The sequence below is a fragment of the Nocardia sp. NPDC047648 genome (assembly GCF_040642815.1).
Classification (GTDB): domain Bacteria; phylum Actinomycetota; class Actinomycetes; order Mycobacteriales; family Mycobacteriaceae; genus Nocardia; species Nocardia gamkensis.
This window is the reverse complement of record NZ_JBEYSX010000008.1, coordinates 283,583-339,755: the sequence shown is the minus strand read 5'-3', so window position 1 is coordinate 339,755 and position 56,173 is coordinate 283,583. Positions and strand designations below refer to the sequence as shown.

Annotated in this window: 55 protein-coding genes (2 of these 55 cut by a window edge); 32 read left to right on the top strand and 23 right to left on the bottom strand. The window is 67.0% G+C overall.

The window, feature by feature from the left end; all coding sequences use genetic code 11:
- A protein-coding gene (locus ABZ803_RS19665) for a cation diffusion facilitator family transporter (RefSeq protein WP_357039868.1) crosses the window boundary here: on the bottom strand, window positions 1-938 show its 5' portion. Its footprint begins 31 nt before the window's first position; only the first 938 of its 969 coding nucleotides appear in the window; the start codon lies at window positions 936-938; its stop codon lies off the left edge, out of view.
- Window positions 939-1,063: 125 nt separating this feature from the next.
- Here ABZ803_RS19665 and ABZ803_RS19660 point away from each other — a divergent pair, with 125 nt between their 5' ends.
- The 3 genes from ABZ803_RS19660 (at window position 1,064) to ABZ803_RS19650 (ending at window position 3,771) form a co-directional block, all read left to right on the top strand.
- A complete protein-coding gene (locus tag ABZ803_RS19660; protein ID WP_357039865.1) occupies window positions 1,064-1,726 on the top strand; it encodes a hypothetical protein in 663 nt (220 codons plus the stop codon).
- Window positions 1,727-1,957: 231 nt separating this feature from the next.
- The gene (locus ABZ803_RS19655; RefSeq protein WP_357039862.1) at window positions 1,958-2,407 is read left to right on the top strand and encodes a hypothetical protein; all 450 of its coding nucleotides are present in this window, start codon (window positions 1,958-1,960) and stop codon (window positions 2,405-2,407) included.
- A gap of 734 nt (window positions 2,408-3,141) precedes the next feature.
- Window positions 3,142-3,771 (top strand): glyoxalase, encoded by a 630-nt coding sequence (locus tag ABZ803_RS19650; RefSeq protein WP_357039948.1) that lies wholly within the window; start codon window positions 3,142-3,144, stop codon window positions 3,769-3,771.
- A 40-nt stretch (window positions 3,772-3,811) separates the two neighbouring features.
- Here ABZ803_RS19650 and ABZ803_RS19645 read toward each other — a convergent pair whose 3' ends face one another.
- Both ABZ803_RS19645 and ABZ803_RS19640 read right to left on the bottom strand, forming a co-directional pair.
- The gene (locus ABZ803_RS19645) at window positions 3,812-4,666 is read right to left on the bottom strand and encodes a helix-turn-helix domain-containing protein (protein ID WP_357039859.1); all 855 of its coding nucleotides are present in this window, start codon (window positions 4,664-4,666) and stop codon (window positions 3,812-3,814) included.
- A 21-nt stretch (window positions 4,667-4,687) separates the two neighbouring features.
- Window positions 4,688-5,332, bottom strand: coding sequence for a dihydrofolate reductase family protein (locus tag ABZ803_RS19640; RefSeq protein WP_357039856.1), 645 nt, complete (start codon window positions 5,330-5,332; stop codon window positions 4,688-4,690).
- 355 nt (window positions 5,333-5,687) lie between these two features.
- On the opposite strand from ABZ803_RS19640, the gene ABZ803_RS19635 reads away from it, so the two are divergent.
- The 3 genes from ABZ803_RS19635 (at window position 5,688) to ABZ803_RS19625 (ending at window position 9,502) form a co-directional block, all read left to right on the top strand.
- Window positions 5,688-6,359 carry a serine protease gene (locus tag ABZ803_RS19635; protein WP_357039853.1) on the top strand — a complete coding sequence of 224 codons (672 nt, stop codon included), beginning with the start codon at window positions 5,688-5,690 and terminating at the stop codon, window positions 6,357-6,359.
- A 254-nt stretch (window positions 6,360-6,613) separates the two neighbouring features.
- Window positions 6,614-8,920, top strand: coding sequence for a LuxR C-terminal-related transcriptional regulator (locus ABZ803_RS19630; RefSeq protein WP_357039851.1), 2,307 nt, complete (start codon window positions 6,614-6,616; stop codon window positions 8,918-8,920).
- Window positions 8,921-9,238: 318 nt separating this feature from the next.
- Window positions 9,239-9,502, top strand: a complete 264-nt coding sequence (locus tag ABZ803_RS19625) for a hypothetical protein (RefSeq protein WP_357039848.1) — start codon at window positions 9,239-9,241, stop codon at window positions 9,500-9,502.
- A gap of 22 nt (window positions 9,503-9,524) precedes the next feature.
- Here the strand turns inward: ABZ803_RS19625 and ABZ803_RS19620 are convergent, their stop codons facing one another.
- A complete protein-coding gene (locus tag ABZ803_RS19620; RefSeq protein ID WP_357039845.1) occupies window positions 9,525-12,338 on the bottom strand; it encodes an AAA family ATPase in 2,814 nt (937 codons plus the stop codon).
- Window positions 12,339-12,483: 145 nt separating this feature from the next.
- Between ABZ803_RS19620 and ABZ803_RS19615 the strand changes: the two genes are divergently transcribed.
- From ABZ803_RS19615 to ABZ803_RS19605, 3 genes are all read left to right on the top strand, one after another.
- Window positions 12,484-13,722, top strand: coding sequence for a phosphotransferase (locus ABZ803_RS19615; protein WP_357039842.1), 1,239 nt, complete (start codon window positions 12,484-12,486; stop codon window positions 13,720-13,722).
- A gap of 3 nt (window positions 13,723-13,725) precedes the next feature.
- On the top strand, window positions 13,726-14,058 hold the full coding sequence (locus ABZ803_RS19610) for a hypothetical protein (protein WP_357039839.1): 333 nt from the start codon (window positions 13,726-13,728) through the stop codon (window positions 14,056-14,058).
- A gap of 121 nt (window positions 14,059-14,179) precedes the next feature.
- Entirely contained in the window at window positions 14,180-15,169 is a 990-nt protein-coding gene (locus tag ABZ803_RS19605; RefSeq protein WP_357039837.1) for a BtrH N-terminal domain-containing protein, read from the top strand.
- A gap of 51 nt (window positions 15,170-15,220) precedes the next feature.
- Here the strand turns inward: ABZ803_RS19605 and ABZ803_RS19600 are convergent, their stop codons facing one another.
- Window positions 15,221-15,913 (bottom strand): helix-turn-helix domain-containing protein, encoded by a 693-nt coding sequence (locus tag ABZ803_RS19600; protein WP_357039835.1) that lies wholly within the window; start codon window positions 15,911-15,913, stop codon window positions 15,221-15,223.
- Between the two features lie 128 nt (window positions 15,914-16,041).
- Between ABZ803_RS19600 and ABZ803_RS19595 the strand changes: the two genes are divergently transcribed.
- Genes ABZ803_RS19595 through folE form a run of 3 tightly spaced genes read left to right on the top strand, consistent with a single transcriptional unit; the run spans window position 16,042 to window position 17,603 of the window.
- On the top strand, window positions 16,042-16,554 hold the full coding sequence (locus ABZ803_RS19595) for a DUF2231 domain-containing protein (protein WP_357039832.1): 513 nt from the start codon (window positions 16,042-16,044) through the stop codon (window positions 16,552-16,554).
- 33 nt (window positions 16,555-16,587) lie between these two features.
- The gene (locus ABZ803_RS19590) at window positions 16,588-17,004 is read left to right on the top strand and encodes a hypothetical protein (protein WP_357039829.1); all 417 of its coding nucleotides are present in this window, start codon (window positions 16,588-16,590) and stop codon (window positions 17,002-17,004) included.
- A 2-nt stretch (window positions 17,005-17,006) separates the two neighbouring features.
- On the top strand, window positions 17,007-17,603 hold the full coding sequence (folE, locus tag ABZ803_RS19585) for a GTP cyclohydrolase I FolE (protein ID WP_357039826.1): 597 nt from the start codon (window positions 17,007-17,009) through the stop codon (window positions 17,601-17,603).
- Here folE and ABZ803_RS19580 read toward each other — a convergent pair.
- Window positions 17,593-20,388, bottom strand: a complete 2,796-nt coding sequence (locus tag ABZ803_RS19580; protein WP_357039823.1) for an aminotransferase class I/II-fold pyridoxal phosphate-dependent enzyme — start codon at window positions 20,386-20,388, stop codon at window positions 17,593-17,595. The genes folE and ABZ803_RS19580 overlap by 11 nt on opposite strands.
- A 264-nt stretch (window positions 20,389-20,652) precedes the next feature.
- On the opposite strand from ABZ803_RS19580, the gene ABZ803_RS19575 reads away from it, so the two are divergent.
- The 4 genes from ABZ803_RS19575 to ABZ803_RS19560 all read left to right on the top strand — a co-directional run bounded on the left by ABZ803_RS19575 (window position 20,653) and on the right by ABZ803_RS19560 (window position 24,220).
- Entirely contained in the window at window positions 20,653-21,756 is a 1,104-nt protein-coding gene (locus ABZ803_RS19575; protein ID WP_357039820.1) for a spore photoproduct lyase family protein, read from the top strand.
- 201 nt (window positions 21,757-21,957) lie between these two features.
- On the top strand, window positions 21,958-22,233 hold the full coding sequence (locus tag ABZ803_RS19570) for a GlsB/YeaQ/YmgE family stress response membrane protein (protein ID WP_040871565.1): 276 nt from the start codon (window positions 21,958-21,960) through the stop codon (window positions 22,231-22,233).
- A gap of 309 nt (window positions 22,234-22,542) precedes the next feature.
- Window positions 22,543-23,055 carry a hypothetical protein gene (locus ABZ803_RS19565; protein ID WP_357039817.1) on the top strand — a complete coding sequence of 171 codons (513 nt, stop codon included), beginning with the start codon at window positions 22,543-22,545 and terminating at the stop codon, window positions 23,053-23,055.
- Window positions 23,056-23,137: 82 nt separating this feature from the next.
- On the top strand, window positions 23,138-24,220 hold the full coding sequence (locus tag ABZ803_RS19560; RefSeq protein ID WP_357039814.1) for an MAB_1171c family putative transporter: 1,083 nt from the start codon (window positions 23,138-23,140) through the stop codon (window positions 24,218-24,220).
- Window positions 24,221-24,307: 87 nt separating this feature from the next.
- Here the strand turns inward: ABZ803_RS19560 and ABZ803_RS19555 are convergent, their stop codons facing one another.
- Complete coding sequence (locus tag ABZ803_RS19555) at window positions 24,308-24,661, bottom strand: nuclear transport factor 2 family protein (RefSeq protein ID WP_357039811.1); 354 nt, start codon at window positions 24,659-24,661, stop codon at window positions 24,308-24,310.
- Between the two features lie 61 nt (window positions 24,662-24,722).
- On the opposite strand from ABZ803_RS19555, the gene ABZ803_RS19550 reads away from it, so the two are divergent.
- Entirely contained in the window at window positions 24,723-25,691 is a 969-nt protein-coding gene (locus ABZ803_RS19550) for a WYL domain-containing protein (RefSeq protein WP_357039808.1), read from the top strand.
- Window positions 25,692-25,764: 73 nt separating this feature from the next.
- Here the strand turns inward: ABZ803_RS19550 and ABZ803_RS19545 are convergent, their stop codons facing one another.
- Complete coding sequence (locus tag ABZ803_RS19545; RefSeq protein ID WP_357039805.1) at window positions 25,765-26,208, bottom strand: SRPBCC family protein; 444 nt, start codon at window positions 26,206-26,208, stop codon at window positions 25,765-25,767.
- Window positions 26,209-26,221: 13 nt separating this feature from the next.
- Window positions 26,222-26,491 (bottom strand): VOC family protein, encoded by a 270-nt coding sequence (locus tag ABZ803_RS19540; RefSeq protein ID WP_357039803.1) that lies wholly within the window; start codon window positions 26,489-26,491, stop codon window positions 26,222-26,224.
- A 115-nt stretch (window positions 26,492-26,606) separates the two neighbouring features.
- Between ABZ803_RS19540 and ABZ803_RS19535 the strand changes: the two genes are divergently transcribed.
- Window positions 26,607-27,404: an AraC family transcriptional regulator gene (locus ABZ803_RS19535; RefSeq protein ID WP_357039800.1), complete on the top strand. Its 798-nt coding sequence runs from the start codon at window positions 26,607-26,609 to the stop codon at window positions 27,402-27,404.
- 61 nt (window positions 27,405-27,465) lie between these two features.
- Here the strand turns inward: ABZ803_RS19535 and ABZ803_RS19530 are convergent, their stop codons facing one another.
- The 3 genes from ABZ803_RS19530 to ABZ803_RS19520 form a co-directional block, all read right to left on the bottom strand.
- Entirely contained in the window at window positions 27,466-28,203 is a 738-nt protein-coding gene (locus ABZ803_RS19530) for a TetR/AcrR family transcriptional regulator (protein ID WP_357039797.1), read from the bottom strand.
- Window positions 28,204-28,284: 81 nt separating this feature from the next.
- The gene (locus ABZ803_RS19525; RefSeq protein ID WP_357039794.1) at window positions 28,285-29,052 is read right to left on the bottom strand and encodes an SDR family oxidoreductase; all 768 of its coding nucleotides are present in this window, start codon (window positions 29,050-29,052) and stop codon (window positions 28,285-28,287) included.
- Window positions 29,053-29,159: 107 nt separating this feature from the next.
- Entirely contained in the window at window positions 29,160-29,867 is a 708-nt protein-coding gene (locus tag ABZ803_RS19520; protein WP_357039791.1) for a TetR/AcrR family transcriptional regulator C-terminal domain-containing protein, read from the bottom strand.
- Window positions 29,868-29,977: 110 nt separating this feature from the next.
- Here ABZ803_RS19520 and ABZ803_RS19515 point away from each other — a divergent pair, with 110 nt between their 5' ends.
- From ABZ803_RS19515 to ABZ803_RS19500, 4 genes are read left to right on the top strand one after another with little or no spacing between them, the layout of a single operon-like run.
- Complete coding sequence (locus ABZ803_RS19515) at window positions 29,978-30,829, top strand: alpha/beta hydrolase (RefSeq protein ID WP_357039788.1); 852 nt, start codon at window positions 29,978-29,980, stop codon at window positions 30,827-30,829.
- Window positions 30,829-31,725, top strand: a complete 897-nt coding sequence (locus ABZ803_RS19510; protein ID WP_357039785.1) for an alpha/beta fold hydrolase — start codon at window positions 30,829-30,831, stop codon at window positions 31,723-31,725. The genes ABZ803_RS19515 and ABZ803_RS19510 overlap by 1 nt, the downstream gene beginning before the upstream one ends.
- Window positions 31,722-33,284: an FAD-dependent oxidoreductase gene (locus ABZ803_RS19505; protein WP_357039782.1), complete on the top strand. Its 1,563-nt coding sequence runs from the start codon at window positions 31,722-31,724 to the stop codon at window positions 33,282-33,284. Before ABZ803_RS19510 ends, ABZ803_RS19505 begins: the two co-directional genes overlap by 4 nt.
- 28 nt (window positions 33,285-33,312) lie before the next feature.
- Complete coding sequence (locus ABZ803_RS19500; RefSeq protein WP_357039779.1) at window positions 33,313-33,525, top strand: hypothetical protein; 213 nt, start codon at window positions 33,313-33,315, stop codon at window positions 33,523-33,525.
- Window positions 33,526-33,788: 263 nt separating this feature from the next.
- Here the strand turns inward: ABZ803_RS19500 and ABZ803_RS19495 are convergent, their stop codons facing one another.
- The 4 genes from ABZ803_RS19495 to ABZ803_RS19480 all read right to left on the bottom strand — a co-directional run bounded on the left by ABZ803_RS19495 (window position 33,789) and on the right by ABZ803_RS19480 (window position 39,663).
- Entirely contained in the window at window positions 33,789-35,939 is a 2,151-nt protein-coding gene (locus tag ABZ803_RS19495; protein WP_357039776.1) for a bifunctional 3-(3-hydroxy-phenyl)propionate/3-hydroxycinnamic acid hydroxylase, read from the bottom strand.
- 119 nt (window positions 35,940-36,058) lie between these two features.
- The gene (locus ABZ803_RS19490) at window positions 36,059-37,402 is read right to left on the bottom strand and encodes an amidohydrolase family protein (RefSeq protein ID WP_357039773.1); all 1,344 of its coding nucleotides are present in this window, start codon (window positions 37,400-37,402) and stop codon (window positions 36,059-36,061) included.
- 136 nt (window positions 37,403-37,538) lie between these two features.
- Window positions 37,539-38,699, bottom strand: coding sequence for a DUF3500 domain-containing protein (locus ABZ803_RS19485; protein WP_357039770.1), 1,161 nt, complete (start codon window positions 38,697-38,699; stop codon window positions 37,539-37,541).
- The gene (locus ABZ803_RS19480; protein ID WP_357039767.1) at window positions 38,686-39,663 is read right to left on the bottom strand and encodes a zinc-binding dehydrogenase; all 978 of its coding nucleotides are present in this window, start codon (window positions 39,661-39,663) and stop codon (window positions 38,686-38,688) included. The genes ABZ803_RS19485 and ABZ803_RS19480 overlap by 14 nt, the downstream gene beginning before the upstream one ends.
- Between ABZ803_RS19480 and ABZ803_RS19475 the strand changes: the two genes are divergently transcribed.
- The 9 genes from ABZ803_RS19475 to ABZ803_RS19435 all read left to right on the top strand — a co-directional run bounded on the left by ABZ803_RS19475 (window position 39,652) and on the right by ABZ803_RS19435 (window position 51,173).
- Window positions 39,652-40,794 (top strand): SDR family oxidoreductase, encoded by a 1,143-nt coding sequence (locus tag ABZ803_RS19475; RefSeq protein WP_357039764.1) that lies wholly within the window; start codon window positions 39,652-39,654, stop codon window positions 40,792-40,794. The two genes, ABZ803_RS19480 and ABZ803_RS19475, sit on opposite strands and share 12 nt — an antisense overlap.
- Before the next feature lie 29 nt (window positions 40,795-40,823).
- Window positions 40,824-41,759, top strand: coding sequence for a dihydrodipicolinate synthase family protein (locus ABZ803_RS19470; protein ID WP_357039761.1), 936 nt, complete (start codon window positions 40,824-40,826; stop codon window positions 41,757-41,759).
- A 50-nt stretch (window positions 41,760-41,809) separates the two neighbouring features.
- Window positions 41,810-42,715 (top strand): LysR family transcriptional regulator, encoded by a 906-nt coding sequence (locus ABZ803_RS19465; protein WP_357039758.1) that lies wholly within the window; start codon window positions 41,810-41,812, stop codon window positions 42,713-42,715.
- A gap of 472 nt (window positions 42,716-43,187) precedes the next feature.
- Window positions 43,188-44,708, top strand: coding sequence for a helix-turn-helix domain-containing protein (locus ABZ803_RS19460; RefSeq protein WP_357039755.1), 1,521 nt, complete (start codon window positions 43,188-43,190; stop codon window positions 44,706-44,708).
- 345 nt (window positions 44,709-45,053) lie between these two features.
- On the top strand, window positions 45,054-45,596 hold the full coding sequence (locus ABZ803_RS19455; protein WP_357039752.1) for a CBS domain-containing protein: 543 nt from the start codon (window positions 45,054-45,056) through the stop codon (window positions 45,594-45,596).
- A 346-nt stretch (window positions 45,597-45,942) separates the two neighbouring features.
- The gene (locus tag ABZ803_RS19450) at window positions 45,943-46,308 is read left to right on the top strand and encodes a TraR/DksA C4-type zinc finger protein (protein ID WP_357039748.1); all 366 of its coding nucleotides are present in this window, start codon (window positions 45,943-45,945) and stop codon (window positions 46,306-46,308) included.
- Window positions 46,309-46,702: 394 nt separating this feature from the next.
- Entirely contained in the window at window positions 46,703-49,093 is a 2,391-nt protein-coding gene (locus ABZ803_RS19445) for a serine/threonine-protein kinase (RefSeq protein ID WP_357039745.1), read from the top strand.
- Window positions 49,094-49,339: 246 nt separating this feature from the next.
- Entirely contained in the window at window positions 49,340-50,179 is an 840-nt protein-coding gene (locus ABZ803_RS19440; RefSeq protein WP_357039742.1) for a hypothetical protein, read from the top strand.
- 55 nt (window positions 50,180-50,234) lie between these two features.
- On the top strand, window positions 50,235-51,173 hold the full coding sequence (locus tag ABZ803_RS19435; protein WP_357039739.1) for a class I SAM-dependent methyltransferase: 939 nt from the start codon (window positions 50,235-50,237) through the stop codon (window positions 51,171-51,173).
- A gap of 130 nt (window positions 51,174-51,303) precedes the next feature.
- On the opposite strand, the gene ABZ803_RS19430 is transcribed toward ABZ803_RS19435, so the two are convergent.
- The 6 genes from ABZ803_RS19430 to ABZ803_RS19405 form a co-directional block, all read right to left on the bottom strand.
- Window positions 51,304-51,837: a hypothetical protein gene (locus ABZ803_RS19430; RefSeq protein WP_357039736.1), complete on the bottom strand. Its 534-nt coding sequence runs from the start codon at window positions 51,835-51,837 to the stop codon at window positions 51,304-51,306.
- 187 nt (window positions 51,838-52,024) lie between these two features.
- Window positions 52,025-52,498 carry a hypothetical protein gene (locus ABZ803_RS19425; protein WP_357039733.1) on the bottom strand — a complete coding sequence of 158 codons (474 nt, stop codon included), beginning with the start codon at window positions 52,496-52,498 and terminating at the stop codon, window positions 52,025-52,027.
- A gap of 49 nt (window positions 52,499-52,547) precedes the next feature.
- Entirely contained in the window at window positions 52,548-52,967 is a 420-nt protein-coding gene (locus ABZ803_RS19420) for an arsenate reductase ArsC (protein ID WP_357039730.1), read from the bottom strand.
- Between the two features lie 16 nt (window positions 52,968-52,983).
- On the bottom strand, window positions 52,984-53,727 hold the full coding sequence (locus tag ABZ803_RS19415; RefSeq protein WP_357039727.1) for an MIP/aquaporin family protein: 744 nt from the start codon (window positions 53,725-53,727) through the stop codon (window positions 52,984-52,986).
- Window positions 53,724-54,101, bottom strand: a complete 378-nt coding sequence (locus ABZ803_RS19410; protein WP_357039724.1) for a metalloregulator ArsR/SmtB family transcription factor — start codon at window positions 54,099-54,101, stop codon at window positions 53,724-53,726. The genes ABZ803_RS19415 and ABZ803_RS19410 overlap by 4 nt, the downstream gene beginning before the upstream one ends.
- Window positions 54,102-54,177: 76 nt before the next feature.
- Window positions 54,178-54,702 (bottom strand): ArsI/CadI family heavy metal resistance metalloenzyme, encoded by a 525-nt coding sequence (locus ABZ803_RS19405; protein ID WP_357039721.1) that lies wholly within the window; start codon window positions 54,700-54,702, stop codon window positions 54,178-54,180.
- 98 nt (window positions 54,703-54,800) lie between these two features.
- On the opposite strand from ABZ803_RS19405, the gene ABZ803_RS19400 reads away from it, so the two are divergent.
- Window positions 54,801-55,160 (top strand): Rv2640c family ArsR-like transcriptional regulator, encoded by a 360-nt coding sequence (locus ABZ803_RS19400; RefSeq protein WP_357039718.1) that lies wholly within the window; start codon window positions 54,801-54,803, stop codon window positions 55,158-55,160.
- Window positions 55,161-55,179: 19 nt separating this feature from the next.
- On the opposite strand, the gene ABZ803_RS19395 is transcribed toward ABZ803_RS19400, so the two are convergent.
- Window positions 55,180-56,173 carry the 3' end of an FHA domain-containing protein gene (locus ABZ803_RS19395; RefSeq protein ID WP_357039715.1) on the bottom strand. The gene runs 1,469 nt beyond the window's last position, so the window shows 994 of its 2,463 coding nt (coding positions 1,470-2,463); its start codon lies beyond the right edge, outside the window — the gene reads right to left on this strand; the stop codon is at window positions 55,180-55,182.

Sequence of the window (56,173 nt, the reverse complement as noted above, 5' to 3'; positions counted from 1 at the left end):
GTGAGGACCGCGTCGGCGATGTGCGGGTTGCGCTCGAGTTCGCGTTCGAGAGCGCGCAGAGTGCGGGCGATGCTGGACTCCGGCGGGTCGCCCACCAGATCGACGCTGGCGACCAGGAAGACTTGGCGCGGGCCGACGTATTCCAGGCGCACGAAGCGCACCGCGGCCACTTCGGGCATGTCCTCGATGCGGGCGGCCGCGGCGGCGCGGAGCTCGGGCGAGGCCGGTTCGCCGGTCAGGAAACGGCGGTTACGGTCGATGAGTACTACGGCGATCACTCCGAGAAGCACACCGACGAGCACCGATCCGAGCGCGTCCCAGACCGCCGCGCCGGTGAGCTGGTGCAGGCCCATTCCCGCGAAGGCGATGACGATGCCGATCAGGGCGGCGCTGTCCTCGGCGAAGACCGCGCGCAAGGTCGGATCGGAGGTCTTCAGCACGTATTCGAGGATGTCTCGATCGAAACTCCCTGCCTCGCCGCCGAGCTGCCGGGTGGCCTGTAGCCAGGAGATTCCCTCCAAGACGAAGGCGATCCCGAGCACGAGGTAGGCGATCGCGTAGTCCTGCTCGCCCTGTCCTTCGTGCAGCAGTTCGGTGATGCCGTGCCAAACGGACACCGCGGCGCCCGCGACGAAGAGCCCGACCGCCGCCAGCAACGACCAGACATACGCCTCCCGCCCGTACCCGAGGGGCCGCTTCGCGTCGGCGGTACGCGCGCTTCGGCGGTTGGCGACGAGAAGGAAGATCTGATTGCCGGTGTCCGCCCACGAATGCGCGGCCTCGGCGACCATCGACGCCGAGCCGGAGAGCGTCGCGGCGACCGTCTTGGCCACCGCCACCGCGATATTCGCGCCGAAGGCGACGATCACGGTGCGTGTGCTCTCCCCGCCGGTCGCGGGCGAGGATTTCTCGTCGTGGAAAGCGTTGACTCGCTCCATCTACGCCAGTGTGGCATGAACCGCGCGGATCATCGGGAGCGCGCGGCGCGGTGGCCGGATCCGCGGAGCGTGCGGCGCTCGGCTCCCTGATCCTGCGTGTCGGTGCCTGCCGTTAATCTGCTGGCATGGCCGGACCGGACGCGGCGCTGCGCCGACTGACGCGCGATGCGCGAAAACTGCTGCAGCCTTATGGCTTCGAGGGGACCGAAGCCGTGTGGATCCGGATCGCGCCGGGCGGAGTGGCCTCGGTCGGCCGCACCCGGACCTTGCGTACCTGGACCGGCGGCCGGCAGGAGTTGAAGTTCGGCTTGAGCCCCGGTGCTACACCCATCGCCTGGTGGGAGTTCTGTAACTGGCGTAACGCGCAGCGGGGTCTTCCACTCACGCCGCTCGAGCAGGCGAGCGGCCCCGGGCTGATCGACGACCACGGTATGGCGGAGGACTCGACCGAGTTGTGGTCCCTCCAGGCCGATCCGGAACAACCGGGCCAGGTGCTGCGAGCAGACGTCGACGCCATCCGCGCCGCACTGCCCCGGCGCGTGCACGCCTGCGCGCGCCGTGCGCTGCGCCTGCTGGAACCGGGCCGGTACCTCGATGAACTGCTGGCCCTGCCGGACCCGCGGATCGGAGCTTTGGAGGCGATCGTCGTCCTGCTCGCCGAGCGCGGCCCCGGACCGCAATTGGACGAAGCGTTCGTCCGATTCCGGTCGTGCTTCGCGGAGGGAGACGAGGCGGCCTACGCGGAGAACGTCATCGCGTACGCACGAGGCCGCGCGGCTCGGATCTGACAGGCACGACTACTGGTTCGAGGCTCGCGCCGTGCGGATCGCCCAGAGGGTCGGCAGCACGGCCGCGAACGTCGAGTCGGCCTCCATCTCTCACAGAGCGCCGACAGGGCGACGGACAAGGACGGCCGGTCGCGGGCCAACTTGGAGCGAACCCTGGTCGGCGGCCGGTATCGAGATTTAGAGTTATCGGCTATGGGTGGTAGGCATCGGAAAGATCGGGGGCGGAGCAGCATGGACTTCGCGGCGGTCGCCCGTGACGTCGCCGCGGCGTGGCGTGATCCGGAAAGCCCGACCGTGCGCGAAGGATTCGCTGTTCGTGCGCTGGCTGCGCAGCCGCAGGTACCGGGGTGGATCGTGTGGCTGTACGAGCACGCTGGCGAGCAGTTGGCGCGGCTGGAGTACCAGATGCATTATCCGCTGGACTACGGCGGTCCGGGAGCTCGCACGAGCGAGGAGTGGCTGATCACCCAGCGCGCCTATCTCGCCGAGCGCTCGGCTCGCGCGGTCGAGCGTGCCCGCCGCTTCCACGGTGATCGTCCCGGTGTGGTCTACGCCCACGGCCCGGAGTTGCCCGATGACGAGGATTTCTACGAGGCCCTCGAATCGGGCAGGGAATGGACCGGGCATTGGTATTCCCGCGACCCGATCGAGGCGTGGGACTGTCCGGGAGTGCCGGCCTGACCTGTTCGGTGCAGGCCGAGCCCACATGAGCCCCTTGCGGGGCCCCGGGGGGTGGAGGGCGCCCACCCCCCGGGTGGGTGGGGGCGCCCTCAGGGGGTGGACACCCGCATCCCAATGGGACCGTAGCGGCTCGCGGGCCGGCTCCGTGGCAATTCGACGGCGGCGTCGAGCGGCCACGAGGTTGTCCGCACCCGATCGCACGAGCGCGGGTCACCACCGCGCGCGGTAGCAAGCTCGCGCCGGGGATCGCCTCAGGTCAGCGCTTCACTCGTGCCATCCTCTCCGTCGATGGCACGGCGGTGCCGCTGATGCACAACGAGACGTTGTGCCCGCCGAGCGCTCGGTTGTTGATTCCGTTGTGCGCGAGCTGATTTCATCCGACGCTCGATGTGAGCGATTCGGATGAGGTGGTGGCGGTGGTGGTGGACGCGATCAGCTACCTGCTGTCGGCGGTGGCGATCGGTGCGATCGGTGGCGGCGAATCCCGGCCCGCACACCAGCGACGATCCCGCGTCCGGATGGGAGAGCTGCTGGACGGGTGGCGGTACATCTTCGGCCATCCCGAAATTGCGGATGACGATGGCGCTGCTGCTGCCCCGGCACGACCGCCCCGCATCGAGCGAACCCGAACTGGTCACCGATCCCGCGTAGTCCTCGTGCGCGCCGAATCGGCTCATCACAACGATCAGGAATCGAGAAGCGCCGGACGCCGAGCAGTAACTAGCGTTATCGCCATGGATACCACCACCGAGCAGCCCACTATCGACTCCGTCATCCTCGAGATGCCCGATCCCGCGATCGGCGCGAGCTTCTACGCCGCAGCGTTCGAACTCGGCGACAAGGTGCGCGTGCGCGCCTCGGAGGCGCCGACGAACGGGTTCCGCGGCTACATCCTCTCGCTCGTGGTGTCGCAGCCGAGCACCGTCGACAGCCTCGTCGGCGCCGCGCTCGACGCGGGAGCGACGACGCTGAAGCCGGCCAAGAAGAGCTTCTGGGGGTATGGCGGCGTCGTCCAGGCACCGGACGGGGCGATCTGGAAAATCGCGACGTCGGCGAAGAAGGACACCGGCCCCGCCACCCGGGAGATCGACGATTTCGTGATTCTCCTCGGGGTCGACAACGTCAAGGCGACCAAGCAGTTCTACGTCGATCGCGGCCTGACCGTGGCGAAGAGTTTCGGCAGCAAGTACGTCGAGTTCGATGCCCCGTCGTCGTCGGTCAAGCTGGCGCTCTACGGGCGTCGTGCCGCCGCCAAGGATGCCGGCGTCTCCCCGGATGGCGCCGGCTCGCACCGGATCGCCATCGGCAGCGGTATCGGGCCCTTCGCCGACCCCGACGGGTTCGCGTGGGAGGCCGTGGCCTGAGCGTGGCTGTGCGCGCGTTTCGCGAAGACGTCGAGAACGCTCACCGGAAAAATGGTCCCCACGCCCGGTAGCGGTGCGCGGAGATAGCGGTGAGCGGTTCCGCGGCCAGCGCCCCCGGGGTGACCTGTGCGAAGCTCGACACGTCCCGCGACAGATGGGACTGGTCGGTGTAGCCGCAGGTCGCGGCGACCTCGGCGGCGGGGCGGCCGGCCACCAGCCCTTCCACGGCGTGCCGGAATCGGACCAGCATGGCGGCACGCTTGGGCGTCAGCCCGATCTGGGACTCGAACCTCGCCCACAGCCGCTTGCGGCTCCATCCGCACGATGCGGCGAGTTCGCCGACTCTGACCTGTCCGCGGCCGGCGAGGATGCGATTCCAGCCGGCGACCACTTCCGGGGCCGGTGTCCGCGCCGGGTCGGCACATCGCAGCAGAAACGACCGCGTCAGCGCGAAGCGCTGTTCCCATGTCGCCGCATCCGCGAGTTGCTCGCGCAGCCACTGCGCCCGACGTCCGAAGAGATCTTCCACGCCGACGACCGCCGCGCGGCCCAGCTCCGCCGGTGCGATATCCAGCAACGAATAGGCCCGCGCCGGTGACAACCGCACCTCGACACACTCGACCCGCTCACCGCGGATACGCATCGTTCCGGGCGGATACCCCGAAACGAACCCGGCGAATGCCTGCCTGTCGCTATTGCTCTCGACGACCAGTTCGCTGCCGCCGAACTCGAACAGCACCGTGACCGCCGGTATCCCGGTGACCCGCAGGTCCAGCTCGCCGCCCCCGCGATCACGGAACCCGATCATCGCCGCCCCACCCGCGTGCCCGCCTGCGGTCGCACGCCCGAAATCCCAATCGGCACCACGACCCCGCTCGATCCCGACCGCTCCCATCCCCCCAGGTTAACCGGTGGGTCAGCGTCGCCAGAAGACGTGGTGCACCACTCCGCTCGGGCTCGGGATCCGCTCCAGGTGAAACCGGTCGACGAGCTCGTCGGGGCTCGCCCACAGCCTTTCGCCGCGACCGAGTTCCACCGGCGCGACGGCGACATGCATCGTGTCGATGAGATCGGCGTCGAGGAACTCCCGGACGACGGCGACACCGCCGCCGATGCGCACGTCCTTTCCCTCTGCGGCATCGAACGCCTGGGCCAGCGCGTCCTTCGGAGTCGCGTCGAGGAAATGGAACGTGGTGTCTCCCAGCGTGATCGACGGTCGCGGGTAATGGGTGAGGACGAACACCGGCGTATGGAACGGGGGTTCGTCTCCCCACCATCCTTGCCAGTCGTAGTTCTCCCATGGTCCGCGCTGCGGGCCGAATTTGTTGCGCCCCATGATTTCGGCGCCGATGTTGTTGTGGAAGTCGCGGGTGAAGTAGTCGTCGAGACCGTAACTGCCGCCCGGATCGGTGCGGTTGGGCCAGTGCGCGGTGGCGCCCGCCCATGACATGAGCGGCCCCGGATCGGCGTGTCCGAACGGGCGATCCAGGCTTTGCCCTTCCCCTGATCCGTAGCCATCGCTGGACACGCTGAAGTTCTGAACGCGGACCAACTGAGTCATTGACGCTCCCATCTGGTTGCAATCTGCAATCAGGAAAACCCTAGCCGCACTGATCTCATATTGCAATCAGTCGCTCGATGCTGCGACTCGGGAGGCCGCTGGCAGCGGTCTATACCAGTGCTCGCCGATTGTCTGGGAAAGGCTCTGCGACACAGCCCATCCGGCGGCTCTGAGGGGAAGAACGCCAGGCCCCGTTTCCATTTCGTTCACGTGGGTAGCTCGGACTGGGAACGCGCGTAAGTTTGCGTGGGTCCTGGACTTCGGTGGTGGGAGGCGATGCGTATGCCGGTTCGCCGGCTGCGGGTGCGGCTCGGGCCGGGTCGCGGGGATTGCGCTCGGCTCGGTTGGAGGAACAATGACTCGTTCACTGCTGAAAGTCGTCGCCGCGGCGGCGCTGGCGTGCGGCCCGGTCTCGGTGGGCGCCGGCGCGGCGGCCGGTGTTCCGCAGTTGCCGCTACCGCCGATCGGCGGTGGATCGGGCATCGCGATCGATGACGAAGCCGAATGCACGCTCACCACCATCGGGCACGACGCGGCCGGCCGGTTGGTCGGTCTGACGGCGGGACATTGCGGCGAACCCGGGGCGCGCGTCACGTCCGTGACCTATCCCAGCTATGGCGTGCTGGGCCGATTCGTCTATGCCGATCACGCACTGGACTACGCGGTCATCGAATTCGATGCCGCACGGGTGGTTCCCGCTCGGGAGGTCGGGGGGTTCCGCATCGACGGACTCGGCGCTCCCGCGCGGTTTCCCGACGTCGTCTGCAAGAAGGGCCGGACCACCGGCCAGACCTGCGGTGTCGCCTGGGGCGACATGACGGGCGACAGCAGCGACACCTGGACTCAGATGTGTGTGCTCAAAGGCGACTCCGGCGCACCGGTGGTGATCGGTTCGACCCTGGTCGGGATGGTCAACGCCTACTTGGGCATGGGGTGTCTCGGGCCGGAGGTGGGAACCGACATCAACGCCATTCTCACCGACATCGATTCCCGTAATGACGTAGGCGCCGGTTTCCGGCCCATCTGAGCCGTCGGCGCACCGATTCGGCCACCTCGAGACGATCCGCCGAATCTCCGAGTCATACGCGAGTTCGGTGTTCGAGCCGAGCCTCCATGGTCGATAGAGCAGACGAAAAGTCCCGTGGAGGCCGTCGCCGCCCGAAACGGGGCAAGGCCGGTGCGCAGCCCGCTCGACGGTGCCGCCTGCGCGCGGGGGTGGAGTTCGAAACTGCTGGTGATCGACCCCGTGCCCCGATTCCGGGCGGCTAAAATTCACACATCATGGGGCAACGCAGGCCCACGCGCGGAGTCGGTAATCTGCCGTCGGCGGTCACGAGTTTCGTGGGCCGGCAGCGGGAGATCCGCGAGGTCCGGGCACTGCTGGCAACCGCGCGCCTGGTCACGCTGACCGGAGTGGGCGGGGTGGGGAAGACCCGTTTGGCCACCGAGGTCGCCGCTGCGTCCGGCCGCTCGTTCCCGGATGGGTCATGGCTGGTGGACTTGGCCGCCGTCGATGATCCGCAACTGGTGGCGCGGGCGGTAGTGGCCAGCCTCGGGATCCCGGATCTGTCGCACCGGACCGCGGAGGAGCAGATCGTGGAGCGCCTCGCCGACCGGCGGGTGCTGATCGTGCTGGACAACTGCGAGCACCTGCTGGACGCGTGCCGCGTGCTGTGCCACCAGTTGCTGCGCGCCTGCGCCGGGCTGCGGATCCTCACCACCAGCCGTGCGCTGCTGGGCGAGCCGGGCGAGCACGTCTACCCGGTCCGTCCGCTGTCGATGCCCGCTTCGGACGAGTCCGTGACACCCGTGGCGGTGGCCGGTTTCGACGCGCCCACGCTGCTGGTCGAGCGTGCCAGGGCGGTGCGTCCCGACTTCACGGTCACCGAGCGCAATGCGGACGCGGTGGTGCGAACCTGCGAACGACTGGACGGGATTCCGCTCGCGATCGAACTGGCCGCCTCCCGACTGCGATCACTGTCCTTGCAGACGATTCTGGACCGGCTGGAGGATCGGTTCGCGCTGCTGACCGGAGGCGCCCGCGCCGCGCTGCCACGACAGCGGACGCTGCGCGCGTTGATCGACTGGAGCTATGAGCTGTGCACACCGGCGGAACAGTTGCTGTGGTCGCGACTGTCGGTCTTCGCGGGAGTGTTCACCCTGCACGCCGCCGAGGGCGTCTGCGCAGGCCCTGACCTGCCCCGCGAGCAGGTGCTCGACCTGATCGATCACCTCGTCGCGCAGTCGGTCGTCCTCCTCGTCGCGGCGGACGACCAGACGCGGTATCGGCTGCTGGAAACGATCCGCGAGTACGGATGGCAGCGGCTGACCGAGCGCGACGAGGCCACCGCGCTGCGCGATCGGCACCGCGACTACTACCGCACGCTCGCGGAGCGGATCGCCGGGCAGTGGAACGGGCCCGGCCAGGAGACCGGCCTGGCGGTGTTGCGCGCCGACCGCGCGAACGTCCGGGCCGCGCTGGAGTGGGCGACCAGCACTCCGGCGAGTTCGCGCGAGGCGCTGGCTCTGGTGACGGCGCTGCGCTATCACTGGTGCGCCGATGGGTTCCTCGGCGCGGGACGGCGCTGGGTGGACCGCGCGCTGCGGGTTGCCGTCGACGCCGACCCCGAGCGGATCCACGCGCTCTGGGTGGCGGGGTGGGTGCGGGTTCTGCAAGGTGACCTCGACGCCGCCGACGAGGCGCTCGACGAGTGCGTGGCCCGCGCCACGAGAGCCGGAGATCGCCGCGCGCTCGGCTGGGCGAGTAGTCTGCGCGCTTCCGCCGCAGGCTTCCGCGGCGACCTCGCCGCTGCCGTGACCGGCTTCGAGCGAGTGGTCGCGAGCTTCTCCGAGGATGACGAGCTGGTCCGGCTGACGCTCTTCCAGCTCGCGGTCGCCTACGGCCATGGACGCGATCCGAGGGCGGGCGCGACGGCTCGGCGCGCGATCGCGCTGGCCGACCGGCGCGGCGAGCAGTGGACCAAGTCGTACGCGGTGTGGGCACTCGGCTACGACCAACTCGTTCGCGGCGACTACGACCAGGCGATGGCCTCCGCGCACGCGGCCCTGGAGATTCAGCGCGAATTCAACGACCATGTGGGGACCGCGCTGATGATCGAACTGCTGGCCTGGACGGCGGCCGCGCGCGGTGAGCATCGCCATGCGGCCCGGCTGCTGGGCGCGATCCACGCGATGTGGCGGCGAATCGGGACCTCGATCGCCGCCTTCGGGCCGTACATGCCCGAACAGCACACAGCGTGTGAGCGCAGGGTGACGGACGCGCTGCCGGAGACGGTGGTGCGTGCGGAACGGATGCGTGGCGAAGGGCTCGATCACGACCAGGCGATCACCTACGCGCTCGACCGGAGCGCGAGCGGCCCGCAGCCCACGCAGCCGCGCGCCGGGGTGCTGACGGCACGCGAGCGACAGGTGGCCGAGCTGGTCGCGCAAGGTTTCAGCAACCGGCAGATCGCCGAGCGGCTCGTCGTATCGCCCCGCACCGTCGACCGGCACGTGGAGAATATCCTCGGCAAGCTCGGCTTCTCGTCTCGTACGCAGGTCGCGGCATGGACGGCACGCCCGCACTGAATCCCGGCTCCTTGCGGGCCCGGCCCGTGCCGCTTCGGAGCCGCGAACTGCGGAGATGGGTGCAGAAGTGGGTATTTTCACCCATGACCGCGCGGTGCCGCGTCTGTGATGCTCGTCAGATCGTGACGAGCAGGAGGTCGGTTTTGACAGCGGTTGACAGCAGTGTGAACGCCACCGGCGCCCTCGGCGGCCAGGCGAGTGGTATCACGGGCGGGAAACGACGGGAGCGTGGCAAACGATCAGCCGACTGCGCGGCGCCGGTCGGCGTCCGGTCGGTCGACGGTGATGGCCGACCGCGCGTGCGATGGGGGGCCGCAGATGGATGAGGTCCGGACCGAAGCCGACGGCCTAGGCGTCACCTGGCGGGTATTGCAGGATCATCTGATCTCCATCGTCGCGGTGCACAGCGCGTCCGACCCCGCGCCGATCGTCTCCTTCGGCCCCGACGCCTATCCGGATCTCGTGCAAGCACGAGAACTGCTCCCGGAGCTGACCAGGTTGTGGGACGCGGTGCGGCACGATTTCTGGGCGAAGCTCATTCCGCCGCCACCCGGATCGTCGAGATCACGGCGATGGGCGTGAGCGCGGCACCTCGCGCGAGGCGTCACGGAAGTACCGAACGCGGCATGGCGGCGGCGATCTCGCGCCGCGACCGGAGGTCGAGTTTGGCCAGGATGTTCGACACGTGTGACTGAATCGTGCGGCGCGACAAGAACATCTGCGCTGCTATATCCGCATTGGAGCAACCTTCGGCGACCAGCGCGGCGACCTTGCGCTCGGTGTCGGTCAGCGCCGCCCAGCCGGATTTGGGCCGATTGCGCCGGCCGCGCACACCCAATCGGATCCCGTGTGGCCGGACCCGCGCTGCCGCACGGGCGCTGTCCCACGACGCACCCAGGCGACCGTAGAGCCCTATCGCCGTGTCCAGCGCGCCGCGGGCCTCGGCCTCTCGTCCCGAAGCGGCGAGCAGAACGGCGGCGTTCTCGTGTGCCTGCGCTTCGTAGAGCGGCCACCCGGACTGCCGGAACGCGTGCGCGGCGGCGAAGAGCGTTTCGGGATCGCCGTCTGCCAGGGCTCTGCACAGCAGGGCCGTTCCGATCCGGCCCGCGGTCTTCTGCCGAGCCAGCAGCTCGTCCGCGCCCGCTACCACCGACCGAGCCGCGGCCTCGTCGCCGACGTCCGAGGCCAGCCGGGCGATGTCCGGGTAGATGTAGTGCAGGGTGGACGCGGTCAGGCCATCGGCCAGTCGCCGCTGGGTGCCGACCAGCAGCTCCAGCGCCAGCTCCGGACGGCCACGGGCCTCGTGCGTCAACGCCTTCACCCAGGGGTGGAACTGCGCGTAACCGGTGCTTCCCAGCCGGTCGTCCGGCCCGGGAACGGCATCGGGGTCCGGCAGGAAGGTGCCGCGATGGATTCCGATGAGGGCGGCCAGGCTGTGTGCGACGGGCGCGTATCCGAGGACATCGGGCGCCGCCAGGCTCGCCGCGCATTCGGCCAGCGCGTCGTCCCAGCGGCCGTCGAGCAGATACAGCCGCGCCTTGGCCAGCAGGTTGGGGGCGAGGTAGACACCGTGCATCCGGCGGTTGTGCCCGATGGCCGTCTGTAGCGTCTGTTCGGCGTCGGCGAGCCGATCGAGTTCGATCAGGCAGTGCGCGTACAGCACGTACGGATCGAATTGGTCCGATCCGGTGCCGTCCTCGAAGGCGGTGAGGATTCGGGTACTCAGATCCAGCGCCTCGTCGAGATAGCCCTGGGTGTAGCGGACCGCACCCAATGCCATGAGTCCGTATCCGGTGGCGAGCGGGGTGCCACTGGCCTGTCCCGTCGACACGGCCCGCCGGCCCGCGCGCTCCGCCGCCTCGAACCGCTCGAGAAAGAAATTGTCCAGTGCGCACATTCCCACGAGCCTGCCCGCGTCCTCGGCGCCGAGTTCCATCGTGGAAAGGGCTGTCTCGGCGACCGCGACGGCGTCGGCCAAGCGGCCTTGGGATTGGCAGACTTGGACGAGCAGCCAGGTCAGTTCGACATCGTGGTCGTGTTCCGGACGGGTGCGCAGTGCGGTGCGCACCACGGCTTCGGCTTCGGCGGCGCGGCCGTTCCACAGCAGCGCCCTGGCCTGCCAGCGGACCAGAACCGAACGCGAGGCGCCGTCGAGGTCTGTCGCGGTCGCCGCGCGGCTCAGCAACTGCACCGCGAGCTCGGGGGCCCGCACGATCAACTTGCCTGCCACGGCCGTCAACCAGTCGAGGCTTGTCCGATCCAGTTCGTGGCCGCCCGCCGACAGGTAGTACGCGACTCGCTCGAGCGGCGCGCCGGTCGCTTGCAGGACCTGCCCGGCCCTCCGGAGCAGGTCGGAGCGCAGCGAATCGGGTAGCTGGTCGGCCAGCACGTCCCGCATGAGGTCGTGGCGGAACACGAGTTCGGAATCGACCCGGGCGAGCAGCCCGCCGTCCATCGCTTCGGAGACGGCCCGCCAGACATCCAGCAGCGGGCTGTCCAGCACGGCCGACAGTTCCCCCACGTTGATGACGGGTCCGAGGGCAGCGGCCATCGGCAGCATGTCCCGCGTGGGACGGGACAGGAGTCCGAGGCGCTGGATGATCGCGGCCGACAGTGAGGCGGAGGACGGTTCGCCGGAGTCCGGTAGCGGCGCGGCGGTTTCGGCGACCAGCGTGATCGCCTCCGCGCGGAGCAACGCGGCCACCAATTCGGTGATGTGCAGCGGGTTTCCTCGCGCACCGGCCACGATTCGCAGCAAACCCGGCCCCGGTGGAGCGCCGACCAGAAGCCCCACGAGCGCCGCCGCGGCCGAGTCGGGCAGTGCGCCGAGCCGTATCACCGGGGCCTGCCGCTCGACGAGTTCGGCCGCCAGCGCCGCGAACGCCGGGTCCGCGGGCAGCGGACGGGTCGCGAGCACCAGCAGCAGCGGCAGCGCGTCGACCAGTGCGCACAGTCGCCGCAGTACCGACAGGCTCGGCGCGTCGGCCCAATGGACGTCGTCCATGATCAGTGCCACCGGAGCGGCGGCGCACCATGCGTCGATCCGATCCAGGATTCCCTCGCTGACGGCGAACTCGTGCGTCGCCGCGGCGTCACCCGCGCGGTCCCCGCTGTGCAGCAGCGGGCGACTCGGATCCGGGGCGCCGCCGGGCGCGGTGTCGTCGGCTGCCGACCAGGAGCGCACCGCGGCGAACGGTACGTCGCGCTGCAATTCCACCGCCGCGCCGGTGCGAACCCGCAGGCCCGCCGCCGCGATTCGGGCACAGGCCGCCTCCAGCAGCGCCGTCTTGCCGATACCGGGCTCACCTTCCACCAGCACCACCGCCCCCTGTCCCGCGGCGACTCGGCGCGCGAGCACCGCCAGGTTCTCGATCTCGGCATCACGACCGAGGAAGACCGTCGCGGGGGACTTCTGCATGCGGGTGAGCTTATGCATCGCGGGCGATGAGCCGGTCGAGCGTCCGGGCCCGGCCCATACGGATATTTCTCTCGGATTCGACGGATGTTCCCTCGGCTCGGCTGCCCTACCGTCCCTGAGGCGTGCCCGATGGCACGGAACTCGGTTGAGCGCAGCAGCCGAACCCCAGCAAGCGGAGGAGTATCCATTGGCGTCCAGTGCTTCCAAGCCCGTTCTGGAGGTTGTGCGGGGGATCGCCCGCATCGGCGGTCATGTCGCGAAGGAAACGGTGACCCGGCAGCGGGCCCGTATCCCGGGCGACGTGCCGGTGACCGGCCGGGAAGTGACAGCGCAGTGGCTGACCGCCGTGCTGTGCGGTGGGCACCCCGGTGCGGAAGTCGACTCATTCGAGACACAGGACGTGAGCGCGGGCACCTCCACCCGCTGGAAGCTCAGCGTGACCTACAACGCCGCGGGCCGGGCGGCAGGCCTGCCGGAGGAGTTGTTCGCGAAGACCACCGCGGAGTTCAAACAGCGCCTCACCTTGGACTTGGCCGGAATCATCGGCGGTGAACCGGGTTTCTTCACCCACCTACGGCCGGCCCTGGATATCGAGGCGCCGCGCGGCTACCACAGCGCTGTCGACTATCGGTCGGGCCGGACGATCTCTTTGCTCGAGGACATCGTCAGCACCAAGGGCGCCACCTTCTGCACGCCGCAGACGCCGATCGACCGCACCGAGATCGAGGATCTGTTGCGCACGATGGCCACGTGGCACGCCCGCTACTGGAACGATGCCGAGCTGGAGGTTTATCGGTGGCTGAAGCCGCCGCGGGCGCATTTCGCCAATCTCGACCGGTTGATCGGCATGTCGAAACGCGCGCGGGTCGGGGCCCGGCGAGCGGCGGCGGTGATCCCGGAAACGCTGGCGCACGACCACGACCGGCTCTATCACGCGCTGCAACGATCGCTGGAGATAGCCAGCACCGGTGCGCAGACTTTTCTGCACGGCGACAGCCACATCGGCAACACCTACCGAACCTCCAGCGGTCGAATGGGCTTCACCGACTGGCAAGTGGTCCTGCGCGGCAGCTGGGCCTACGACGTCGCCTATGTGGTCGGTTCCGGTCTCGCCGTGCAGGACCGGCGGGACTGGGAGCGTGAACTGCTGGCCGTCTACCTCGACCACGTCGCGGCTTGCGGTGCGCCCGCGCCCGATTTCGACACCGCGTGGCTGGCCTACCGGCAGCAGGCGTTGTACCCGTATTTCATCTGGTTGGCGACCATCGGCCACAGCGCTATCCAGCCGAGATACCAACCCGACGAGATCTGCCTCGGCATCATCGAGCGCACCGCCAACGCGGTGCTGGACCTCGACGCCGTGAAAGCGCTGGAGGAGGGATAGGCCGTGCAGATCATCAGTACTCGCTGCCGGACCTTCGAGTACACAGTGACGGCGCAGGGGCCGTGCGCGGTCGACATGGGGTGGGGGATCGGGGCACTCGCCGACACCCTGGACGTGCTGGTGGAAATGACCGAACGTCTGGAGCAGCGCGGCGAACGAGTCCACCTGATGCCGTTCGGCTGGCACAAGGAGTGTCACACCGAGGCGGTGGTGGGGCCTGGCGCACGGCAGATCATCCGGCTTGCGGGGGATGGCGATGTTCCCGTGCATCCGCGGTTTCGCGGCATACGTCCACTGTCCGATCGGCGGCGCCATGGGCGTTGTGTGACCGGTTGACCCTCCCGCCACGGGAGAGTCCACCATGTCGGCAACGCTCCATTCGTCGCCCGCCACACGCGCGGCCGGGTAGCTAGGGGCCGCGAGATGACCTGATGATCCGCACTCGGGAAGGCATGGCATGGCCACGGTGATGAACGTCGACGCGCGCGGTACGCGGCACTGCGAGACGACGGCCCTGGGAGTGCTGCTACGGCATCAGGGAATCGATCTGTCCGAGCCCATGCTGTTCGGCCTCGGCTCCGGTCTGTCCTTCGTCTACTGGGACAGCAAGAACCTGGGCTTCCCGTTCCTCGGGGGACGGGTAAAGCCTTTCGACCTCACCAGGAACCTGGCCGCCGCGCTCGGACTGGAACTCTCGGTCGAGGAGACCACATCCGCCCGCCGGGCTTGGGAGAACGTGGTCGCCCCCATCGACGCCGGCCTCCCCGTAGGACTGCAACTCGACAGCTACTACCTGGACTACTTCAGCTCGAAGGTGCACTTCGGTGGTCACGTCGTCGCCGTGTACGGCTACGACGACCACGACGCCTACCTGGTGGACACCGACCAGCAAGGCGGAGCGGTATCCACCAGCCTGACCGGCCTCGCCAGGGCCAGGGCCGCGCGCGGCCCGATGACCGCCAGGCACCGGTCCTTCACCCTCACCGCTGGGCGGAACCCGCCCTCCCCGCACAGCCGTATCGTTCCCGCCATCACCGCCTGCGCCGAGGCTTTCCTCAACCCGCCCATCGCCAACCTCGGTCACCGAGGCATCGCGAAGGCGGGCAAGCTGGTGCCCACGTGGCTCCGGCGCACCGACGACCCGCAGCGGGACCTCGCCCAGGCCGCCCTCTTGATGGAGAAGGCAGGCACCGGCGGCGCGCTGTTTCGTAACTTCTACCGCGACTTCCTCGCCGAATGCACCCAGACCCTCGACAGCAGCCATTTGCGCACCGGCCACGGGCTGTACACCGAGGCAGCCACCCTCTGGACGGAAGTCGCGGCACTGATCGCACAAGCCGGTGAATCGGGCGATGAGCGGCGCCTCGCACAGGCAGGCTCCGTTCTCCGGGATCTTTCGCGGGTGGAGTACGAGGCCATGCGGGCGCTGAAGTGCCTGGGACGGTAGCGCTTCGAACGCCGCTCCTGCCTGTCGGCGCCTGACGCGGAGTATCGCTGGTCAGGTGGCTGAGCGGAGCTCTACGCAGCATTCCCCGGCCTTGGGTGCGAGCACCGCGTCGATCGTGTCGGCCTCGAGCCCGGCGAGCACGCCCGTCAGATAGGCGTGGTTGAGCCCGCACACCAGCTCGGGTTCGGCGGCGGCGAGCGGATGGAACGGGCAGTTGCGCATGCGCAGGCAATCCGGTGCCGCACGGGTGGGTTCGAAGCCCTGTTCGGCGAGCAGCGATCGAAGGACCGTGAGGGCGCGTTCGGCGCCGAGCCGTCCTGGCCGTACCTGTTCTCGGGTGGCCCGGCCGAGCGCCGTGCCACGGTCGGTCGCCACGCGACGCGCGGCGTCGCGCGCGGTCTCACCGGAATCATGAGTGAGCACCGCGCCCATCAGTATCTCGGCCAGGACTTCGTGGCGGCGCTCGGGGATGCTCACCCGCACCTCGGTGCCGGAGGGCTCGTACACCTTCGGTGCGCGCCCGACTCTCCGAAGGCCGTCGAGCTGCTGATAACTCGCCCGCAGCAGTCCGGCGGCGACGAGCTTGTCCAGATGGAAGGCCGCGAGTTTGCGCGAGATGCCGACCTGCTCGGCGGCCTCGTCACGAGTGACCGGACGACCCGCGCGGCGGATGAACCAGTACATGCCCCGCCGCAACTCGTCGTCGAGCGCGGCGACGGCACCGATCGCCGATTCACTGGTCACCCGGCCATGATAGCGCCCATTGTGTTCGCCGGAACTTCGCAGACACCCACGTGAGGTGGATGACTTGACCCACAGCCCGAATAACGCCAATAATCTTTAGTGTAATTAAAGCCAGGGTGGAGGTTGTGATGAGCAGCGACATGCAGCAGGCCAAACGCCCGGTCAGCGCGGTGCTCGCCGGACCGTACGGTCATCCGTTCCATCCGATCCTGGTCACCGTGCCGATCGGAGCCTGGGTGGCCGGTTCGGTGTTCGACATCGCCTCGCACGTGGTCGATGACCCGGTCTTCCTCGCCCGCGGCGCGGTATGGCTGATCGCGCTCGGCGTGCTGGGTGCGCTGGCCGCGGCGGCGATCGGGTTGCTGGATCTGTTCGCCATCCCCACCGGCACCACGGCGTTCCGCACCGGGCTGGTGCACATGAGCCTCAATCTGGTCGTCACCGTGGCGTACGCGATCAACTTCTGGTGGCGCCATGCCGGCAGCGGCCCGGACGGCGCTGTCCCGGCGGGCCCGCTGCTGCTGTCGATCGTGAGTCTCGTGGCGCTGGCCGTGTCGGGCTATCTCGGCGGCAAGCTCGCCTACCACTACGGCGTCCGGGTAGCCGACGAAACCACCCAAGCCACCGGCTACCACCGGTGAATCCCTGTCCCAACCCTTCCGTCAGGAGACACCATGGCCATCGCGGCATTGATTCTCTGGCTGCTCACCGCCGTGGGCGGCTTCGTGCTGCTCGGCACCTGGATCGCGAGAGGCGGTGCTCGGCAACCGAACAGCAGTCACCTTCCCGTGCCGGTCGTGTTCGGGCACTTCCTGCTCGCCGTGGCCGGCCTGATCGTGTGGATCGCCTACCTCGCCCTCGATGACGACGCCCTCGCCTGGGTGGCGTTCGGGTTGCTGATTCCGGTGGCCCTGCTCGGATTCGCCATGCTGCTGCGATGGCTGCCCGTTTACCGAGCGCGCACGGACGCCGAGGCACCCGAACCGGCCGAGCGGCGTTTTCCCGTCGCCGTCGTCGGTGGCCACGGTGTCTTCGCCGTCGCCACCGTGGTTCTGGTGCTGTTGACGGCCCTCGGCGTGGGCGGGAGCTAGCCGTGCTACAGCCCGCGCTCCGCGTCGTCCACGAACCCGCTACGCAGGTGGACCTGGCCGCCGCCGAAGACGCCGCCCGGCAATTCCTGACCGCGCTCGGGGTCGGCCTCGACGACGAACACCTGCACGCGACTCCCCGGCGGATGGCCCGCGCCTACGCCGAACTGTTCACGCCCCGCCCGTTCGACCTGACCACTTTCCCCAACGACGAGGGCTACGACGAGCTCGTGCTGGCTCGCCGCATCCCGCTGCGCTCGGTGTGCGAACACCACCTGCTGCCGTTCGTCGGCGTCGCCCACGTCGGCTACCTGCCGGGCGAGCGCATCCTCGGGTTGTCCAAACTCGCCCGTATCGTCGAGCATTTCTCCTACCGGCCTCAGGTGCAGGAACGCCTCACCAAGCAGATCGCCGATTGGCTCAACGAGAATCTGCAACCGATCGGCGTCGGCGTCGTCATCGAAGCCGAACACACCTGCATGACCCTGCGTGGTGTCCAAGCAGCCGGCACCACCACGGTCACCTCGACCTTGCTCGGCACACTGCGCGAAGACGCCCGCTCACGCCAGGAATTCTTCTCGCTCACCGGGGTCATGCCCTGAGCGACGACGCGGGCACCGGAGCCGGCTTCGGCACACCGTCGGTCGCCGCCGCGCTCGCGTGCCGAGCCGCGGCCAGCCGCGTGAGCGCGGCCTCGGTGAAGACCGACAATCCGAGGTCGGGGTTGTATCCGTGAATCTCCTTGACATCTAGTTCGGCCAGGAAATAGAGGATCTCCGTCGAGATCAGCTGCCCCGGAACCAGCACCGGGAAGCCCGGCGGGTAGGGGACGACGAAGGTGGCCGACACCAGCGGCCTCCCCTTGGCGAGCTGTCGCCCCGCGTCGCCGAGCAGGACGTGCTCGCGGTCGGACTCCGCGTACCCGGCGTAGAAGGCCGATCGCATGTCCCCGAACGAGCTGGCGCCGTCGGGACGGAACGCGCTGTCGAACGCGCTGAAGTCGGGCAGCGCGGGCAGATCCTTGGTGATCTCCTCGACCCGTCGCTGTTGCAGGGCGCGATCGGCCTTACCGGCCGCGCTGCGGCCGCTCTCGAAGTCGGTAGCCACCCGGCGCAGCACGTCGAGCAGGTAGTGCACGCTCGACCAGGTGACGCCGATCGTGAAGATCAACAGCACGCTGTTGATCGAGGTCTTGTTGATCTGGATGCCGAACCGGTCCATCAGGATCTTCTCGCGGAAGTCGTACCCGTTCATGCCGGTTTCGCCGATGAACAGGGTGACCCGCGTCGGGTCGAGCACGAACTGATCGGACCGCCACGCCTCGTTCCACTCCGCCAAGCCACCCTGTCTGACCTGCCGGTACGAGCTGACGGCGGAGGTACGGAACTCGCCGGGCACCAGATCGGCCTCGTCGAGGATGCGGAACCACTTGCCGATCAGCCGGTCTTTGCGGACGCGGTGGCGGAATACCAGCGCCATGTCGTAGGCGTGCCGGACCAGTTGGAAGCCCTCGATGTCGACCTGCCTGCGCGCCAAGTCCAGCGACGCGAGCAGTTGCTGGTTCGGTGAGGTCGAGGTGTGGGTCAGAAACGCCTCGGCGAACGCCTCGCGGACGAGGGCTTTGAAATCCTGGTCGCGGATGTGGATCATCGACGCCTGCCGAAGCGCCGACAGCGACTTGTGGGTGGAATGCGTCGCGTACACGCGTACCCGCGCACGCTTGGGATCGGGAAGCAGCCGGTGCTCGCTCCACTCGGCACGGTCGACGCCCTGCATCGACGCACGCCACGCGCGGTACTGCTCGGCGTATCCGGACGACGACAACGCCGATTCCAGTTGCTCGGCGGCGACCATCGCGGTCCGCTGCCGCGCCCACGGCACCGCGGTGGCGAAGGCGTACCACGCCTCGTCCCACAGGAAGCAGATGTCCGGCTTGATCGCCAGGACCTCCTCCATCACGCGCCGGGGGTTGTAGACGATGCCGTCGAAGGTGCAGTTGGTCAGCAGCAGCATGCGCACGCGGTCCAGTTGACCGGCCGCCTCGAGGTCGAGCAGCGCCTTCTTGATGGTCCGCAGGGACACCGCTCCGTAGATCGCGAACGGCGCGAGCGGGTAGGCGTCCAGGTACATCGGGTACGCCCCGGCGAGTACCAGGCCGTAGTGGTGCGACTTATGGCAATTGCGGTCGATCAGAACGATGTCACCCGGCCGGGTCAGGGCCTGCACGACGATCTTGTTCGCGGTGGACGTCCCGTTGGTCACGAAGTAGGTCTGATCGGCGCACCACGTCTTGGCTGCCTTGTCCATCGCCGCCCTGATCGTGCCGTGCGGGTCCAGCAGTGAGTCCAGCCCGCCGGAGGTGGACGAGGTCTCGGCCATGAAGATGTTGCGGCCGTAGAACTCGCCCATGTCCTGGAGCGATTTGGAGTTGAAGATGCTCGCGCCACGCGCGACGGGAAGGGCGTGGAATTGGCCTACCGGCGCGGCCGCGTAGGCACGCAGTGCGTCGAAGAAGGGGGTGGCGAACCGGCTCCGGATACCGGCGAGCACCGTGCTGTACAGGTCGGTGGCGTCGTTGAGCCGATAGAACGTGCGATCGTAGACGTCCGGCTCTTCCTCGGTCTCGGCGGCGATCGACTCGTCGGTGAGCAGATACAGATCGATATGCGGCCGCAGCTTCCTGATCCACTCGCCACACTCGACCCAGTCGCGGGTGCGGTCGGTCACGACCACGTCGTCGTTGACGCCGAGCAACGTGGTCATCAACGGCACCCGGTCGCGGGAACGAAGCGGTAGGTCGTGCCGGATGATCGCCGCCTGGATCTCGCCGTTCAACGCGACGGCGGTGATGGCGTCCTCGATGCTCGCCACGACGAGCAATTCGAACTGCACGTCGTCCGACGGGTCGCGAAGCGCCCGCAGGCTGTGCGCCAAGCCCTCGGGCGCCTCGGGCGGGGAGTCGTCGCCGAGCAGAACGGTGTAGAACTTCTGCTGTTTGGCCCGCGCCACGAGTTCCTGATCGGCCAACGGCGCGGCGTCGTCGAACATGGCCGCGCGGTCGCCGTACTCGGAGAGCAGGCGCACGGCCAGCGACACTTCCTCGGTGAGCCGTACCGTGGCGAGATCGGCGACATACCCGCGAAACGCCGCCAGCCTTGCCGCGCCCGGGTACAGCCAGTACCGCTCATAGGCGCCGAGACGGTCGAGCAGGCGCCGCACCCGCGCGGCTTCGCGGGTGGGATCCAGGCCGGCGCCGTTGACATCGGCGAGCCTGCGGCACGCGTCGTCGAGCAGGTTCCACGTGTCGATGCGCGAGTACGACGGGTTCGCTACCGCCGCCAGCGCGGAAACACTGAGCCCCTTCGGGCGCTCGCCGTCTCGGTGCATGTCGTCAGTTTCGCCCCTCCATCGCTGGGCGAGTGATCCGTCGAATGCGGCAGATCACGCTGGAACATCTATCCCCTGCGAATATTGTGCTCCGCGGAAGATCGAATTCCTAGCAAGCGAGAAATCCCGCCTCGCCGGTTCGGCCGGTGCGCGTCCACCGATGAGCCACTCCGGGTGCGCTCGGCCGCGCGTCGGCGGTGGCGCTGCCCACACCGCGTCGCCTGCGGCCACCGGAATGTCGGTGGGGCGGAGTAGGCAGAGGCTATGACTCGATCCGCCGCAGATCAGGACCCCTTCCGGCCTGCATCGGGCCCGCGCCTGCTGGACGTCCGTCGCCTGTGGGCCGAACCGGAGGCGCTGGCGAGCCCGCGTGGGCAGCAGGTGCGCGCGCGGTTCCCCGACGCCGAGATCATCACCGTCGCCTCCCACTGGAAGATCGACCAGCTGCACGGCAACGCGGGCAACGTCGACCGCTGGATCCGGGTCAAGACCGAGGACCTGGTGCTCGGGGTCAAGAAGTCGCTCACGGCCCGGGCCAACGGCCGTTCCGCCGATTGGATCGCGCCCTCGACGTCCAACGGCTGCGCGATGGCGTGCGCCTACTGCTACGTCCCCCGCCGCAAGGGCTACGCGAACCCGATCACGGTGTTCACGAACATCGACAAGATCGTCGGCTATCTCGAACGGCACGTGCGCAAGCAGGGTCCGAAGACCGTGCCGAACCAGTGCGACCCGCATGCCTGGGTCTACGACCTGGGCGAGAACAGCGACTGCTCGGTCGACGCCCTGGTCAGCGACAACGTCGCCGACCTGATCACCGCGTTCGGCGCGTGGCCCACCGCGAAGGCCTCGTTCGCCACCAAGTACGTCAATCGCGACCTGCTCGACCTCGACCCCCGCGGGCGGACCCGGATCCGTTTCTCGCTCATGCCCGAGGCCGACGCCCGGTTGCTCGACCTGCGCACCACACCGATCCGTCAGCGCATCGCCGCGATCGATGACTTCGTGGCCGCGGGCTACGAGGTACATGTCAACTTTTCCCCCGTCGTCGTCCGCCCCGGCTGGGAGGAGGACTGGGCGGAACTGCTGGAGCAGCTCTCGGGCGGCACGGGCTCCGCCTTCAAGGCCCAGGCCGCCGCGGAGATCATCATGCTCACCCACAACGAGCAACTGCACGAGCTCAACCTCGGCTGGCACCCGAAGTCCGAGGATCTGCTGTGGCGGCCGCCCATTCAACAGGCCAAGCGCTCCCAGTCGGGCATGTGGAACGTGCGCTACCGCAACGACGTCAAGGCCGCCGGTGTCGAGACTCTGACCGGACTCATCGCCCAGCGGACGCCCTGGTTGAGGGTGCGTTACGCGTTCTGAACCGTCCCGATGCCCGTCGCCGAACGTCCTTCCGGGCGATGGTTGTGCACAGGTGCCGGACGCGCGTCCGAACTCCGGCCGGTCGATCCGTGAGGATCCCTCTGCTACGCAATGCGATTGACGGCCGACGACCGGGGTATGGCGAGGACAGACGCTCGCTCGATCAGGGTGCGGGCTCAACTCGACGAATCGGAGAAGAAGATGCTCGGTCTCGGAATCCTCGGTTGGATCATCATCGGCGGTCTGGCCGGCTGGATCGCCAGCAAGTTCATGAAAACCGATGCTCAGCAGGGCATTCTGCTCAACATCGTGGTGGGCGTTGTCGGCGGCCTGCTCGGTGGGTTCCTGCTGAAGCTTCTGGGAGTCGATGTCGAGGGCGGCGGACTGTGGTTCAGCTTCTTCACCTGCCTCGGCGGCGCGGTGATCCTGCTGTTCCTGGTCGGATTGGTGACCGGCCGTCGCGGCGCACTGCGCTGAGACCCGCGCTCGGCGGCATAGAGCCGAACGCGCGCGCTTCGAGCGGCCCGAACCTTTCGAGGTTCGGGCCGCTCTCCGTGAGAGCGAGGGCAATCAGACCGATCAGGCCGGCGGGGTCGCTAGTGGTACTACCAGCGCGAGAGCCGGCTCGAACAGTGAATGCACCAAGGCCGACCACGTTGCGGCCGATCCCCGAGAACGGATGCGAGAAAGCTTGCGCGACAAGCCACGTCGGTGACAATGCTCCGTAGACGACTACGCTCACCGCCATATCGGCATGGGGCACGTGATCAGCGAGGGGAAGGCGTAATGGAGGATCTCGCCGAGCGATTCGAGGAGCTGGGTCGCCTGGTACCGATCCCCGATCCATGGGACATGACGGAATACATCGCGCGGGTGGCAGCGTACCGGGGACGACCGATCACGCTGTGCCCGATCGACGTCGGCGCACTCTCGGGGAACGGATGCGGCACCGGAAGCGGCCTGTGGATCGCCAGGGAAGGCGACGACGTGATCATGTACGGGGCCGACACCGAATGGCACGCCGATCACATCATCGCCCACGAGATCGGTCACATGCTGCTCGGCCACGGCGGGACCGCGAGTGGTCCAGGTGCAGGCGCGGCCGATCTGCCGTTGCGCGAATTGATGCCCTCGCTATCGCTGGAAACCATCCGCGGCGTACTGCGCCGCCAGGACTACGGCAGTGAGCGTGAGCGCGCCGCCGAAACTTTCGCCGACCTGCTGCTGGTGGAAGCGATGCTGCCGAAACGGTCGGCGAGCCGGTTCCACTCGACGTTCTTTCGGAACCGGCACCGGTGAGATGACCTCCCCGATCCCGGTTTGGATCACCTGGCCTGTCCTGACATGTCTCACGTCGGTGCTGGCCGGTCGGTGGTGGCTGTTGGGAGACAGCGTCGTCGACCGGCTCGTCAACCGCGCGCTCGCCGCCGGTATCTGCGAGCACCTGTTGCGGGAGGCACGGTTCGAACAGGCACTGGTCTGGCTGCTGCCCGGCGGCGACAGTGACGTGGTGAACCTCGCCCGGCAGCTCTCGCTGGGAGCGACCGTGTTGGCCGTCTCGAATATCTACGGCATCGCCGAATTGTGGGCGGGCGCCGACCCCGCCCGCACGTGGCGCAGGCAGCGGCGTTATTACCTGCTCTCGATCGTCGTCACCGCCGTCATCCTGATCGCGGGGGCGCCCGCCCGCCGCGCTGATCAGTTGATCGACCAAGTCCTCGGCTGGCCGGCTGTCGTGGTCTGGGTCGCGTTCTCCCTGCCGCTCGGCGCTACGGCCCTGCTCGTCGGACGGGTGAGCCTGCGCGAGATGCGCGCAGCGGGGGACAGCACCTGGCAGGAACGCGCCCTGTACGCAGCGGTCCTGTGCACCGCCGCGGGCATGGGGATCGTGGCGGTCGTCTACCCGATCGAGACCGTCTTCCATGTCGTGACCGGCCGGCCGTCCTTCGATCCGGAGATGCACTGGAAAGCATGGAGCGGCTTCCTTCTCTCGGCGGTCGGCGCTCCCGCCGTGGTCACGGTGCCGCTGATCAGCGCCCTGCTCAGCCGCCTCGGATGGGACCGCACCGGCCGATACTGCCGCCGCCTGCACCCGATGTGGGCCGATCTCGCCGCAGCCGTCCCCGAAATCGTTCTGCAGGCGCGCGACCGCGACGGCCGAACCGACCCGGCTATCCGTCTGCACCGCATGACGGTCGAGATCCGCGACAGCCTGCTGCATCTCAAGCGCTACAGCGACAGCCCCGACGATCTTGCCGCCACCGGCGCCGACCCACATATCTATGCCCGCCGCGTCGCCGAGGCGATTGCCGCCAAAGCCGCCGGGCGCCCCCCGAACGCGAACCGGATGACATCCCGCCACCAAATCCGTCCGGGGGCACGGGATCTCACCGCTGAGTTGCGCCGGCTGCTCGCACTCGCCGAGGCATGGCCACAGGTCCGCGGCCTGACAAAGCCGCAGTAACGCCGGTGACGTGGACCGGCCACCGGGACCCGCCTCGACACCGCTGCGCCGCGGTGGGCTCGGTCACGCCGGCCCACCGCCGCACCGCTACGGCACGAGCGCCGGCTGGTCCACGGCCCACAACCACGACCCGTCCGGCTGGCGACGGGCGATCTCGACAGTCACCTCGCCGGTGGTCAGCGTGGACGCGGTCAGTGCCAGGTCGCCGCTCACCAGCGCTGGATGTTGCCTCCCCGGCGAGAGCACCGGCGCGGCCGCGACGAATTGTTCGTACACCTTGCGGATCTCCGCATGTCCGGTCGCGAGGTTGCCCGGGGGGAACGCCAGCACGGCGTTCGGCTCATACAACGCCACCAGCCCCTCGACGTCGCCCGCATTGGCGCGCTCGATGAAGTACCTGCCCAGATCGTTGGGGTCGGTGGCTACGTTCTCGTTTGTCATGGTGATCAGCCTCGCAGTGAATCACGACATCTTCTGTCGGGTATTCCGGTAGTTTTTTCGGATGCGCGCCGACCGATTGGTCTCGCTGGTGTTGCTGCTGCGTCAGCGCGGTCGGTTGACCGCCGACACGCTCGCCCGCGAGCTGGAGGTATCCACCCGCACCGTGCTGCGCGACATCGAAGCCCTCTCCGCGGCAGGCGTTCCCGTCTATGCCGAACGCGGACGGCACGGCGGTTTCGCATTGCTACCCGGTTTCCAGACCGAACTCACCGGGCTGAACCACGACGAGGCGCTCGCCCTGCTCGTCGCCGGATCACGGCGCGGCGCACAGGCATTCGGCCTCGGCTCCGCGCTCGCCTCGGCCATGCGCAAGGTGGTCGACGCGCTACCCGATAGCTATCGGGCCACCGCGACCGGCGCGGCCCAGCGATTGCTCGTCGACCCGGAGACCGACCTCCTCGCACGCCGGCTGGTCCCCGAAGAGGTACCCGACACCGTAGTGAGCGAGATCCGTCGCGCGGTGTTCGCCGGACACAAGCTGCGTATCCACTACGCGGCGGCAGCCCAGACCCCGAAGTGGCGAACAGTGGACCCGATCGGCCTGGTCACCGTGCGCGAGCAGGGCTACCTGCTGGCCACCGTGTCCGGCGCGGACCGCACCTACCGGCTGTCGCGGGTGCTGGCCGCCGAGGAACTTCCCGAACCGGCCCAGCGACCGGAACGAGTCGATCTGGACCGCGCCTGGCAGGAACGCAGCACGCAGTTCCGGACCGGTGGCGACCGAGTGACCGCGCTGGTACGGGTGGACCCGGCACGGCGAGAAGACCTGGTGCGCACCGCACTCGCCGTCCGCGCCGAAGAAGCCGACGCGGACGGCCGGCTGCGACTCGAGGTGAGCTTCCAAGATCGCAGGCACGCCGAATGGGCACTGTGGCAGCTCGCCACGGACGCCGAAGCCCTCACCCCGCAGTGGTTGCGCACCTCCCTGCGCGACCGCGCCGCCGCAATCGCCACCTGCTACGGAGAGTAGTCCGGCCGAACCGGAACAACGTGAGCGTCCTCCTGAACGGCCGAACACCGGCTCTGCCCGCCTCCGGGCGTTTTCAGACCTCTGGTGCGGACTCCGGATCGCCGGACCGTGGCGTTCCCGATGCCTTCAGGGTGCGGGCTACGACTGCCGATCCGTGTTCGACGAATTCGGTGATCGGTTCGGCGAGAGTGTCGGGCAGGACGTCGGTGTGCCAGACGAACAGTGTCCGCCCGTCCTTTTCGGGCAGAGCCTGCATCGACGCATGGTGATGGGAGGGGTGAAGGTTTCCGCCGACGATGGTGTAGGCGACGCGCCTGCTCACCGGATCGAGATCCACGAGGCGTTCGTAGACGATGGAGCCGTCGGCGAAGGTGACGGCGCGGGTGTCCGCGTGCAGTTGCGTGTCGGTGACGAAACCCGGTGCGAGGCGTTCGTGCACGGCGCCGAAGTCGCTCAGTGCATTCCAGACCTCCTCGGGCGTGGCGTCGACGATGAATTCCTTGTGAACGGATGCCATGAGATCCTCCGTGTCAGGCCGCGGCGATCCAGAACAGGTGTCCCTCGGGGTCGGCCAGAACGGTCCATCGGCCCTCGCCCGGCTGGAAGTCCGGTTTGCTCGCGCCGAGGGCGAGCGGTTTCCCGGTGGCGTTCTCCACATGGATCGGGCCTTCGCCCAGGTAGGCCGAATCGTGGTCGGCGTGGGTGATCTTCCAGCCGATGACGTTGCGGTAGAACTCCGCTGGCGCCTTCGGGGAAGCGCAGTCGATGTCGATGGCGGCGAGTTCCGTGTGGACGGTCATGTCGATGTCTCCTCCTGCGGTTGGTTTGCCCACCCAGCATCCGGTCCGGACGACCCGCGGGTCTTGAAGATCCTTGCGGACATTTTCTGTCGTACCCGGGGCGTACGGTCCGCAAGTGCTATCCGCCAGAACACTCGCCGCCGAACGGAAGTTCACCGTGACCACGGTGGCCTGTCACGCCGATAACACCGGCTGGTCGGCGCCGGAGGAGCGCGATGACCATCGTCTGGTGCTCGTGCGACGCGGCCGGTTTCGGCGACAGGCCGACGGGGATCACGCCGATCTGGACCCGACCGTCGGCTACCTGGGCGCACCGGGCGAAGAGGAACGGTTCGCGCATCCCGCCGGTGGCGATGTCTGCACCGTGGTGACGGTCGCGCCCGAACTCTGGGAGGGGTTCGCCGATTCGAGAATGGTGTACGTCGACGCCCGTGTCGAGCTGACTCACCGCCGCTTGCTCGCCGCCGCCCGTGGTGGCGACATCGACTACGCACTGACCGAGGAACTGCTCCGGCTCGTCGCGCTCGCCGCCGGGCAGCCGCGCCCACGTCCGCGGCCCGCGGACCGGGTGCTGGTCGCAGCGGCCCGCGAGGCGATCATCCACGGCGCGCCGGAAGCCGCCGGGCTGTGCTCGCTGGCCGACCTGCTGAAGGTCTCGCCGTACCGGCTGAGCCGATCGTTCTCGCAGCACATGGGCCTTTCTCTGACCCGCTACCGCAACCGAGTACGCGTCGGTCAGGTCATCGACCGGCTCGCCGACGGCGAAGTCCGTCTCGCCGACCTGGCCGCACACCTCGGCTTCGCCGACCAAGCGCACCTGACCCGCACCGTCCGCGAGCACCTCGGCCATACCCCGACCGCCCTGCGCCGACTACTCGACGAAACCGAGTCGCCCACCGAACGCAGCCATTGATCACAGCTACGAAATCATCGTGGACAGCCGGATTCACAGGAACAGGTTCCGGCGGCGAACGCTATCGAGCGTGTGGCGTCCTGATTCGTTGCGGCTTTCGCTGTTTCGATGACAGCGGGGTCGATGGTCCAGCGTGCGCGGTTCGGGACGTGTCGATGACGCTCGTCGCTTCGGCCTGGATCCAGATGCCGATCATCCGCCCGGTCATGGCGATAGTCCGGTGCCGCAGGTCGGGGTCGACGTCTGTCGCGGTGGCGCGCAGGACCGCGGCGAAGCTGGTGTTGATCAGTACGAACGTCATCGTATCGTGTGCGCCGTCGTCACCGGGCCCGAGGAGCTGGTCGAGCAATGTGTTGACCAGCCGATTCAGGCGGGGTTCGAACTCGGGCAGACCGCTGCTGTAGAACTGCACGCCCCCGATCAGAGCGCGCACCAGGGTGGCGTTGGCGACCAGTTCGGCGGCGAACAGGTGCAGCATCTCGGTGATCACCCGCGGTGCCGAGGACAGCAGGTGGGGCCTCGGTTGCTGCGACAGCTCGCAGACCCAACCGGCGAAGCGGCGCTCCACGTGGTCGAGCATGCGGTCGAGCAGGGCGTCGACGATGACATCACGGGCGGCGAAGTATCGGTAGACCGTGCCGATGCTCACCCCGGCCTCCGCCGCGATCCGGTTGGTCGAGGTTGCCGAGATTCCGCGCTCACCGAACAATCGTGCTGCGGTATCGAGTATGTGCTCCCGGGTCGCCTTCGCGCGCTCCTGATTGGGTTGACGCCGCTGTCCGCCGGCTCGTGCGCCCACAACACCCCTAGCCTGTCCGATGAGACCGAACCGGACACATCCTAAGTGTGCATGCTATCCGCGGGGAGCGGATCGTCGCCTTCACCAGGGCACCGGGCCGTCCTCGCTGAACATGCCCGCGGTCGGTCCGTCGGCGCCGAGCGTGGCCAGGCGCACCAGGACCGCGGCGCCCTGCGCGACCGTGAGGAACCCGGTGTGATTGTTGCTGTCGGTGTCGACGTAGCCGGGGCAGGCGGCATTCACGAGGAATCCGTCCTTGCGCAGTTCGTTGGCGTAGTTGACGGTCAGCGCGGCCAGCGCGGATTTGGAGGGGTTGTAGGCGGCCGACGGCAGCAAACCCGCGAAGGGGCCGTTCGGGTCGCTGATCAGGGTGAGTGAAGCGGCGTGGCTGCTGACGTTCACGATGCGCGGCGCCGGCGACCGCCGCAGCAGTGGCAGCATCGCGTTGGTCACCGCGATCACGCCGAAAACGTTGGTCTCGAACACCGCACGGACCATCTGCAGGTCGACGGTGCTGGGCACCTGATCGTGCGCGTCCTGCGGCGAAACCTGCCCGGAGCCGGTGATTCCGGCGTTGTTGATCAGCACGTCGAGTTGTCCGAAACGCTCCTCGACCAGCTTCGCCGCCTCCTCGATGGTGACCGGGTCGGTGACATCCAGGACGATGGCGTGTGCGTCGCCACCTGCCGAGCGCAGTGCCGCCGCGGCTTCCTCTCCACGCAGCGGATCCCTGGCTCCGAGCAGGACCGTCGTACCCAGCGCCGCGAGTTGTTCGGCGGCCCCACGGCCGATCCCTTTGTTCGCCCCGGTGATCAGCGCGACTTTCCTGTGTGTGGTGTGCCCGCTCATGGTCGGCTCCTGGCTGCTCGTCGTGTATCGGACGAGCACAAGACGCCGGCGACCCGATCGCCGTAACAGGGCAGGCATGTGTCGTACATCACCGGGGGGCGAACGAATCAGGCGGAGCCTGCCGCGCCTGCCACGGCGTCATGCAGCGGCACGAGGCCCGCGACGAGCAGTTGCAGGCCGAAGCGGAATTCGCTTTCCAGAGTTTGCCTCGGCAGGCAATCGGCGACGGCGATCGTGGCGGGGAATCGCGCCGGATCGAGCTGACGATAAAGCGTGGTGATTGCCGCGGGGTTGATGTTGGCTTCGGTGTCGTGGCCTTGGAGCTGTGCGGCGAACCCGACGACATAGCGGGCAACGGTGGCGTAGACGAGTGCCGCGGACTCCGGGGGAAACCCGTTGGCGAGCAGTGTGGCCAGGACTCGCTCGCGCAGGACGAGCGAATTGGGTCCGATCGGCACCTGCTCGATGAGCAGGGGCGCGATCCCACGATGACGGTGCAGGACCGCGAAGATGGCTTCCGCGGCGGTGACGCACGCGCGCTGCCAGTCGCCGGGGGGTGTGTCGTCGATTTCGACCTCGCCGAGGACCGAGTCGACCACGTGGGCGATCAGTTCGGCACGATTGGCGACCGCTCGGTAGAGCACGGCGGTGCCCGTTTCGAGACGTTGCGCGAGCGTTCGCATCGATAGCGCGTCGGCGCCTTCCTCGTCGATGATGCGCAGTGCGGTCGTCACGATCCGCTCGAAGGGGACCCGCGGACGGCCGGGGGAGCGGCGAGCCGGGGTCTCGACGGCGTCTGAATCGGCAGTGGTCACACTCGCATTGTTGCGCATCGGCAAGTTGGACACATGACCATCATATAGTGGTCACGATGTTGCCGTTATCACTTGACCTGTGCACATATATCGGCAACACTGTCACCATTATGAGTAGACGAGCAGCCGCCGATGACTACATCGACTCTGATTCGCGCTTCGCGATCGTCGAGGGCCGTAACCTCCACTACAAGCGGGCAGGGACGGGGCCGTCGGTGTTGCTTCTGCACGGCAGCGGCTCCTCGCTGCACTGCTTCGACCAGGTGGCCGCCGCGTTGTCGTCGTCGTTCGATGTGATTCGCCCGGACCTGCCCGGCTTCGGGCTCACGGGTCCGCGCGCCGACCGGGACTACCGGATACAAACCTTTGCCGAGACGGTCGCCGCCTTCTCGGACGCCATCGGAGTCTCCAAAGCTTCGGTGGTCGGCAATTCCCTCGGTGGCAATATCGCCTGGAACTTCGCACTGGATTACCCGCAGCGGGTGGACCGGCTGGTGTTGATCAATGCCACCGGCTACCCGGGTAAGTCGTTGCCGTTGGCGCTGCGGCTGGCGCGTAACCCGATCGGTCGCGTGTTGGTACGGAATTTGGCGTCTCGCTCGGCCACCGAACGCAATCTGCGCTCGGCGGTGGGAACGCGCAAGTCGGTGGTGGATGACGCGATGGTCGACCGGGTGCACGCGATGCTGAGCCGGCCCGGCAACCAAGAGGCGTTCATCGACTTCGCCAACACCGAACAGATCGACCGCACCGCCGAGCTTCCCGCCATCACCGCGCCGACGCTGGTGCTGCGCAGCGCGTCCGTCGACGGACAGTTTTTCACTCGCGATATACCCGGCAGCCTCGAACGGATTCACCCCAGCGGCGGCCACTTACTCCCCGACGAAGATCCGGGCTGGGTGGCCGGGGCGGTACTGACCTTCTTGACCGCCGAGGCGAACTCGCCGACGGAGGGAAAGTGATGAAGTACTTCGTGGTGCCCGGCGAAACCCGCCACTTGGACCAGGCCACACGTGCCGAGCTGCGCGGTGACTTCATCGAATGCCGTGATGGGATCACACATTACGAGATGGCCGGGCCCGACGGCGGAGAGATCGTCGTGTTCGCGGGCAGTCTGACCACCCCGCTGTTCTACTGGGACCAACTCGCCGGCGAGTTGCATACGCGCGGATTCCGTACCGTTACCTTCAGCGCCTACGGACGCGGCTATTCCGATCGCGTGGAGGCCGCCTACGACGAGGCCCTGTTCGTGCGGCAAATCGCGGATCTGACCCAGCGGCTGGATCTGGCCGAACCTTTCCACCTCGTCGGAGCTTCGATGGGTGCGTTGGTGGCTATGGCTTTCGCTCACCAGTACACCGAACGGATCGCCACCTTTACCTTGGCCGGCCCCGCCGGGCTGCAGCCCGCGCCCGCCTTCGTCCCCTTGCTGCGCCGGGAGATACTGGGCACCTTTCTGGCGAAGAAGCTGGGTAGCAAAATGCTCGATCGGCATCTGTCCCACAATGTCCGGGATCCGCAGCAGTCCGCGGCGCTCACGGCGATGGTGCGCGAGTGTTATCAGTTCGAAGGCTCGGTTTACGCCTTGGCCGCAACGATCGCCTCCTTCCCGCTGGGGGGTCGTCAGGACCTCTACCGGCAGACCGGGCGCTTGCCGTTTCCGAAGTTGTTGCTGTGGGGCGACGAAGATCAAGTCACCCCGATCACGAGCTTCGACGAGGTGCGCCAGTTCTTGGCGCCCGTGGAGTCGCACATTATCTCGCCGTGCGGGCACATGGTCCCCTACGAGGAGCCGGCCCAGATGAGTCTGCTGTTCACCGCGTTTGTCGAAGCTGCCAAGAAAGAGTCGTCACGATGAAGACCAAGACCGAACCGACCGACGTCCTGGTCGTCGGCGCCGGACCGACCGGCACCGCGTTGGCGATCGATCTGACCCGCCGCGGCCTGGCGGTGCGGATCATCGACAAAGCCGCGAAGTCCTTCGACGGTTCGCGCGCCAAGGGAATCCAGCCGCGCAGCCTGGAAGTGCTCGAGGATCTCGGCGTCCTCGACGATATCCGCGCAGGCGGCGCCGAGTACCCCCTGCTGGGTATCCACGCGGGTCCGGTGACGATTCCGTGGCACATGATCTCCCGCAACGAGCTGACATCCGATGTGCCGCATCCGAATACGTGGTTGATTCCCCAATTCCGCACCGATGCCGCGCTGCGCGCCGGACTGCGACGGCTGGGCGTGACCGTCGAATCGGAACATGAACTCGTCGGATTCGAGCAACATCGGGATGCGGTCGTTGCGACGGTCGCCGGTCCCGACGGTGCCGAAGAAATCGGCGCTCGCTACCTTGTCGGCGCCGACGGTGGCGCGAGCACGGTCCGGAAAACGGCGGGTATCGGTTTCGAGGGCGCGACGGACGAAGCCGATCGGATGATCATCGTCGACGCCGTGGTGGACGGTCTTTCCCGGAACCGCTGGCATGTGTGGCCGCGTCCGGACGGCCGGTTCGTCGGCGCGTGCCCGCTGCCGCACTCCGATGTCTTCCAGGTGATGATCCGTCTGCAACCCGGTGAGGAGCCCGCCCTCGACGAGGACAGCCTGAACGCTCGTATCCGCAAGCACACCGGCAACAAGCGCATCCGCTTGTCGCGCATCGGCTGGACATCGGTATTTCGCCCCAACATTCGCCTGGCGGACCGCTACCGGGCCGGACGGGTATTCATCGCCGGTGACGCCGCTCATGTCCATCCCCCCGCGGGTGCGCAAGGACTCAATACCGGTTTGCAGGATGCCTACAACCTGGGCTGGAAACTCGGCCAGGTGCTCGCCGGCGCACCGGACAGTCTGCTGGACACCTACGAGGCCGAGCGGCAGCCGATCGCGGCCGGAGTCCTGGGCTTGTCGACCAAGAAGTACGAGGGCCTGGCCAAACTCGATCCGTCTTCGATCAAACGCGGCGACGACGAACGCCAGCTCGGCCTGCATTACCGCGGCGGTCCGCTGGTCACGGCCGATGCCGAACAAACAGGAACGCTGCGGGTGGGCGACCGGGCGCCGGACGCGAAACTGCTGAAAGCGGCCGGAGGAGCACAGCGCCTCTTCGACCTCTTCTCCGGACCGCATTTCACCGCGATCGGCTACGGCCGCGCCGCCGTGGCGGAACTGGCCGCATTGACGTGGCCGTCGGCGGGTGCGGGACTGAGAAAGGTCGCCATCAATGGCGGAGAGCAGGTGGACGCCGATGTCGTGCTCGCCGACATCACCGATTCCTTCGCCCGGATCTACGGTGTAGCCGATTCCGCACTCCTGTTGATCCGTCCCGACGGCTACATCGGCTCCATCGCCACCACCGACATGGCGCGTGCAACCCTGGCGCAGGCCGCCGCGATGACCCCAGCCGTATCCGATCGGCAGCGCTGCTGAGGGGGTTCACGAGCGTGGGAATGCGCTGATGTGGCATCTGATGGTCGATTTCGGTATCGGTTCACCATTGCATTTCGTTGCCTCCCGCGAGGCGGCCGTAACGTTCGCGCGGGAGGCGGTCGAAGGGGGCTGGGCTCGGGCCGTCGCTGTCGATGATCGAGTGGACCAGAGCTATCCGGCGATGCCTTGCCAATGCCTGTTCTCACCGCCGAACGGGCAGGATCCCGCGCCCATGTTCTGAAACGCCGGTTGAACGGCTGCCCAAGTGACACCAGGGCAGCCGTTCGACCGGCGTTGTTCGATGCAAGCGTCGGCGATGCTCGGCCACACTGTCCAGCCCGAAATCCGAGCGCGGATTACGCCAGAACGGAGTGTGCGTGGTGGCACGGGGCTGGTGTCGTCGTACTCGATGAGCAGTTCCGGGCGCCAAATCCGGTAGTAATTCGGTTCTCCCGCCCGCAGGCCGCCTGCTCATGGTCGGTCACGTCGGCTACCTGGTCGACGTCAGGCGGGGGGACGCACGTCGGTACTCTCGGTTTCCGGGTGGACGGGGATGAGTCGGCCCCGAATTTCGAGGGTGACCTTGGGGCGGACCATGTCGAGCGGAGGCGCGAAGCCATAGGGGGCCAAGTCGATCCGCGCGGTCGTCGAGGCGACGACTCCGGGGCCGTCCAGTTCGAGTTCGACATCCAGGTGCAGCTCGGTCGTAGTGTCGCGAACGGTCAGCTTGCCGACCACACCGAGTCGCGCGGAGCCGCGACTGACGGCGTCGCCGTGGAACGAAATCAGTGGGTGGGTCTGTACATCCAGGAACTCGGGTGCGCACAGATGCCGGTCTCGCATTGCGAGACCGGTCGCGATGCTAGCGGCCTGAAGTTCCAGCAGCACTGTGCCCGTTCCATCCTCTTTCCAGGTGATCGAGCCGCTGGCTCGGCTGAAGCGGCCCGATACCGGGAGTAGTCCCCAGAGCCCGCGGGCGGCGAACCCGAAGTTCGCGGTTTCGGAATCGAGTTTCCAGACACCGGTTCGCTCGACCGCCTCGGTGTCTGCCTGCCCAGGACCCGATGCCGATGCGTTCGATACCCGCTGCGCCAACTTCGCCAGGGTGTCGTCGAGTGCGGTCGCCGCGGGGTTCGCATAGACATAGTGGTCGGGACGGAGTACGACGAAAGGCTGCCGCTTGAAGAATGGACGGGTCAGCTCATGGAGGTCTTCGAGGATCTCGGTCGGCGCGCCCCGATGGACGGGACGGCCTCCCGGCGCGGTCAGCGTTACGTAGGTCGCGCTCAAAACGTCCTCGGCGATGCGCCGGCCCTGTGGCGAGAGCGCTTCGCGTGGATCGGCCTCCCAGCCGACAATCCGCCAGCCGGAGCCCGAGATGTCCTCGAGTCGATGCTCCGCGCCGCTGAACGTCCGCACCGTGGGCTGGGGGAACAAGCGGCCCACCGGCGAGCGCAGCGATGGTCGTGCCAACAGCAGGCCGCGTCGGTACCGGGCCGATGGGCGCCAGCGGCCTTGGCGAGCGCGTTCTCGAAGTGCCGGAACGCGCAGGAGCATTCCGGCCACCGCGTCGCGAATCGCCGCCGCCGGGCGCGATTGCATCGTGACCAGACGGCCCATGCGAACCGACATCGCGGTTATCGTGTCGGCGTGCGGGCGGCGCTCGGCCTCGTAGGAGTCGAGGATATCCAGCGGCGCACCCGCGTTCAGCACGGCCGCGATCTTCCAGGTCAGGTTCGTGACATCCCGGATTCCCGAGTTCAAGCCCTGGCCGATCATCGGCGGCATCAGATGGGCGGCGTCTCCGCACAGCAACACTCGTCCGGCCCGCCAGTGCTCAGCGCTTTTGGCTCGGAAGTCGTAGACGAGATGGCGCAGGATCTCTGCGGTGTCGGGGTTCGTTTCCGCACCGATCACCCGTCGCGCGGCCTGGGGTGTCAGAAGTTCTTCCTGGTTCTCCCAAGGCATTATCTTGCGTTCCCAGCGGTGCCCGCCAGCAGCGAGGCGGCCCGTGAGGCTCGGCGCCGCCGGGTCGAGCGTCATCTTGAAATACGGGTGATGTGCGATCGGCTCCGGAAGTTTCGCGTCGATGATCAGCCACGTGTCGGTGTATTCGGATCCGACGAGTTGGACGCCGATCGTTTCGCGGGTGGCGCTATTAGCGCCGTCGCAGCCTACGACGAAACATGCACGAGCGCGGCTGGTTTCTCCGCTGGCATCACGAAATTCCAGGTCGACGCCTTCGCTGTCCTGGTTCAGCCCGGTGAGCGTGTGACCGAGTCGGATATCGACGTCCGGGTACTCCGCAAGCGCTGCCCGAAGATGCCTGTCCAGCAACGGCTGGTAGATCGCCGATAGCCATGGATGTCCCTGGAGTTTCTCCGTCGGTAACGTCGTCGCGACAACCTTGCCGCGAGCCGACACCCATTGGGCGCCCGCCCCGAGGAGCATGTCGGAAACGGCGCGCTCATACACCCCAGCCTTTTGCAGCGTGCGCAATGCTTCTCCGTCGAGGACGCCGACGCGCGGATTGGGATACACGTCGCCTTCACGCTCGAGTGCCAACACCGTCAGTCCCGTACGTGCAAGCAGAAGAGCCGCCAGCTCACCGACCGGACCCAGTCCGATCACAGCAACGTCGAATCGGTCGGACATGCAGTACTCCTCAGGCATTGTTACCGCAGCAGACAAGTCGACCGGATTGGTCAGAAGGCCCATCGGTGGTTGATTCAGGGGGCTCGATGCATCGGCAACGCCGTTGCTGATACAAGTCGCTATTGCTGTCGACAACCCGTGAAGAGGATGTCGGTAGCTCGGGAGCGACTGATGAGCCCGGTGGCCGAACGTTCGAGTTGTTGCAGCACTTGTTCGATATCCACGCCGAGTAGTCGGCCCTCGTGTTTGATGATTCGCCCGTCCACGATGACGGTGTCGACGTTGCTGGTGTCCATGTGCTGGACGACGGTGCCCGGTGCGTGATTGACCGGTCCGGAATTGAGCGTGCGTGCATTCAATGCGATGACGTCCGCCCGTTTGCCCGGCGTGAGGGACCCGATCAGATGGTCGAGGTGGGCCCCCTGTGCGCCGCCGAGTGTTGCCATTCGGAGTATGTCTCGCACTGTGATCGGCTCGACCTCGGCTGCGTTGCTTCGCATTGCTGCTTGAATGCGGCTGCGCTGCCAGCAGTAGGCCGCGCGCATCTGGGAGAAGAAATCGACGGGTGCGATGCCGACCGTGTCCGTGCCGAAACTCGCGGGGATGCCATGGTCGAGGGCTGACTGCAAGGCTGGTTGGCCCATGGCGAGCGATTGCTCCGCGCTGGTGGAGACCGATACTTTGCCGCCGGTCCGTTGGATGGCTCGCCACGCGGTGTCCTCGAGGCCGAGGCAGTGGATGTAGGTGATCCAGGGGCCGAGCAGTCCCTCCTTCTCGAACTGTTCGAGTACATGCCCCCAGCTGGTGTCGTTGACATGCGCGAACATGGGCAAACCGAGGTCTCGCGCGAGCTGGAACAAGTCCTCATCGACGTGATAGCCCAGTGCCAGGCGGACGAGCGTTCCGTCGTGCACCTCACCGGTCGTTTCGATGAGGCGACGGATGTCTTCCGGATGGGCGTACGACGGGTCCGGCTCGTGATCGCCGAGTGAGGGCGAGAAGCTGAAGACGCATCGGATTCCGGATCGGCGGATTCCTTCGAGCGCGGCGTCGGTGTGTTCGGGGGTATAGGAGCATTGCGATGTATCGACGACGGTCGTGGTTCCCGCGGCCAGGTTCTCCAGTGCCCCACCGAACTGCCCCCAGTAGACGTCCTCGGGGGTGTACTGGTGGAACAGCGCGTCGGCTCCGGCCCGCGATTGCATGAAGTAGTCCAGGTCGAGGGCATCGGCCCAGTAGGAGCGCAAAGCGGTCTGGAACATGTGGTGATGGGAGTTCACGAAGCCGGGAAGGACGATCTTGCCCGCGCAGTCGAGCACCTGGGCGTCGGCCTGCAAATCCTGCCCGACCTCGACGATCCTGCCGTCCTCGATGAGCACATCGCCGCGTTCGTGATCACCCAGGTTCTCGTCCATCGTGAGGACGATCCCGCCGCGTAACAGCAAGCGGCCCTCCGGATTCATGACCGCCTCCAATCGGACCCAGCTGGGTTGCGTAGCTCATCCATCATAATGGGAACAGTGTTGCCTTTATTATGCTCGGTGTCAACATGCGGACGACCGGACCGTTGGAGGAACTCTGCTCATCGATCCGCCTTGCTCAATGCGCCGAGCGCCGGCGATGCTCGGCCAGGCTGTCGAGGCCGAAATCCGAACGCGGATCTCGCCAGACGGAATGTGCGTGGTTGGCGTGGCGCTGGGTGTTGTCGTACTCGATGAGCAGCTGCGGGCCTTGGATCCGGTAGTAATGCGGTTCACCGGCCCGCAGGCTGCCCGCCCACCCGAAGTAGACCTCGTCGAGTACGTCGTCGGCTTCGTAGTGCGCTGCGTGAACATCGGCGAGGGCACTCGGTGCACGACCGGTGTACAGGCTGATCAACTGCCGCAGGGTGTGGCGCTGTGCCGGGTCGAGGTCGCGCGCCGCCAAGCCCTTGGGCGGAAGGGAGATGGCCATGGCCGTGTGGTCGGCTTCGGTGTAACCGCTGTTTTCTTCGGCACGCCGGTCGACATCGTCGACCAGATCCCGCAGCACCGGATCGGTGAAGGTGCCACGCCACAAATCCTGCATGTGCATCATCGCGTCACCGTGCGCGATGGTCGGCCGGTTGCCGGATACGATGTCGGATACGGCGCTCTCGTGCAGCAGTGCCGCTCGGTATCGATCGGCGTCCAGTGATCGGGCCAGGTGCCGCGCCGCCTCTTCCGGTCCGCCCAGCGGCCGTAGCGTTCCACCGAGCAAAGCGGCACTGGCTGGATCGGCGCCGATGAAGCACGGGGTTGTCGAGACGATGCGCCCGCCGATGATCAGATTGTTCAGCGAGATGTGGTGGCCGCCGAAGCGCCATCCCCAAACGGAGTCGCCCGGGCGGCCGAACAACCTGAGCCAGTAGAGGCCGGGATCCCGACCTCGTTCCCGTCCCCAGCGGACGTGCCATCCTTCGACTCGATCGAGGACATTCTCCAGGCCCATAACCGTTGCGACCGTGGCGTATCCGGCCTCCGACAGGCCTGAGGCGACCAGTTGCATCGCTGAACCCTGCTGGCGTGCGGTCTGGTCGCGAAGGGCGAGTCCACCGTGGTCGGTCGGGGTGTAGAACCATCGAAGCCGCTCGGCCTCCGCGTCGGGACTCAGCGGGGAGTCGAACTGCGCCTGAATGCGCTGTTCCGGGGTGAGGGTCCCCAGCCACGCTGCCGCTCTGTCGACCATCGCGGCGGCGACCAGCTCACGGACGGAGACGGCAGCGACTTCATCCGGCGACATCGAGCATGACTTTGATCGCGTTGTCTCGTCGTTCGGCGTAGGTGTCGAATGCCTCGGCGATGTTCTCCAGCGGGAAATGATGTGTTACCAGGGCGCTCGTGTGTAGGCGCCCCTGGGATGCCAGCGCCAGCGCCCTGGCGACCGACCGCGACCCTTCGCCGCGGACGGTATGGATCGTAATCCCGTTCATGACAGCGTGATTGAGGTCGGCCGACACCGGCTGTTCGAAGAAGCCCGCCAAGACGACCTTGCCGCCACGCTTGGCCATGTGGATCGCGTCGTCGACCGCGCCTGCGGCACCGGAACACTCCACGACGATATCGGCGCCGAGGCCGCCGGTGATGTCGCGAACCGCGGCGACGGCGTCCTCCTCGCGGGCATTGAGGATGTGATCGGCACCGAACCGCTTTCCGATTTCCAGCCGTCCGGGACGGGTGCCGGTGAGCAGCACCGGCGCCGCTCCGAGTTGGCGGGCGACCTGCACGGCCAGCAACCCGATGGGGCCGGGGCCGATCACCGCGACGCCGGCGCCGACCAGCAGCGAGCCGAGCACATCGAACGCGTGCATCACGGTACCGACGGTGGTCAGGACCACCGCCGAATCGAAGTCGATGTGGTCGGGTAGCCGATACAGCGTGGAGACGTGGTTGACGGCATACTCGGCGAATCCGCCGTTGACGGTCATTCCCAGCACCCGATGGCCCTTGGCCGAGTTGCCGTAGTTCAAGCAGTCCGTATAGGAACCGGACAGGCAGTTGACGCATCGCATACAGCCCCGATGTGCCTCGGTGACAACGCGATCGCCCACCGAGAACTCGTCGACGGCGCTGCCGACCGCGGCAACCACACCCGCGTACTCGTGGCCGGGAACGAATGTGCCCGGCGCCGGACCGGCTCCGTGGAAGAAGCGACGGCTGCGGATCTTGAGGTCGGTGCCGCACAACGAAGCTCGATGCACTCGCACGAGAACGTCGTCCGGGCCGGGGTGCGGCACCGGCAGAGTTTTGGTCTCGATAATTCCCGGCTCGCCGATCACGGCTGCGAGCATTGTATCCGGAATGGACACCACATCGCCTTTCATTTGGCTTCCAATGGTTTGCAACGAGGCTATGGGAGCGAATTGTTGTCTGTCCAACAGACTTTTGCGCCGATGGGCGAAATGCTTCCGTCGATCGCGCGCTGTGCTCGATGTATAGGCCTGCCTTATAGGGGCTGTCGATTATTCGTATTGGGCACGTTCGACTGCGTGATCTACGGTGTGGAAATCAGGGAAATGCCGGAATTTCCGGCGTTCGGTCGAGGAGGAACCTTGGATCTCGGGATTGCCGGTCGAACCGCAGTGGTTCTGGGCGGAGGCGGCGGCCTCGGAGGCGCCATCGCGGAGAAACTGGCGGCCGAGGGGGCCGAGGTGGCCGTCGCCGATATCCATTTCGAAGCGGCCGCAGCGCGCAGCGACCTGATCGTCGCGGCCGGTGGCCGCGCCATACCGGTGGCCTGGGATATCGCCGACCTCGATGTCATCGAGGACAAGGTCGCCGAGATCGAGCGGACCCTCGGCCCGGTCGACATCTTGGTGAACAACACCGGCGGACCATCGCCCGCACCGGTCCTCGGACTGCCCTCCACCGTGTGGCTCGACCATTTCCGTTCCATGGTGCTGTCGGTGATCGCCGTCAGCGACAGACTCGTCCCGGGCATGCGGACGCGAGGGTGGGGTCGCGTCATCACCAGCGCCAGCTCGGGAGTCGTCGCTCCCATTCCCAACTTGGGCCTGTCGAACGGTCTTCGTGCCGCACTGCTCGGTTGGTCCAAGACGCTGGCGCGGGAGGTCGCCTCGGACGGCGTCACATGCAACATCGTCGTGCCGGGAAGGATAGGCACCGGCCGGGTCGAGCGTCTCGACCGGATCAAGGCCGAGGCGGAGGGCCGAACCGTCGAAGCGGTCACGGCCGAGAGCGTGGCCACCATCCCGATCGGACGCTACGGCGACCCGAGTGAGTACGCCTCGACGGTCGCGTTCCTGGCGAGCGTCCCCGCGTCGTACATCACCGGTTCGGTGGTGCGCGTCGACGGCGGGCTCATCCCCAGTCTCTGATACCGAACCCCAACGACAAGGATCCGATCATGGCCCCGCTCACCCGTGCGGCGAGAGGCGTCTTCGCCATCGCGCCAACACCTTTCGACGAGGAAGGCGCGGTGGACTTCGACTCACTGCACCGACTCGTCGATTTCTACGAGTCGGCCGGCGTCACCGGGATCACCCTGCTCGGCCAGATGGGCGAAGCGCCCAAGTTGTCCCACGACGAGGCGACGAAGATCGTGTGCCGAGTCCTGCGCAGGACTCGACTTCCGGTGATCGTTGGAGTCTCCGCTCCGGGCTACGCGGCAATGCGCGCGCTCACCGCCGATGTCATGTCAGCGGGAGCAGCAGGCGTCATGGTCGCACCGCCCAATACGTTGCGCACCGACGACCAGATCGTGGGCTACTACCAGGGCGCCGCGGCCGCGCTCGGTGACTCGGTGCCCCTTGTCGTGCAGGACTACCCCTTGTCGTTCTCGGTCGTCATGAGCGCCTCGGTCATCGCCCGTATCGCTCGCGCCGTGCCCAGCTGCGTCATGCTCAAGCATGAGGACTGGCCGGGGCTGGAGAAGATCAGCGCACTGCGTCACCTCGAAACCGAGGGTGAAATGCCCCGGATCTCGATCCTGTGCGGAAACGGCGGACTGTTCCTCGATTTCGAGACCGAGCGCGGGGCAGACGGCGCCATGACCGGATATTGCTTTCCGGAAATGCTCGTGGATGTGGTCGGTCATGCCGCCGCCGGCCGTTTCGAGGAAAGCCATGACATCTTCGATACGCATCTACCGCTGCTGCGGTACGAACAGCAGCCGGGTGTCGGCCTGGCGGTGCGCAAGTACGTCATGAAGCGGCGCGGACTTCTCGCCTCCGATGCCCAGCGCACACCCCGAATCCTGCTGTCGAGCCGGGCGCGGTCGGAAATCGACGCTCTGCTCGCCCGCCTCGCTCGCCGCGACGGACGAGCGATTCTGGTCGAGTGACTCGCTCGCGCCACGCCAGCGGCCGAGGCGGACAGCGGTAGCTTCATCCGATGCGACTGCGCCAATTGGAGTACTTTCTCGCCGTCTGGGAAAGCGGGTCTTTCAGCGCCGCCGCCGCACGGCTGTATGTCTCGCAGCCGTCGTTGTCCCAGCAGATCCGGTCGTTGGAGAAGGAACTCGGTGCGCAACTGCTCGAACGCGGGCGCCACGGCCTCGTCCTCACTCCCGCGGGACGGGTCTTCCTGCCCCGAGCCGAGCGCGTGTTGCAGGGTGCCGGGGAAGCGGCGGACGCCGTGCGCCAGGTGGTCGAGGGGCGAAGCGGCGACGTGCACGTAGTGACCGTGCGGTCGATCGCCTCCGGCATCCTGCCCCCGAGCGCCGTGCGCTGGCACTCACTCTTCCCGACGGCTGTTCTTCGGGTGCACGACTTCTCCCATCGCCGTGCCCTGGAGGAAGCAGTACGCAACGGGCAGGGCGATCTCGCGGTCGGCCCGCGGCCCGAACTATGGGAAGGGCCGGTCGTATCCCTCGGTTACGAGGAGATGGTGCTGGTCGGCCCGATGGGGCGGGACACGGGTTCCCGGGTGGAACCCGACGAACTCGCCGCTGCCGACTGGATCCTGTACGAGCCCGAGCAAGGCATGAGCGAGATCGTCGACCGGACGGCCACCACCCTCGGATTCACTCCGCGCGCCGTAGCCCGTACCGGGCAGGTGACCGCCGCGCTGCTGTTCGCGATGGAGGGCTTAGGAGTAGCACTGGTGCCCAACAACGCCGTCCCTGGCGGCTGGGTACAGCACACCAGAAGGATCGGCCCCGGCGTCTACCGTGAGATCGTCGCCTACAGCCGCAGCGCGCCGACCCAACTGGCGGAACGGTTCCGAGACTTGCTCACCTCACTCGAGCTTCCTCTCACCGCGCCGACGGAGCTTCCGGAAGGAGCGTTGCGCTGCTAGAGAATTTCGCGTTGTCGCGGCTCCAGTTCGCCGCGCCCCGCGCACGCGGCGAGCACCTCTCACGCTTCGGCGATCATCCCGCAAGGCCTGCATGTTCGATGGAGGCGGCCGGCGGCCCCTTACGCCCGGCCGCTGTTGAGCCGAGCATGCGCCCATTCCTCGGCCGTCGAGGGTTTGCGCTGGTCCTCGCGCCGTGGGTCGGTGGTTTCGCTGGTGGCGGCGCCGCATGGACGTCCTGGACATCCGGCTGCATCGTCACCGTCCTCGGTGTCGCGGGGAACCTGCGGCCGAGTCCCTGGAGGCGTACGTTCGATATGCGGCAACGGCCCGGACCGGCCGCGGAGGCTGTTTCCGCTGGGACTCCGCAGACGAGCAGCGACGAGAACCGGGAGTCGATGGTGACGACTCGACGCACTGTGCAAGTACGCGGGATTCATGACCCATACGACGGCGCCCGCGGGGGGAGCGGCTCATGGTGACGTTGGACCGGTTGGCGAACGTGCTGGGTGGTTATGGGGTCCGTGTGCGGTTGGGTTCGGTTGCCCGGTCCACCCCATTACGCAGTGTGGTGATTCACGGAGCCGAGCATGACCCGACGGAAGCTGGCGATGTGCTGCTGGGGATCGGGGCGCGCTCGGTATCGGAAGTGATGGACTGGGCGGTGGCGGCGCGGGCTGTCGTCGTGCTCATCCGTGAGGGCGAGACCGACGATGAGTTGGAGATCGAGGGCGTCGCGGTGATGGTGATCGACCCCGCGGTGGCCTGGAGTGAGGTGGCCGCGGTGGTCTACGGGCTGGTGCTGGAAGGACGCGAGACCGAAGCCGGTCGCGGTCCGACCGATTTGTTCGCTTTGGCCGACAATCTGGCCGACGCGGTCGGGGGCGCGGTGACGATCGAGGACCGCCTGTCGCGGGTGCTGGCGTATTCCAGGCCGCAGCAGCCCGTCGATCCCGCGCGGGTGGAGACGATCCTGGGCCGGCAGATGCCACAGTGGCTGCGCGCGGTATTCGATGCGCACGGTGTCTTCGCACATTTGGCAGATTCGGCGGAACCGTTGTTCGTGCCTGCGCAGGCAGATCGCGCGATGACGGGACGGATGGTCGTGGCCGTGCGCGTGGGCCGCCAACTGCTGGGCTCGGTATGGGTGTCATGCCCTGCGCCGCTACACGGGGCTCGACACCAGGCGCTGACCGATGGCGCGCGCACGGTGGCCCTGCATCTCCTGCGGTCGCGGGCCAGCGCGGACCTGGAACGTCAGGTGGAATCCGAATTGGTGATCCGTCTACTGGAAGGCGCCGCGGACGCGGCGACGGTGGCCAGCAGGCTGGGATTGGCGCCGGAGGGTTTGCGGGTGCTCGCGCTGCGGGGTCGGATCGCAGATGAGCAGCACGCCGCGCTGCTGTTGATCTTCGAGCGAGCGACATCCGGATTCGGCTGGTCGCGTTCGAGCCGCAGCGCCTTGGTCGGTGACGCCATCTACACCGTGCTGCCCGCGGATCAGGCGTCGACGGCACGCCGCTGGATAAGCGAGCGTCAAGCGGCACTGCCCACCCGGATGACGGTGCTGGCCGGCATCAGCGGCGTTGCCCGGGCCACAGAATTGGCCTCGGCGCGGCAAGAGGCCGACGAATGCCTGGCGCTGCACGAGGCCCGGTCAACGGGTGCTGCGCCCCCCGCCTACGACGAGTCATGGGACGAAATCCTGCTCCAACGGTTGCGCACCGCAGGGCTTTCCGGGCGCGCCCCCACGCGGGGGCCGATTTCGGAGTTGCGGCGCCACGACCGCACGAACTCCACTCGGTATGTGGCGACGCTGCGCGCCTGGTTGCAGGCGCAAGGCGACCCGGCGGAGGCCGGTGCGCAACTGGGGGTGCACGAGAACACCGTCCGTAACCGGCTGCGCAAGATGGCCGAGGTGACCGACCTCGGATTGGACGACCCTCGCAAACGGCTCGCGATGATGATCGAACTCGCCGTCACCGACCACGCCTGACATACCCGCACTGTGCCATCGCCACAAATCCCGGTGCCTCGATTGTCGGATCAGCGCAACCGATCGCGTCGACCACGCGCCATCCTGGAGTTGAGCAAAAGCCCGAGAACGACCGAGACCCGGCCCGAGGGCCTGCGCGTCGTCAGGGGCGGCAGCGCCGACTCGGCCCGCCGCTGACGACACTTCCCCATCCCGGCACACATGCCGTAGCCAGGACCTCCCTACGGCCTGAGGAACCAGGCCTCGGAGGACACGAGGATCGGCCGGTGCAGCATGCGCCTTCCGATACCGGTACTAGCTGAAACGGAGTTGAACAGAATGAAGAACATGCGGGTGTGTGAGGTCATGCAAAGACCGATCGTCGCCGTGCGACACGACAAGACAGCACGCGAGGCGGCACTGATGCTCGCCGAACTGGGCTACGCGGCGTTGCCCGTCCTCGACCAGGACGAGCGCCTCATCGGAGTCCTCACCAGCGGTGACCTGTTGCGGGCCGGCGAACTCGAAGACAGCGTCCGCGCCGTGATGACCACACCCGCGGTGTCGGTGCCCGGCGGCGCGACCATGACCGAGGTCATCAGCGGACTGATGAAGCACGGACTGCGTAGTCTGCCCGTCGTCGATGCCGACGGCCGCGTGGTCGGGATGTTCAGCCGCGGAGACGCGTTACGAATCATGCTCACCCCCGACGACGCACTCGCGGCCGATGCGCAGAATCTGCTGGATCGATACACCGGCGCACGGCGCTGGCAGGTAACCGTCGAGGAAGGCGACGCCAGCGTCTCCGGCCGCTTCGCCGACGAATCCGAACGGCGCATCGCCGTCGCCCTGACCCGCACAGTGCCGGGTATCCGCACCGCGACCATCGCGACCGCCCTCGTGCACTGACGCCTCTTGCTGTTCCCGCTGGGGTGCGGCGGCCGGCTGATCCCGAGACGCGAGTGGAGAAATCGGACAAGTGGCGCCCCCGCACTTGTCGCGGACGGACAGGCGTAGCCATCGCGCGTTAACGATCCTGGGGTTGTCAGCGAATATTCCGACGGCGTGGAGGTGGTCATACAAGGGCCGCGGCAGGGCGGCCCATCGCTTCTCACCTGACCGCATCTCGAAACACAATTCCGAACCACCAGTCCTGGAGACCCGGATGACCCACGTACACGCTGTCTCACCCGAACGCCTTCCCGACCACCTACCGGCGCTGCGAGCCAGACTCGATAAGCAACGCCGCTTCCGCGTGCAGCAACTGGCCGAACTCGAAGACGAGATCGACCGCTCCGCCACGCCGACCGACGCCGCTGATACGGCCAGACATGAGGTGACCAAGAAACTGGCCGTGGCCGCACGACACGCGTTGGCCGACATCGAGGAAACCTTCACCCTCATCACCACAGGCCGCTACGGCCGCTGCCGCGGCTGCCACACCGAAATCCCCATCCACCTACTGCAAGCCATTCCCACGACGCAGTGGTGCCTGAATTGTCGGCGGCATCTGCCTGCCTCCGGCGGGTCCCGCCCGCCGCGCGGACAGCTGCCTCGATCAGCTTCCCGAGGAGATCGAGGTGAATTGTCGGCACCACGGGAAACCCTCGCATGCCGTTGACCGCGGAGATTCCGGGCATCTCGGATGCCCCACGGGAGCAGTCGATCTCCGCAGGAACGGGGAACCAGCAGGCGGGTCGTGCCGGACATCCGCGCTCACTCATCGAAAACAGCCGGCCAGGATTGATGACACCGATTGGTTGGATGTCGGGCTGGAGCGGCACGCGATGTGGGTGGGTACCGCCACGGTCCGAATGTGCGAGGGAGATCGTGTCCAGCGGCAGCCCGTACTCGTCGTCGTGGCGGGGCTCGTCGGAGAGCGCGTCCGGGGTGGTGGCTGTCTTGACCGGCCGAGTGTTCGACCCGTGTGACCGGTCCGCAGAGTTGCCGACGAGCTCGGGATACGGTGTGATCGACTCACCATCGCGTATCGGAGGTATCGAACGTTGGCCGCATTGGAATTGGGGTCAGTGTTCGCCGGATACACCATCGAACGCCTTCTCGGTGTCGGCGGCATGGGCGAGGTCTACGTCGCCCGACATCCACGGCTGCCTCGCTCCGACGCGGTGAAGGTGCTTGCCGCGCAGTTCACCCGCGATGACTCCTACCGCCGCCGCTTCGAGCGCGAGGCCGACCTCGCCGCATCCCTGTCGCATCCCGGCATCGTCAGCGTCCACGACCGTGGGGAATCCGACGGGCGATTGTGGATCGCGTTGGAGTTGATCGACGGCATCGATTTATCGGCGTCGCTCACCTCCTCGCCGGGCGGGTTGCCCGGCACCGACGTGGCACGTGCGATCACGGAGGTAGCCGATGCGCTCGACTACGCGGGTGCTCGGGGCTTGATCCATCGAGATGTGAAACCCGCCAACATTCTGCTCGCCAGGACCGGCCACTACCTGCTCACCGATTTCGGGATCGCACGAATGGGACCGGAGAACTCCGATCTCACCGGAACGGGCCTGACCCTCGGCACCATCGCGTACGCCTCCCCTGAGCAGATGCGGGGGCTGCCCGTCGATCCGCGATCCGACCAGTATTCGCTGGCCGCCACCGCCTTTCATCTGCTCACCGGCGCGCAGCCGTTCACCGGCACCAACCCCGTCGCGGTGATCATGGCTCACGCCCAGCAGCCCGTTCCCAGTGTGCGAGAGCATCGGCCCGATCTCGCGCCGCACGTAGATTCGGTGATCGGACGGGCGATGGCGAAGCGTCCGGAGCATCGCTTTCCCACCAGTAAGGACTTCGCGACCGCCCTCGGTCACGCTCTCGCCACGCCCGCCACGCCCGCCACGCCCGCGACGCACCGACAACCGTCAGCCACGGCGGCGGCGCCGGCCGCGGTGGCGGCCGACCGCTACGCAGCCACCGTCGTCCGACCGTCCCCTCTCGGCCCCGGACCGCATCATCCGGCCCCGCCGGGTCCCGTGGGAGCGCGATCACGAAACACTCGGCGCCGCAATACGCCTCGCCTCATCGGAGCAATGGTGATCACGGTGGCGCTGGTTGTCGTCGGCTTGCTGGGTGTCCGGGCATTCATGCACGACGCGGGTGCGGAGGAAGCCGCGCGGCTGCCTCGTCAACCCGTGACGCCGATTCTGCCGTCGCTCGACAAGCGCCCCGACACCGCGATCTGGACGTTGCAGGATATTCCAGGCCCTCCCGGCTCCCAGCCGAACGGTACCTCAGCGCTCGGCGGAGATTCCGACATCGTCATCTTCGGCCGCAAAGTCCGCCCGGCCGACGCGAACCGCGTCCAGTACCTCGACATAATCGATGCGAATACCGGCCGGCTCCGGGCCGGCACCGAGCCCATCGTGGTGGACACGAGCCAACGAAGCCTCAACCGCTGTGTCGTCAGCGCAGATCATTCGGCAGCCGCCTGTCACCTCGACAGTTCGTCGGTACCCTCCGATGCCGTGGTGGTCGTCGACCTCGAGGCGAGCCGGGTCATCGACACCTTTCCCGCTATCGGCCAGATCGAAAGCTTGACCGCCGCGGGTGGGCGTTTCGTCTTCGTGGACAGGGCGGATCCGTCTCAACCGCCATCACTGCGATCGATCGGTGAGGATGGCCGGGAACTCCCGGCGATCCGCTGGACCGATGCCGACCCGCGTCCGCGGTCGACGCAACCACTCCATTCGATCGAGGTCTTCGACTCGGTCCGGCTGGCCGTGGTCGAGTCCGCACCCGACCCGTCGGAACCGTTGTCGAAGTGGGAGTTTCGCGTGATCCGGCTCGAAGACGGCCAAGAGGTGTTCCGCCGCGACTCGGTCGAAGAGATCGGTGACGAGGACTGGAACGTCTTCATCGACGGATTCGTCGTCGCCGACGGCCGGTCACCGACCGGGATCTACGACCGGAACGGCACCAAGACAGCGGATCTACCGAAGGGCTGGCGTCCGAGCGAGCGCCCGACAACGCTGGTCGGGCCGGGGCCGACGGAGACTTCGGTGCCGACCGCCATTCAGACGCAGGGTAATAGAACGACCTACGCGGGGATCAGTCCACGCACCGGAACCATCTTGTGGCAGAAGCAGTCGTTCAGCGCCGACAACCGGCCGGAGCGACTCCTGTTGCGCGGCATCGGAACCCTGATCCTCACCTCCGATTCGGGCCGTGTGGTAGACGCCTATACCGGCGAGTATGTGATTCCCGGTTTCGTACCGAAGGGCACCCAGCTCGGCACCGACGGCAGCCGGATCGCCCTCAGCACCGACTCGGTCCATTCGGGCAACACACTCGCGGTGTGGAGCCGCGACGGCGAAGTCTGGAGGATCACCAGCGAGTACACACCCGTGGCGATCGGTGGCAAGGTCTACGTCGGAAACCTGAGGCTCTTCTGATCCTGTGAGGTGCCCGGCCGAACCTGCGCGTCGACCGGCAACCCTGCACGCCATACACCCTCGACCGTGCCCCCTGGCTCGGACGGTTGGCAACTTCCGATCGCGATGAATGAAGCCTCTGCGGGACACTCTGCGCCCCCAACGATTCAGCCCTCCAGGACGGGGTTGTTTCGACGGACGCTTGGCTATGATCGGACTGCCAAGACTATGCGAGCTTCAGCTCATCTCGAGGTAGGCGGGGGACCGATGGCGAGTAGCGAACACTCCCGACCCGCTCAAAGGCGACAAGCCAATGAGCGTGCGATCTACCGCCAGTTGCGCGAGCAAGATATGGCATTCGGTGACGCCACGCCCTCTCCTCATCAGTTGGTCGCGGTCGTTTTCGACAGCGACCTGTCGGCGACCGGCGACCTCACCAGAAGGATCCGCGTCATACTCCGCCTGGGCGATCTGCAAGGAGGGACGCCAGAATATCGTTGGCGTATTCCCCATCCGCCGCGCCGGCCGCCGTTCGCCCTCGACATTCGAGTACTGCCGAATCCTCTGGCCTATCGCATCGAGCAAGCAGAGATATCGACCGATGTCGCCTGCACTACCGTTGTTTTCGATCTGACGGACTGCGCGGCGGGAAGGATGATAGAGTTGGCATTCGGCTACTCGCTCGAGAATTCGATAGACATAACGCGCCGTGGTCTGTTCGCTACGAGTCATACATTCGTCTGGACATATACTTTCGTGTCTCGAACCAACTATTTCGAGACCAAACTCGGTTTTCCGAGAGGTGCGAGTCTGAGCGTCGACAGCAATGAAACTTCGCTCCATGCCTTCGAACGCACTGCGGAAATCGACGGGCGTGCGGTGTACTCGTACACGAGCTGGGAGCCGCGGCAAGGTCAGACAATCAGCGGCTGCGTGACGTACCGAATCTGGTCGTCGGCTATCGAGCCGGTCATCGCGATTGCGGGTGGCGCTGTCATCGCCATTCCTGCCGCATTCGCGACGAACGTGCTCACGGGCGTCATAACCTTCGGCCTTGCCGCGCTGGTTACCGGATTCGCCCAATCCATGATCGGCCGGCTGAAGTAAGTTTCACAAGTATTCCGGCCGTATCGGAAGTCGGCTACGATACCGGAGGGGTAGTATGCGAAATAGGGGATCTCGAGTATTCGATTGGAACTCCCTACCTGCCGGCTACGCGGCCCGATACGAGCACCTCAACGAGGAATACGGGAAACTCTATTCGACTTCCGCCGAACGGCTGATGACGATTTCGGGAATCTCTCGTGGTGATGTGGTCATCGATCTGGGCGCAGGCAGCGGCTTCTCGACCGAGATTCTGGCGGACAGGGTCGGGAGACGGGGTCATATTTTAGCCGTTGATCCGAGCATCCCGATGCTCGAGCGCGCACGCGAGAGAGCCTATCCATGCCCGATCACGTTCCATAGGGGTGAGGCGGAAAGCATCCACTCGATCGCAGAAAGGGAGGGGTTCCTCGGCTGTGACGCAATTTTCTCCAGTTTCACCTACTACTACACCTTTCACGACAGGCCGTCTCTCCACCGCGCCGTATTCGACGTCCTCAGAACTGGCGGTAGATGGGCATTCAACCTGACCAAGTATCTCGGTGAGATCAGAATCGCAGGAAAGGAGTACAATAAATTCGGCGAGATTTATGTCGACCGGCTCAAATCTACCGTTGCGCGTCATGGTATCGATCCCGGTATCCGGAACGACGAGTCGTCCGGTCAGTTCACGGATACGGCGTGGGAAGCGGCGGAGCTGCAAGCGGCCGGATTCGTCGACGTCGAGATCGAGGCCTGGCCATTGCCATTGACTCCTAGTCAAGCGTTTCGCTTCACGCTCGACGGTTTCTATAGTCATGGATCGCGAGTCACCTTTCTGCCGGCGCTGATGAATGTGCCGATCGGCAAACGCATCGCGCTCATGCGGGAAGCTCTTGCCGACTGCGCGGACGAGCTCGACTCCCACTCCGCCCCACATATAGCCAATGTCGTCGCCCGCCGTCCTGAACTGTCGCCGACGAATCGGTGGCGATCCGGCGAGTCTCCTCGGCGTTGAAGCCGACCGCGTGCACATACCGCGTGTGACCCGGATGGGTTGCCCGCCATGAGTCGATGGCACGCCTTTCGCCTCGGCCGAACTTCTCCGCACCATGACTGGTACAAGCCATGACGAGGTGCTGGGTTTGTCAGGCGCTGCGCAGCCGAATTCTTCGGGTCGCGTCGAGATGTCGGTCGACGGTGAACTGTGCGGTGGTGCCGACGATGGGGGGCGTGCCGGACCAGGACAGGCCGGACCAGAGGCCATCGAATGCGACGAAGTATTCGCGGTTGCTGGGGAAGACGTCGGTGATCTCGGCGGTGACTGCGGATCCGACGGGGTGGCGGTTCGTGGCGGCGCACCATTCGGACTCGCTCATGACGGGAAACCTGGTCGAGCTCGATCGGAAGGCGGGATCGAGAGGCCAGAGGCGAACCTGGCCGCGTGTGTGCTGGAGGACCTCGAACTCGGTCACTGTGCCGGCCGTCGGCCATTGGTCGGCGGAAAACGGCAGATTCAGGATGTCGACGAATCCGGTGGGCGGATGGCCCAAGTCGACGAACAGTCCGACGACGCCGGGTCGCGGGACCAGCGTGACCACTCCGGTGACATGGTCGCCGATCGGATAAAGGCTGTGAGCGGCGCTGAGTTCCTCTTCGAGTTGGGGGTCGGGTTCGATCATCGTTGGACTATTTCAACGATCACCTCTGCTCGTTGTCAACGGGTTCGCGACACCCTCTTCTGATCACTCCTACGTGGGTGGCCGAACATCCCTCGACCAATGGGCAAGTGTTCCGTACACGGCTCCGGCGGCCTTACGTTCGTGACGCGGTTCAGTCGTGACGTGTGGTGACCGCGGGCGGGGAGTATCAGCGTTCGTAGCCCGCCTGCGTCGGTGGGGTGGTCGCCGAGAGGGCGCGTAGATCGTCGAAGGCTTGGGACACATGCGCGTCCGAACTCTGTGCGGGGTTGTCGATCCAGGCTTGGACCGCGTGCTGATAGGCGGCCCAGCCGGTCCGGGCGGCTCGAAAGAAGACGGCACGCTGAACCCACTCCGGGATCGTTCTGCGTGTGAGCCGCCCCGGCCGCGCGAAGAGCTTGGCGACCTCGGGTTCTTCGCTGCACATCTCAGCGTCGAGTTCGGAGTTGAGGGAAGGGGGTGATGTCGGCCGGAGGCGGGCCAGCGAGGGGCGGACGGGCGCCTGCCAGGGCCGGTCGACCGGCACCGCGTAGGTCAGATCGGTAGCCCACGGATAGGTGCCGGGGCCGTCGCCGACGGCTTGTACCAGCGCTTTGGCGGGGTCGCCGTCGACGCCGAGTTCGACGATGCGGAACACACTCATCCCGCCCGCGACCAGGTGGATCAGGGAGCCTGTGCGGGGATTCGACGGGTCAGGCCGTTGGGCGGGGCTGCGGGAGGAGTCGGGTGAGGAGTTCCTCGACGCGGGTGCGGATTTCGTCGCGGATGGCGCGGACGGTGTCGAGGTCTTTGCCTGCGGGGTCGTCGAGTTTCCAGTCGTGGTAGTCGACGCCGGGGAAATAGGGGCAGGCGTCGCCGCAGCCCATGGTGATGACCACGGTGGAGGTCTCGACGGTGTCGGGGGTGAGGATTTTGGGGGCCTGGGTGGTGATGTCGATGCCGACTTCTCGCATGGCTTCGACTGCGGTGGGGTTGAGTTGCTCGGCGGGGGCGGAGCCTGCGGAGCGGACTTCGATGGCGTCGCCGCCGAGGTGGGTGAGGAAGGCCTGGGCCATTTGGGAGCGTCCGGCGTTGTGGACGCAGACGAACAGCACGCTGGGTTTGGGCGGCATTGCCGGAGAGGGCCTTTCAGTCGGTGGCGGTCGTGGTGGTGGTGGGGTCGTGGGGGACGACGGCGTTGTCGGCGGCGGCCGCGGTGGTGGCCGGGTAGAGGGCGGTGATCAGCGCTAGGCCCAGGAGCGCGCCGAGGATTTGGCCGGTGATGAATCCGGGCGCGGAGGCGGGGGCGATTCCGGCGAAGGTGTCGGTGAAGACGCGCCCGATGGTGACGGCGGGGTTGGCGAAGGAGGTGGAGCTGGTGAACCAGTAGGCCGCCCCGATGTAGGCGGCGACTGCCGCGGCCGAGAGCGCGGCGCGTCCGGAGCGGGCGAGGGCGAAGATGACCGCGATGAGTCCGGCGGTGGCGACGACTTCACCGAGTAGGTGGCCGCTGGTGAGGCGGTGATGGGTGGAGATCTGTAGCGCGGGTTGGTCGAACATGGCGTGGGCGCCGATTGCGCCGAGAACGGCGCCGAAGGTTTGGGCGGCGAGGTAGCCGCTGAGGTCGCGGCCGGTCAGTCCGGTGCCGTGGCGGCGGCCCAGTAGCCAGTCCGCGGCGGAGACGGCGGGGTTGAAGTGCGCGCCGGAGACCGGTCCGAAGACCAGGATCAGCACCGCGAGCCCGAACACGGTCGCGGTGGAGTTCTCCAGCAGCTGCAATCCGGCATCGCCCGGGGAGAGTTGCTGGGCGGCGATGCCGGAGCCGACGACGACGGTGACCAGCAGTGCGGTGCCGACGAACTCCGCCAGCAACCGCCGTGCCCGGTCGGTCATCGGGAGACCGCCGCGGAGGTGGTGCTGTCGAGCAGCTGGGCCAGCTGGCGTAGTGCGGTGGGTTCGATGCGGTAGTAGACCCATGACCCGCGCCGCTGGTTACTGAGTAGTCCGGCTTCGCGCAGGACTTTCAGGTGGTGGGAGATGGTGGGTTGGCCGACGTCGAAGCCTGCGGAAATGTCGCAGACGCAGGCTTCCTGCCCGGCGTGGCCGGCGATCACCGACAGCAGCCGCAGCCGCACCGGGTCCGACAGGGCTTTGAAGACACCGGCGAGCTCGGTGGCGGCATCGGCGGTCAGCGGTTGGCGGACCAGGGGCGTGACCTCACACGAGGGTGAGGTCACGCCGATCAGCGGTAACTCCGGTTTCGACATGCATCGATATTGATGGATGTCGAAACCGTGGGCAAGCGAACACCTGGTGAACTCCCGGCCGCAGCCGCGCTATCGGTCAGCTGCAGCAGGTGGCGCCCGAGGCGATCGCTTCCTTCTTCGCCGCCGGGGTGCAGCACGCGCCCTCGGCGGCGGCGTCCTCGGCGCTGCCGCAGCAGGCCTGGACTGCTTCCGCGTCGGAAGGTGTGGCTGCGAGTTCGGGTGCGGTGCCGAAGGTTTCGCTGTCTGCCAGGACGGTGTAGACCTCCCAGCGTTCGGCGTCCGGTGCTGTCACCCAGACTTTGTCCTGCGTGGCGAAGCAACACGTGGTGGCGATCTGCTCTTCGGTGAACATCCCGGCTTGCGAGAGGCGGGCGATCTCGGCGTGTACCTGGCCGGACGTTTCGACCTCGACGCCGAGGTGGTTGACGCTGCCGCCGTGGCCGGGGTTCTCGATCAGCACGAGTTTCAGTGGTGGTTCGGTGACGGCGAAGTTGGCGTAGCCGGGCTTGCGCTTGGCGGGTTCGGTGCCGAACAGGGTCGAGTAGAACGCCACGGCTCGGTCGATGTCGTCGACGTTGAGGGCGAGTTGAATGCGGGACATGACTACCTCCACTTGTGTGACATATATCGAAGAACCGGTTCGGTGCCGAGTCTGCCACCTTTTCGACATATGTCAATGCCATGGGTAGGGTGGATCGCATGCCCAAGACGCTGCCCCTGATCGACATGTCCGCCCCGGTCTGCTGCACGCCGGTCGCGGCCGGGCCGATCGATGACGACGCCGCGCTGGCGGTGGCGCTGCGATTGAAAGCGATCGCCGACCCGGCGCGGGTCAAACTGCTGTCACTGCTGCTGACCAGCACCTCCGACGAGGAGAACGGCGGCGACCTCGCAGCGGCGGTCGGATTGTCGGAGTCCACGGTCAGCCATCACCTCGGCCAGCTGCGCAAGGCCGGGCTCGTGGCATCCGAACGCCGCGGCATGAATACCTTCCACCGCGCCCGCCGCGACGCTCTGGCGGCGCTGTGTGTGGTGCTCGACCCCAACTGCTGCCGCTGAATCACGTCCGTCGTCGGCGTCAGATCCTGGCCGGGCGGGCGCCGCGCCGCCGTGGCCGCAACTGGTAGAGGCGGTACCACGCCAGCGCGAGGAAGACGGCCGCGAGACCGGCGACGACTCCCATGTCGAGCAGCCAGGTGCCGAGGGTGTGTTTCCACAAGGGGTCCGGTCCACCATCGTGCGGCGAGAGGGTGTCGAGGTCGAGTGTGGCGGCTCCCGCACCGAACCCCCAGCGGGACGGCGAGAGGTAGGACAGTTGCTCGAGCACGGGTGTACCGGGTAGCCGCACCAGCCCGCCGGTAAGCACCAGTTGTGCCATGGACAGCACGATCAGCAGCGGCAGCGTCTTCTCCGAGGTGTTCACCGACACGGAGACCAGCAGGCCCATGGCCAGCGACGCGATGCCGAGCAACGCCATCGCCAGGATCAACTCCACCTCGGCCGAGGTGAAGATCCCTTTCGGCGGAAGACTCTCGCCGATGGTGCCGATCAGGAACAACACCGCCGCTTGAAGCACGGTGATCACGCCGAGGACCAGCAGTTTGGACATCAAATAGACCCCTGGCGACAGTCCTGCCGCGCGTTCTCTGCGGTAGATCGTCTGCTCCTTGACGATCTCGCGAATCGAGTTGCCGGTGCCGACGAAGCAGGCACCGAATACCAGGATCATGAGTTTGGTCGGGGCATCGGTGTTGGTCCCCGGCGCGCCGGTGAACCCTTCGCCCGAGGGCACCGCCGCGATCAACCCACCCAACAGCAACGGCATCACGCCCAGCAGCGCCAGATAGCTTCGATCCGAAGCGATGACCGCGAGGTATCGCCTGCACAATGTGCTGAGCTGGCTGAGCTTGGATTGCGGCGGGGGCGGGGGTGCCGGTGGGCGCTGGGTTTCCACCGGGCCGACGTCCTCGGTCGGTCCGACTGCCACGTAGTGCTGGAAGCGTGGGGATTCCCGGAATGCGGCGGCCCAGTCGCGGTCTTCCTCGCGGTCGAAGGCTTGAAACACTTCCGCC

Coding starts and splice junctions, on each gene's coding strand:
- ABZ803_RS19620 (WP_357039845.1), bottom strand. CDS start 12,338: ATGCAGAAGTCCCCCGCGACGGTCTTCCTCGGTCGTGATGCCGAGATC.
- ABZ803_RS19470 (WP_357039761.1), top strand. CDS start 40,824: ATGGCCCCGCTCACCCGTGCGGCGAGAGGCGTCTTCGCCATCGCGCCA.
- ABZ803_RS19405 (WP_357039721.1), bottom strand. CDS start 54,702: ATGTCCCGCATTCAACTCGCCCTCAACGTCGACGACATCGACCGAGCC.
- ABZ803_RS19590 (WP_357039829.1), top strand. CDS start 16,588: ATGGCCATCGCGGCATTGATTCTCTGGCTGCTCACCGCCGTGGGCGGC.
- ABZ803_RS19635 (WP_357039853.1), top strand. CDS start 5,688: ATGACTCGTTCACTGCTGAAAGTCGTCGCCGCGGCGGCGCTGGCGTGC.
- ABZ803_RS19425 (WP_357039733.1), bottom strand. CDS start 52,498: ATGAGTGTGTTCCGCATCGTCGAACTCGGCGTCGACGGCGACCCCGCC.
- ABZ803_RS19625 (WP_357039848.1), top strand. CDS start 9,239: ATGGATGAGGTCCGGACCGAAGCCGACGGCCTAGGCGTCACCTGGCGG.
- ABZ803_RS19660 (WP_357039865.1), top strand. CDS start 1,064: ATGGCCGGACCGGACGCGGCGCTGCGCCGACTGACGCGCGATGCGCGA.
- ABZ803_RS19505 (WP_357039782.1), top strand. CDS start 31,722: ATGAAGACCAAGACCGAACCGACCGACGTCCTGGTCGTCGGCGCCGGA.
- ABZ803_RS19510 (WP_357039785.1), top strand. CDS start 30,829: ATGAAGTACTTCGTGGTGCCCGGCGAAACCCGCCACTTGGACCAGGCC.
- ABZ803_RS19575 (WP_357039820.1), top strand. CDS start 20,653: ATGACTCGATCCGCCGCAGATCAGGACCCCTTCCGGCCTGCATCGGGC.
- ABZ803_RS19410 (WP_357039724.1), bottom strand. CDS start 54,101: ATGTCGAAACCGGAGTTACCGCTGATCGGCGTGACCTCACCCTCGTGT.
- ABZ803_RS19640 (WP_357039856.1), bottom strand. CDS start 5,332: ATGACTCAGTTGGTCCGCGTTCAGAACTTCAGCGTGTCCAGCGATGGC.
- ABZ803_RS19475 (WP_357039764.1), top strand. CDS start 39,652: ATGCACTCGCACGAGAACGTCGTCCGGGCCGGGGTGCGGCACCGGCAG.
- ABZ803_RS19460 (WP_357039755.1), top strand. CDS start 43,188: ATGGTGACGTTGGACCGGTTGGCGAACGTGCTGGGTGGTTATGGGGTC.
- ABZ803_RS19565 (WP_357039817.1), top strand. CDS start 22,543: ATGGAGGATCTCGCCGAGCGATTCGAGGAGCTGGGTCGCCTGGTACCG.
- ABZ803_RS19525 (WP_357039794.1), bottom strand. CDS start 29,052: ATGAGCGGGCACACCACACACAGGAAAGTCGCGCTGATCACCGGGGCG.
- ABZ803_RS19595 (WP_357039832.1), top strand. CDS start 16,042: ATGAGCAGCGACATGCAGCAGGCCAAACGCCCGGTCAGCGCGGTGCTC.
- ABZ803_RS19515 (WP_357039788.1), top strand. CDS start 29,978: ATGAGTAGACGAGCAGCCGCCGATGACTACATCGACTCTGATTCGCGC.
- ABZ803_RS19555 (WP_357039811.1), bottom strand. CDS start 24,661: ATGACAAACGAGAACGTAGCCACCGACCCCAACGATCTGGGCAGGTAC.
- ABZ803_RS19500 (WP_357039779.1), top strand. CDS start 33,313: ATGTGGCATCTGATGGTCGATTTCGGTATCGGTTCACCATTGCATTTC.
- ABZ803_RS19570 (WP_040871565.1), top strand. CDS start 21,958: ATGCTCGGTCTCGGAATCCTCGGTTGGATCATCATCGGCGGTCTGGCC.
- ABZ803_RS19485 (WP_357039770.1), bottom strand. CDS start 38,699: ATGTCGCCGGATGAAGTCGCTGCCGTCTCCGTCCGTGAGCTGGTCGCC.
- ABZ803_RS19655 (WP_357039862.1), top strand. CDS start 1,958: ATGGACTTCGCGGCGGTCGCCCGTGACGTCGCCGCGGCGTGGCGTGAT.
- ABZ803_RS19435 (WP_357039739.1), top strand. CDS start 50,235: ATGCGAAATAGGGGATCTCGAGTATTCGATTGGAACTCCCTACCTGCC.
- ABZ803_RS19545 (WP_357039805.1), bottom strand. CDS start 26,208: ATGGCATCCGTTCACAAGGAATTCATCGTCGACGCCACGCCCGAGGAG.
- ABZ803_RS19490 (WP_357039773.1), bottom strand. CDS start 37,402: ATGAATCCGGAGGGCCGCTTGCTGTTACGCGGCGGGATCGTCCTCACG.
- ABZ803_RS19580 (WP_357039823.1), bottom strand. CDS start 20,388: ATGCACCGAGACGGCGAGCGCCCGAAGGGGCTCAGTGTTTCCGCGCTG.
- ABZ803_RS19630 (WP_357039851.1), top strand. CDS start 6,614: ATGGGGCAACGCAGGCCCACGCGCGGAGTCGGTAATCTGCCGTCGGCG.
- ABZ803_RS19455 (WP_357039752.1), top strand. CDS start 45,054: ATGCAAAGACCGATCGTCGCCGTGCGACACGACAAGACAGCACGCGAG.
- ABZ803_RS19650 (WP_357039948.1), top strand. CDS start 3,142: ATGGATACCACCACCGAGCAGCCCACTATCGACTCCGTCATCCTCGAG.
- ABZ803_RS19550 (WP_357039808.1), top strand. CDS start 24,723: ATGCGCGCCGACCGATTGGTCTCGCTGGTGTTGCTGCTGCGTCAGCGC.
- ABZ803_RS19465 (WP_357039758.1), top strand. CDS start 41,810: ATGCGACTGCGCCAATTGGAGTACTTTCTCGCCGTCTGGGAAAGCGGG.
- ABZ803_RS19430 (WP_357039736.1), bottom strand. CDS start 51,837: ATGATCGAACCCGACCCCCAACTCGAAGAGGAACTCAGCGCCGCTCAC.
- ABZ803_RS19540 (WP_357039803.1), bottom strand. CDS start 26,491: ATGACCGTCCACACGGAACTCGCCGCCATCGACATCGACTGCGCTTCC.
- ABZ803_RS19440 (WP_357039742.1), top strand. CDS start 49,340: ATGGCGAGTAGCGAACACTCCCGACCCGCTCAAAGGCGACAAGCCAAT.
- ABZ803_RS19420 (WP_357039730.1), bottom strand. CDS start 52,967: ATGCCGCCCAAACCCAGCGTGCTGTTCGTCTGCGTCCACAACGCCGGA.
- ABZ803_RS19605 (WP_357039837.1), top strand. CDS start 14,180: ATGGCCACGGTGATGAACGTCGACGCGCGCGGTACGCGGCACTGCGAG.
- ABZ803_RS19495 (WP_357039776.1), bottom strand. CDS start 35,939: ATGTCCGACCGATTCGACGTTGCTGTGATCGGACTGGGTCCGGTCGGT.
- ABZ803_RS19415 (WP_357039727.1), bottom strand. CDS start 53,727: ATGACCGACCGGGCACGGCGGTTGCTGGCGGAGTTCGTCGGCACCGCA.
- ABZ803_RS19645 (WP_357039859.1), bottom strand. CDS start 4,666: ATGGGAGCGGTCGGGATCGAGCGGGGTCGTGGTGCCGATTGGGATTTC.
- ABZ803_RS19400 (WP_357039718.1), top strand. CDS start 54,801: ATGCCCAAGACGCTGCCCCTGATCGACATGTCCGCCCCGGTCTGCTGC.